The organism is uncultured Methanobrevibacter sp. (assembly GCF_902771435.1).
Classification (GTDB): Archaea; Methanobacteriota; Methanobacteria; order Methanobacteriales; family Methanobacteriaceae; genus Methanocatella.
Genome location: NZ_CACXXB010000014.1, coordinates 1 through 48,760, shown reverse-complemented (window position 1 = coordinate 48,760; position 48,760 = coordinate 1). Strand labels below are relative to the sequence as shown.

The following is a 48,760-nucleotide window of genomic DNA, read 5'->3' as shown; positions in this document are numbered from 1 at the left end:
GCCTAAACTCGTTCGACTTGCATGGCTTAATCGAATCCCAATAGCAGTAGCATCTGCCAGGATCAAACAGAATTGAACACATAACAGACATAATAATAAGTATTATGAAGTACGCTAAAAATATAGACGAGTATACACAATAAATTTGAAACAAATTAATTTGTAACTAATTCACCACATCTACAAAACCAACATCATACTCGAAAAAACTCAAGTACTCACAAATTTATAGCTACATGTGGAAAAGCAGTCATCATAGTCAGAATTGTAAATACAATATGACTTAAACCAACGCCATAAAAACACATAGCACAACTAATAGACAGACAAGTTTGAGTAACAAAATCAATTAAAAAATATTGCAATAATAAATTAATTATTTCAAAAATTAATTTTAAAACTTAAATTTACAAATAAAGATTAAATATAATTTAAATCAAAAAAATAATAAATTTATAAAAATTAAAAATTAAAATTTTAAAAAAAGCTGAAATGTTGAAATAAAAAAAAATATTTATCCAAATTATTAATTGAGAAAGAATAGTCAATATTCAACTTAAAAATAATATGAATAAAAACTACTAGTATATAAATGTAACTATATTAATCTAGTTTTTTACGGATTACGGATATTATTCTTGTTAAACTTCTATGCATCTTAATCCCATACTGTTCAACAATTTCAAATCCGACTTCATCAGCCATAGGCTTTAAATCAACATAGTGAGGACTGGCCATGCACAGATAGGCATCATCCCTCATGTTATCATAAATTGAAATGAAAAACTCCTTAAATATATTGTCACCTTCAATATCTCCTGTAGATGTTGAGATGCCATATGGGGGATCGGTAACTACGGCGGCCACCTTTTCATACATCTTAAGTTCACGCACATCCAGATTGAATGTCCTGTAATCGGTTATTCCAAAGTAATCCAGGTTAATGGCAGCTCCGTTCTTCATTTTCCAGTAGATGTCAGAGCCTACAACCTTACATCCGATCAATCCCGCTTCAATCAATATTCCTCCGGTGCCGCAAAACGGATCAAGCAACAGCTGACCTTCAGTTACTCTTGATAAATTAACCATGCATCTTGCGAGTTTCGGACTCATTGATCCGGGATAGAAAAACGGTCGTTTATGAGGTTTGCTTTCAACGAAATGTTTCTTATTCAGCTTGAACTTTTCAATGGCTATATAGATATCATTTTTGGAAGCGACCATGCGGACAAGTGAGTTAGGTTCCCTAAGCTTTACCTTGATGTCATTGCAATTATCCAGTATAAGTGCACCGGCTTTTCTTTCTGTTGCGACGGTATCGATTTGTGAATTGAGTCTTTTAACGCGAACTGCAAATGTTTCGGAAATGTAGTCAGGCCAGTTTATGGATGGAATATCTTCACTTAACCTTTCAGGTGATGACTTCATTATCAGCTGATGAACTTCATGGGTATATCCCAGTCTCCTGGTCAATGTTTCATTATACAGGTCAATTCTGTCTTCAGGAATGTCTCTAAGGATAACCAGACCTTCAGCAACCACATCTATTGTTGCCTCTATATTTTCACATTCCATAACTGCCTTCAATTCGGCAAGCGGCAACTCGGGATGCTCTTGAGACTGTACGCACAATAATTCCATTATATTTCTCCTAAAAATTAAAAAAAATTATCTTTTAAATTTATCAAAATGCCTTTGTATGACCTGTTCACTGGAATCTTCCTTTGCTCCTACTGCTTGTTCAGGTTCATTTTGATAAACTCTTTCATCACTTTCATAATACTGATTTTGAGGCTCATCATATTGATAGTAATCCCCATCATCATAGGAATAATCCTGCCTCCTTTCATTATAACGGGCATCATTAGAAAATGTATCTGAAGCTCCCTCATATACAATATTGTCATTGGAGCTGTTGGAAACACGGCTCATGACGCTTTCATATTCATCATGATAAGGCTCATATTCATACCTGTTGGCCCTTTCATCCTGAAAGCTGAAGTCTTCGGGATAATATTCATACTCCCTTCTTGGAGGACTGTTCCTTTCATGGCCTATTGGAGTGATAGGTTCATATTCGTCATAATAGTCATCATCCGCAACACTTTCAGAATAGTATGCATCTTCATTCCTGTCAATGTAACTTCTAGGAGGTTCCTGGAATCTTCTGATGCCCATCATGTTGGAGAATATGATCTCTTCAACCTTGCCTGGATTGGAGACGTTTTCAATACTCATCAGATTATTGTCATATGCGCTGAATACTGAAACTGTTCCGACATTGAATATTCTTGCCAGAATGCTTTGAGATGAATTGATATCCTGAATAGTGCTGTAAGGCATGTAATTCTTTTTAGTTGACAAAATTCCGGATTTGACGATGATTCTTGTATCTGTCAATGTATACTCAATGGAATACCAGCCGATAATCTGCCAAATGATATACAGTATTATGACAAGTATAACAACAAAAAACGCTATTGCAGCATATCGGGTCAAAGGAAGCTTGATCTGGGATATCATATAAACCTGCATATGACCCACAAACTGAATAACCATTGGGGAAACAACAAAAACAACAGCCAATAAAACAACACCTAGAATAGCTTTTTTACAACCTAAAAACATGTTTGGTTTTGTTTTATAAAGAACCCTTTCATTGGTTCTTCCATCATTTTTATTGAATAACATAATTATACTATTAGATATTTCTTTTAAATATAGTTTTACAAAAAAAGCGCCGGTGACCGGCTAAGATTTTTTCCGAAAAAAGATTAAAAAAATAAGCCTCAGCTCGCCCATCATTCATCACATATCAGAGCTCATAGGGTTCATCATAGGCTTATTTTTTACAAATGACAATGAATTTATCCGAACATTACTCCGGCTTCACTATTGAAGAGTTCATCCTCCTTATTCTTATTCATGACCTTTTCAATAGCATCCATGAAGTCATCTACAGTAATTGTGTCACGTTCCTGACGAATCGCAAACATACCGGCTTCAGTACATACAGCCTTTAAATCGGCACCGGAAAGCCCGTCAGTCAAGCTGGCAAGCAAGTCAATGTCTGCTTCCTCATCAAAGGACATGTTTTTAGTGTGAATTTTAAGAATTTCCTTTCTTCCGTCATCATTAGGAAGAGGAACTTCAATGAATCTGTCAAAACGGCCAGGACGCAACAATGCAGGGTCAAGGATATCCGGCCTGTTGGTTGCACCGATGATACCGATGTCCCCTCTGGATTCGAATCCGTCGAGTTCTGCTAAAAGCTGCATCAATGTTCTTTGAACTTCCCTGTCACCGCTTGTGGAACTTTTAAGCCTTTTGGCTGCAACTGCATCAAGTTCGTCAATGAAGATGATTGCAGGTGCCTTTTCCTTTGCAAGCTCGAAGACTTCACGCACAAGCCTTGCACCTTCACCAATGTATTTTTTGACAAATTCTGATGCGACAACTTTAATGAAAGTTGCGTTGGTTTCATTAGCTACTGCCTTTGCAAGCAATGTCTTACCTGTTCCAGGAGGGCCGTAAAGCAAGATACCTTTTGGAGGTTCAATTCCGACTTTTTCAAACAGTTCAGGATGTGTTAAAGGCAGCTCAACAGTTTCCTTAACTTCCCTGATTTGCTCTTCAAGACCACCGATTTTTTCATAGGTGATGTCAGGTTTTTCCTCAATTTCCATTCCGGAAACATTTGCGTCCTTTTCAGACGGCAGCACTTCAACAATACCGAATGTCTGTTGGTTTAATGCCACTCTTGAACCAGGCACCAGTAATTTTTCATCTAAGAATTTTGAATAGTTAACAAGAAAACTTGGTCCGGTGCTACTTTTGACGGTCATTCTGTTATCATCAAGAACTTCTGTAATGGTAGCCAATACCAATGGTGGAGATCTGAATCTATCCACTTCTGAACGTAGTGATTTGGTTTCTCTTTCTAATCTGATTTTTTCATTTTCAATTAGGACTTTATCCTTTTCTAATTTCCTAACTTTCCACATCAAGTTACTTTTTGCCTTGGATTTTTCTTCTCTAAGCAGGTCAATCTCTTCTCTTAATGATTCGACCTGTTCTATCAATTGCTCTTTTGAAGAATTTTCCAAATCATCGAAATCATTCATGTGAATCACTTCCTTTCGATTTATATTAATTTCATAAACTTTGTACTTTAATAACAATTTGTAATTTTAAAGTATTTAAAGGTATTCATTTTATAGTATACTAACAAATATTAATAAGTAGCATTATATAATATTATACAGAAAAACATAGGAAACTGATTAGTATGGAATGCGAAATTTGTGGTAAACCGGTACCGGAACATAATCCAATAAGAGCAAAAATTGAAGGATCAGTTATGGTTGTATGTAAAGAGTGTTCAAAACTTGGAAAGATCCAAAAGGCTCCTCCAAAACCAAGATACGTACAACAAAAAAACAAAAAGCAAAAAAATGCGCCTAAAAGAAATTACTCAAGAAACGACGAACCTTCCGAAGAGCTGATTGAGGATTTCAGCAGCGAAGTCAGAAGAGCAAGGGAATCCAAAAAATGGTCCAGGGAGGATTTGGGTAAAAAAATCAACGAAAGGGTATCAGTCATTACAAGAATAGAAACAGGAAAAATGACACCCGACACAAAACTTACAAAAAAATTAGAAAAGGCATTGAATATAAAATTGCTTGAAAAAGTAGATAATGTCGATTTGAATCAGTTCATTAGCAGTTCCTCAGGAGAACGTACCCTGGGAAACGTAATGAGAATCAAAAGAAAATAGCTATTTCTTAAGATAGCTATTTAACCTTTCATTTTTAATATATCTGTCTTCTGCCTTAATCTTATAATCAATCATCCCATCATTTCTGGCCTTATGTGAATTGTAACCAGGCAAGTTTTCAGCATCATCCAACAACTTTTCAAGCTGAGAGTATCCTTCATACTCGTCGCTTACAACCACCACATGGGCAGGAGGATGAATCTTTTTAACCTGCATGATGCTTAAAGTAGTATCTTCTTTTACAAAAAAGGCAGTGGCAACACTTGATTTTGTTCTGAGTTTAGAATTTAAAATGCCTTCAACCAAAGAATCGGCAAAAGCGGCATCGATTACCTTGGGTGTTGTTATCAAATTTAAATTTCCATGTCTTTCCATGTCTGAAATTGCATTAAGTAACTTTGAATTGTTTTCTCCTCTAACTAAAATTAATGCCATAATAATCACTATTTAAAAAAAAATAAAAAAAATATAGGTGATGTCACCTACTCTGGAAAGATTTTAACAGTCTGCTTCTGAATACAACCAGCAGTATCAGTATAATACCAACAGCTGTTTGAATACTTCCTAAAATGCCTAAAATATTTCCATCAACCGGCAAATCCCAGGAAGGAGAAGATTTATCTCCAGGTAAAGCCTTGTAGTAAACACCAACGGCTTTGGAACCCTGTTTTACATTCAGGTCTTTAGGTTCAACATGATCAACACCCATCAGAAGACCGTTGTTGATTCCTCTGTTAATGGAGGTTGCAATAGCTGATGCGTCATATCCGTTTTTAGCAACAGATGCTTCAACAATTTCTTTTGTTGTTTCAGCTAAACCCGGCCTGTCACTTCCATAAACCGAAACACTGACGGCATTAGGACTTACAGTCAATGCATTACCTAAAGCTTCGTATGCATAGACAACTCTTAAGTCATCACCACAGACAGGACATTTGTCATAGGCTTCAGATGCAGGGTATCCCATACCCCATCCGCACTCGTCACAGACCTTGGAATATTGCTCATCCATCGGATAACCTGTTGTGTTCATGTCTTTAGGGGTAAACATGTCTCCGGTAGAAATTCCAGAAACAAGATTGACTCCACCACCACCGTATTTTTCACCGGACTCGTTAGCCACTTGACCCATAGCCTCTGAGAGAATGGTGGTTGCAGGATAACCGTCACGAATCATTTTTCCGATATTCATAGCAGTCTCTTTTCTGACAGAATCTGCAGTACCATACAAAGGATTTCCATTTGTATTTCTCAAGTGAATAATAGCTCCTTTCTGACCAGGCTGCAATGTAGCTATACCACTGTTATAAGGAGTTACCTGAATTGTATTTGTTCCTTCATCCACAGTTACGACGTATGCATCAAAAGACCCACCGACAGCAGCACCTATTCCGGGACCACCGACAACAAGACGAGCCCCCTTATATTGGGATGCAATGGAAGCGGCTGAAGCTGCAGAAACATTATTTTCCAAACTTGCAACAGCGGCAACAATAGAATCCAGCCTTGTATCTGAACTACCTGTACCCCCAGAGAGTACGGCAAAATGGTTATTTTTTGACATCAAGAATGTTGACTGGAACATGTTGTCCGCAAAGGACATACTTCCTGCCGCAGCACCGTTTGGATCCTTTCCTGTAGGGTCTGTAATAACAATAATGTTACATGTAGCCGCAACGGAACTGATGGACAATAAAAATATCACTAATAAAACAATTGAGAATTTTAATTTATCCATTATTATCCCCCACTCAGCGCAGTATTATTCTCTAGTTCAACAGAAGAAAAGTCTTCTATAACAGTTACAGTTACAACACCGGTATTCTTATCTACCTGAACATCAGCAGCAGTGATTGGAGTTACTGATGTACCGGGAACCGTCGATTGCGTTGCAAATTCCTGTGCCGTCTGCAGCGCGTCTTGAAGCGATACCTCTCTTTTAGATGTCTTTAAGATATCACCATATATGACACTGCCATCCCTGAAACCGGCCTGCATCACATTGGATCGGATGGTATCTACTGGAACAATATCATTTCCTTTTACAATAATTCCTGAGATTGGAATACCATCGTTGATTTCACTGGAAGATGCGAAAGCCACATAAGTGATTAAACGACCACATAGAATCAAAATAAAAGCAAGTAATAAAATAATTAATGTGTCTCTTCTAATCTTTATAAACATGTTTATATCCTCTTACATATTTATTCCGTCACAGAATAAATTATACATTTATTATATTAATTTGATATGATATTTAAATTATGTCTTTTAAAAGTGATTCGGCGGGGTCCATTCCCTGAGCACCGATTAATAATATTATGTCATCTTCGTCAACTTTGCCGTAAGTTTCACTTAGGCATTCCTTCAAATCATCATAATGAGCAAATTCTATGCCTTTTTCCTTTAAAGTGTTGAAAAATACCTCACGTTCTTCCATTTCAACAAAATTCAAATCATTGACAACATCATTGCTTGAAGAGAGAATCACTTCAACGTTATCATCAACTGACTCGGCAAGAGCCTCCACATTCAGCTGATTGATTTCAACACCCCTTGAGCCTCTGATGGCACATACCACATATAATTTCTGACCATCCCGAAGCATCTTTTTAGTCTCGGAAATAGTGGCCCTTATCCCATCAGGATTATGGGCAAAATCATCATAAATCAATGGCGCATCGTTCAATTTTGCAAAGCGTCTGTTCAATGCCTTGTATGATTTGACACCGTTTGCTATAGTATCAATATCAAGGTCAAGGGAAATTGCCGCACCGATGGCGGACAGAATATTTTGTATGAAATGTGAACCTGTGAAAGGGAGCTCATCATTTTTCAATATTGTCTGACCGTCATAGACAATTTCGCTTCCGTCATAATATACTGCATTCTTCTCATCCATTTTGCTCATTGATGTGTAAAACGGATTTTCAACATCCAATTTCATTACCATTTCATCATCATGATTAAGTACACATATTCCGTCGCCAATAGCTTCAGGAACTGTGGAAATTTCATTGAATACTTCTTCAATTGAGTTTACAAGACCGATATGGTCCATTGCGATGTTTGTTATTACTCCAACATCAGGATTTATGGCCGCACTCATCAGTGCCGCATGATTTTCCATTAAATCCCCAAGCCATCCCTGAACTTCAGACACTTCAATGACCAGATAATCAAGCTCGCCGTTTTCAATTGCTTCATCGGAAATTAACTTTGAAACCATAGGGTCGATTAATGTGTTGAATTCCGATTCGCTGTCTGTGTTGGTTAAAACATGAAAACCTGCTGTTTTTAAAATATGATAGATCAGATGGGAAGTGGTTGACTTTCCATTTGTTCCTGTGATAACTATATTTGTTGAATTTGGAGAATACTTATCTATTGTATGTGAAAGTGCATAAGCGTTGGCCAGCTCTATCTTATCCACAACAATCAAAGGGAAATTGAGCTTGTTGGCCATTTCAATTGCTCCATCCTTAGGAGTTCTGGTAATAAGACAGGCAATATTCTTATCGAATGCCATTTTAACACCGGTATCATTAATCCAGTGCCTTATGACAATGTCTCCAGTGTGCGCATCATTTAGAAAAGTAAACTTGCCTGTAAAACCGTCAATAGAAAAAAAATCATCATTTCCATATAATGTTCCGCCAATAGACTCTGCTAAATCTTGAATTTCCATTTAATCACCCAAACTTAAAAAATGTACATTTTTGCTAAAATTCCAATTGCACATAATAAAACTGTAAAACCCCAGTAGCTAAATACGATTTTTGTCTCAGACATGCCGTAATGGTTTAAAGTGTGATGCAGTGGCTCAACCGGCAATTTTATAATATGAGCCCTGTGAAGCAAGCTTACGACAACTGAAATAATCGGAACCCCTAATGCAAGAACTCCAAAGTAAGGAACGTCACATATCATTACTGCAGCCGCATAGCCTGTACCCAATACAAATGATCCTGTATCTCCCATGAATATTGAAGCTGGATACTTGTTGAATACTAAAAATCCTAAACATATGCCTGCCAGTATCAAGAACGGAGGAATGATTGTTGCCGGACCAAATAAATAGCCGTACAGACAACATGCTATGGAGGCTATACCTACAATACCTGCTGCAAGACCATCCATACCGTCAATAAGATTGACTGAATTGATTGATCCCAAAACACCAATTATTACAACAGGAATAGCAAGCAGACCTAAATTAAAACCGCCCAATGTAGTAACGGCACCGGTCAATCCTAAAAATATTCCTAAAACAACCTGGCTGCAGATTTTTTCAAACTCTTCAGGCTCTGTCTTGATTGGAACTTCACCTATCACTTCAACTTTTCCTTCCTTAAGCAAATCATCGACTTCAGCTTTTGCCTTTGGAGTTGCAACACGCACTTCCTCACCTGGTTCGACGTCCAATCTGCCTAAAGTGATGACCTCATCTGAAGTGTTTACAACAATTTTTTGAATTTCCTTGATTTTGAGACCTATCAGGTCATCCACCAGACCAATGATTCCGCCTGCAAGCATGATGAATGAAACAATTAGAATAGGAGTATTTTGATAATACAATGAAATTATCAAAGAGATAGTAAATAAGAATGCAATACCTCCCATTGTAGGAGTACCGCTCTTATGTCTATGTTCACTAACTATAGGACTATCTGCAATCTTTGCTTTAATCAATATCCTTTTAACATACCATGTAAAGAATATTGTACCAAATAATGTTACTAAAAAAAGAATTAACATTTCCGTATTATTCATCAAATCACACTATTAAAATCTTTCAATCATTATGATATCTATTTATAATAGTATATAATTATAACTTATAACACAGATTTATGTCAATTTTTCAACTAATTTTTCAAGCTCTGTTTTGGAACTGGCTTTGGCGGTAACCCTTTGATATCCTTCAGGACCGTGAACAACAAAATCATTGACTTTAAAGGATTTTACAGGCTCATTAACAGCAGGTCCCTCATAATTGCCCACCGGAATTTCAGTGGAATAGTTATACTCCAATCTATCTGAAATGTCTGCAAGTGAAAATTCGCCTGCGGCCATGTTAATCAGTTCACATAATGAGTTGACACCGCATGTGGCTGTAGTCAAATACCTGGTGCCGTTTGGCCTTGTGTTTACTTCAATGGCATACAGCTGATTGTCCTTTTTGGAATACATGAAATCCATTTCAAAAATTCCGTCTGAATCAAGATTTTTGGCCACCTTATACGCAGTATGCTGAACCAGATTATTGTCCAGTCCTTCAACCATGCAGGGACCGGTTTTGACCTTATTTAACGGGTGTGTTCCTTCCAAGGTTGTTTCGCCCTTATAGATTGGAGGCAATGCAACGTACTGTCCGTCGAAGCCCAAAACCTCAATGGAAATTTCGGATCCTTCAATGAACCTTTCACATAACGCCTGGTCAAAGTTTTCGAAGTATTCATTGACATCTTCAATTGTCTTTGCCACCATAATGTCCTTTCCGCCCTGGCCTTCACCCTGCTTCAGGACAACAGGAAACTCCAAAGTAAGCTCATCCGGACCGTTGAGGATTTGATATTGCGGAGTTTCAACCCCTATTTGAGAGTAAAATTCCTTGGTTTTGATTTTATTGGAGGTCAGCTCAACTGCCCTTACACCCGCCGCAACAACAGGAATTCCATATTCCTCTTCAACTTCCTCCTTCATGCGGGCAACATCAATCAATGGAGGGTCAATACCGATTAACGGGACAATAGCATCAACATTCTGCATAAGTGCAACCTGTTTTGGACCGTCCATACCTCTAGGCACGATGAATACCTGGTCTGGCAAATCCAGGTTTATAGCATTTTCATTTGATTCTGTAAGTACGCTTTCGATACCCTTTTCCTTTACATACCAATCGACATCATCATATAATCTTGAACCGATAAATAAAATTTTCATAATACAATCCCTTTTAAAATGTTTATAAATTCATTTGCGGCATCTTCAACTTTAACGGTTGGATTATCAGCATAATCCATGGATTCCGGTTCGATTCCAACGAAAATTATTTTAAAATCGCAATCCTGCTGCAAATATTTCACAAAGAAAGACAATGACATGGAATGTGTTGAAATTCCAATGCTTGCAAAATCATTTTCATCAACTACTTTCATGTCTCCCGCTTCACCACCCATCAAACATGCGTCAACAATTATTAAATGGGTAGGGTTTTCCTTTCGGATTTTGCCTGTAAAATTTTCTGGAACTGTTTGAGCATCAATAAACAATAACCTGTCTTTATCTTCAACCATGTCCTCTTTCAATTTTTTAATTATGTAAGGCCCTACACCGTCATCGCATTTAAGCTCATTTCCGACGCCCAATACAATCAGCTTTTCAAAACCCTCTAAAAAATTTCTTAACTGTGATTCAAAAGACATGTCATTATTCCCTAAATTACATTTAATTCGATACTTTCAATTCCGTTTCCCATAATATATTTTAGTTTTACAGTTATATATTCATTACTTTTAACGGATTTTTCTTCAAATGGAATTAATAAAGGGGGATTTAACATCGGTGTCGGTCCGCATACTATATCGTCTGCAAGTTTTGTGAATGTGGTAATCTTCAAACCGTTTACAGTTCCGTCCCTTTTGACCTTAAGGGACAGGGTTGTCTCAAAATTCGGGTCGATATCCTCCATGAAATCAAATTCCGAATAGATCAGCGCATCTGAGAAAACTTCATATCTGGCATTTTCATCCCAATGGATGTACTCCCTTTCTAGGTTGACCAGTTCGGCAGAGTTAAATATCGCCTGGGGAATTATTTTGCCTTCCGGTTTCAGGCATTTTCTGGCGTGATTCAATACTGGAATCTGCTCTTCATCGATTAATGCAGTGTCCATCATTTCGCAAACTATCAAATCAGCTTTCCTATCGAATTCATATTCCAGAACGTCAGCGTTTATGACCTTGACATTTTCAAAATCAGCCAGATTTTCCTTTGCGCATTTATATGCGCTTGAATCAATTTCAAGAGAAATGATTTCATTAAAATTAGAACTTAAAAAATAGGACAGTATTCCGCTTCCGCATCCCAAGTCATAAGCCAAGTCATTTGTACCGTCATATTCACTGATGGCCTGATAAAAAGCGGACAAACGCTGGGAATCCTTAATCAAATCAAAATGATATGGAGTGATTTTGAATTTCATGTATAAAAAAAATAATAAAAAAAGAATTAGTGGTGGTGTCCGTGGTCATGGGAGTGACCAGGTTCACTGAATTCCTCTCCGTTTGCAGTACTTGTAAGTTTTACGTGTTCAACACCTTTGAGTCTCATTATCCTTTCGGTCAAATCACGAATTTCTGCAATATCTCCGTTTACAACAACAATTTCCATACAGTATTTGTCGGTCATGTGGATATGCATGCTTGTGTTAATCTCGTTTCTGAAACTGTGCTGAATTTCTGCAAGGTTTTCCATTACTCCAGTATAATGATGATCATAGATGATTGTTATGATACCTATTCTTTGGCCTTCCATTGAGTTCATCCATTGGTATCTGACAATGTAATCCTGAAGAGCATCACGGATTCCTTTTGAACGTGACTGATATCCTCTTTCCTTTAGTACCTCATCAAAATCTGATAATAATTTTTTTGGTAATGACATACTTATTCTCATCATAAAAAAACACACCAAAATATTAATCTTATACTAATATTATATTATTGAATGTATATAAATATTATGATTAAATTGAAAAAAAATATTACTGTTTGTAATAAAATATGTAAAAATAATATTACTTAACAAGAAGATAGTATTCCCCATCGTCCTTATGGATGGATTTGAGAAGTCCTTTATTCTGAAGAGACAATATGATGTGGTACATCCTAAAATTAGTGAGTTTCAAGTCCCCGTACAATAAATGACCTTCCAAAGTATATTTGGAGATGAGATTTTTATCGTCAACCAACTCCTGAATCAATTTATATGATTCCTTTTCCTTCATGTTCAGCTCTAACTCTTCCAAATCCTTTTTGGAATTGACCGTGTTAATTTCCTTTTCATGGTCTGTTAAACTGGCCTTATTGTCCTTGAAAATAACCAGATCCTTGGCAGACAATTCCTCAAGAATTTCAACCAAATCATATTCATGAAATCCCAGTTCCTTTCTCAATACTCCTAAAGGAATGCCTTCTGGATATTCTATGTTGAATATCCTAATCTGGTCAAGAACAACTTCCTCATTTTTAGTAATGGTAATCATAAAATCAATGCCAAAAGTTAATTAATAATATATTATGTTTTAATATTACTTAAACATTTAGGTTAACTGCATTTCATTTTCCAATGCCTTTGCTTCCTGCCTATTTTTCTCCGCATTCTCTTCTGGAGTCAAATCATAAGGCCTTGTGAAAAATAAATCAATATCATTGACCACTTGGCAAATTGACATATGTAACAGCTCTTTTAATGCCAAACTTTTTTGAACCCTGTTCATTGACTCGTCACCGTAAATCCTGTCGTGATCTGCCTTATAGTCCTGACGGATTTTTGCCGGATCCAAATCCTTTTGAAGAGGCTCTTCCTCATATTCCTCAGTCAAAACTAAAAAATTGATTAATTCTTCCTTTTCATCTGCAAAATCATTGTCATCATCTGCAATGACCTCATGGAAATACTGATAAACAGACTGGAAAACATCCCTTGAGACATTGCCTCCGATAATATTGTCGATGAATAGCTCAAAAGTTTTGGAAATATAATATTTGCCGTTTTCTTCTTTTGTTTTAAAGACCAATTCGTTTTCCACATTAGCAACATACTGAGTTAAAACAATATCCTGGCCCTTTTCAAAGGTGTTAGTGTTAAATTTAGTATTGTTTAATTTATAATCGGCATTGACTTTCAATGCATTTTCAACAGCTTCAATTTCCTCTTTTGAAATCTCCATATATTCTTCTACCATACTACCTTTTTAGATTTTTATCAATATTAAAAGTATTTATTATTTAAATTTAATAATAAAAATCATGAAACCTGAGGAAATACTGGTGGAACTTGAAGAATTGTCAGCAAAGACTGAAATTGAAAAAGATGAAATAATGGATATTTTGAAAAACTATGCTAGTATTATCTCGGTTTATGATTTAATGATGGCTACAGAATACATAAGAAAAGACGGAGAATTTATTCAAGCCGGCTATCGTGAAAAATACTTGGAAATCTATATAAAGTATTTCATTATGCGCATGAAGGAAGTTCTGGGAAATGACGATTATGACAAAACAGCAATCATTGACAAGGAGTCCTTCAATGAATCATTGCCGCTGCTCCAAAAAACTTTTGAAAAGGAAAGAATGTCCTCATCAAGCGATGACAAGTTACCATTAATCTATGTGATTACCTCACTGTATACAACATTCATCCTTGAAGAGCCAATACATCCAGTGGGCAGCGAATTTCCGGGAAATTTAAAAGTGGAAAACAGGAAAGGGACATTTCTGTGCCCGGTCAAAGATAATCAGAAAGACAATGAAAACGCCATTTGTCACTTATGCATAGCCGAGCAGACACCGGACATTTAGGAGAAATAATATGAACATTTGCTTTTATGGCTCCGGAAGCCAAAAAATCGACAGTAAATATACTGATGAAGCTTATAATTTAGGCCGTGCCATAGCTTTAAAAGGACATTGCCTTGTTTTTGGTGGAGGAGACACAGGAATGATGGGAGCATGTGCCAAAGGCGTCCATGACAATAACGGAAAATCCATTGGAATAGCTCCGAAATGGATGGCTGATTTTGAACCCCTTTGCAAAGACTGCGAAACTTTCATATATGTCAGTTCAATGGATGAGAGAAAAAACAAATTTGTGGAAAATTCAGATGCGTACATAATCTCCCCTGGAGGGGTAGGAACCTTTGACGAATTTTTTGAAATCGTTACCCTTAAAAAACTAAACCTCATTGATGATGAAATTATCGTTTTCAATATCTATGGATTTTACGATAAGATGTTTGAAATGATTGATGAAATGGTTGAGAAAGGATTTTTAAACAAACCTGATAAAATCTTCAAAACAGCAACCAGCATTGATGAAATCTTTGAATATCTGGAGAATGAATAACATGGAAAATAACATGAAAATAACGGAAAAGCCTCCGAGAACAACATTGAAAAGAAGTTTGATAATATTAGTCGGTAATGTCTTAGGCATTTATCTGATTAGTTTTTTCGGATTGGGAGTTACAATTGAGTCCTTCGACGACATATTCCTGCTTGTCATATTCATTTCAATAGTGAACTCCATTTTATGGCCCCTTCTAACAAGAATTTTCATGCCTTTTCTGGTTATAACATTCGGTCTTGGAACACTGGTTTTAAATGGGGTATTGCTTGAAATATTTGGACCCCTGTTTGGAATAACAGTAGATGGACTTGCAATTATCCTCGCTCCCCTATCAATGGCATTGGTAACCACCGTATTATCTGCATTGCTTACCATTGAAGATGACGGGTCATACTACAGAGCCGTTTTGAGAGATGCTGAAAAGAAGAGAAAAGATATCGTAAAAGATTATCCGGGGCTAATCGTTGTTGAGATTGACGGTCTTGCATATGACATCCTATCCGAAGCCCTTGACAAAGACCTGATGCCAACCGTTAAGGAAATGATTGAAAACAAAAGCCATACCCTGAAAGAATGGGAAACCGACCTGTCTTCACAGACTGGAGCAAGCCAGGCGGGAATTCTCCATGGGAATAACGAGGACATAACCGCATTCAGATGGATTGAAAAGGAAAATGACAATCAGATGATGCAATGTTCCGGTCCGACAAAAGTTAAAGAACTGGAAGAGAGAATTTCAGATGGAAACGGATTGCTGGCGCAAAATGGTGCAAGCAGATCAAATCTATTTTCAGGAGATACCGACAATGTGATTTTTACAATGAGTAAAATTTTAAACCTTCAGAAATTATACAACAAGGCCTGGTTTTCAGTATTTTCAAATCCGAATAATTTTGCACGTATATTTGTGCTGTTTTTGGCAGAAATGGTTCTTGAAGTAATTTCACAAATAAAACATAAGGTAAAAAATATCCGACCAAGAATCCACCGTGGCATCCTATACATTCCGACAAGAGCAGGAACCAATGTGTTCATGAGAGAAATAAACACCGCCACATTAATTGGAGACATGATGGTTGGAGACGTGGACATCGCTTATTCCACCTATTTGGGTTATGATGAAATAGCCCACCATTCAGGAATCAGGGACGAAGATTCATGGTTTGCCCTTAAAGGAATGGACAGACAAATCAAGAGACTAATCGATGCAAACAAATATTGCCCAAGAGACTATAAGATTGTAATTCAGTCAGACCACGGGCAAGCAAACGGAGCTACATTCAAACAGAGATACGGAGAATCATTTGAAGACTTTATCAAATCACTTCTGCCGCAGGACATGACCCTCTTTGCAAAAATGTCATCAAATGAAGAGCACTACGCAGAAACATTTGTTCCGTTTTCCAAACAAATTGACCAGATAAAAAACAGAAGCAAAGAAGAGGAAAAACAGGAACTGAGTGACTCCGAAGTCATTGTACTCGCATCAGGCAATCTTGCAATGGTTTATCTGACACAATGGAAGCACAGATTAACTTACGAAGAATTGAATGATCTGTTTCCGGAATTGCTGCCTGAAATTTTAAAAAACGAATACATAGGATTCATAGTTGTCAAATCCTCTCAAAAAGGAGACATGGCAATCGGAAAAGATGGAATCTATTATCTTGACAGCGGCGAAATTGAAGGTGAAAATCCTCTTGAAGGCTTTGGAAGCAACATTGTAATGCACATCAAGAGAAACAGCTCCTTCAAGTACACACCGGACATCCTAGTAAATAGCTTCTATGATGCCGAAAACGATGAGGTCTGCGCATTTGAAGAGCTGGTTGGAAGCCACGGAGGAGCCGGAGGAACCCAATCAAAACCATTCATTTTATATCCTTCAGATTGGGACGTGCCTGACGGAGAAATAATAGGTGCTGAAAGCATATATCACATTTTAAAAGAAAATTCTGAAAAAATGAAAGAAATGGTATAATATGATAAGTGATAATGAAGCACTTGAACTTGCAAAAAAGCTGGAAAATTCAGACATCGACATCAAAAAGACTATTGAAAAAGCAGCTACCGCAGGTTATCTTGGAGAAAAACATTTTTACTGCACCGTCATTGAAGAGGGAGGATCCACACATACCGTTCCTGAGATTTTAGGAGACCGGTACAAATCACAGCCTTTGGATAACCTGTATTACGACATAATCTCAAAAGCCCTGGACCACGATGGAATTTACATTTCCGTTGCCTACTGCAGTTCAAATATAATCCTTCCGGATGAAAACTGTGACGAAATAATCGAATATGACGATTATGACCTTGATGAAGATGAATATGAATATCTCCAGGAGTACGCATTAATTTCAGCAGACACTCTCAAAAAGTTCAAGGTTTATGCAGAAGAGGGAATAGCCGGCCACGAGCCGACCGAAGACATTGGGATAATGACAAACATCATTGACGGAGAATACAAAACCTATTTTGCAATCAGATTAACCGACAGATGCATGTCCAGTTTTATGGTGCTTCCCTTAAGTACTGAATATCCAAAGGAACATCCCCTGTCATTTAAAAATCCAATAAACAAACTGCTGATTGAAATGATTTATGAAAACATCATTTTAAAATAAAAAAAAAGAATGGAATTAATCTTATTTCAAATTTTTTCCGAATTCATATGCCTCTTCAGGAAATTTGGAAAACCTGGTCATTGAAGGCGTTCCGCATCCATATCCAAGGACTCTTCCCATATCCTCCAGATTGAGATATCTCACCAGGGTATCGTAATGGGCCTCCAATGCATCAAAAGTCCAATCGTCAGCATTGTATGCGACTGTTAAAAGTGCAGATTTGAAGTGCTTTTGCTGGATTGAAAAGTTTCTTGAACAGAACCTGTCAATCAATGTTTTAAGCTGTGCAGACATTCCATAGTAATAGAGCGGAGTTGCAAACACCATCATGTCAGAATCTAAAATTATTTGCCTTATAATATCCATATCATCATTTAAAACACATTCACCTTCATAACCGCAGTGCACACAACCGATACACGGAGAGATATTGCTGTGAGCTGCATCAATTTCCTCTATATTATGTCCGGCTTCGGTTGCTCCCTTTATGAAGTTATTCACCAGCATTGCAGTTGAACCGTCAATATTGGGACTTCCCTTCAAAACAACAATCTTCATCAAATCACCTAATTAGAAATATGCTAAAAAATATTATATAAATGTTGCACATGCCAACAATTATTCTATCAGTCTCAGGACATATTTGTCCAGATGAGTCTTTAAGAGTCTGACAATCGGTCCGATAATTATGGCTGAAATAATAGTTCCTTCACGAACACCGGCAAGATAGCCTAAAAATACGACAGACAAAACAGCGGCTATAATTACCATGGATGTGTCAACGAAAGGTTTTACAGTAGAAAATTCTTTTTTCAGGACTTTTGAAATGGCAACAATAACCCCATCTGCCGGAAGATATACAATCTCAGTTTGGATTTCCAAAAGCACACCAAAAGCCACGACCAAACAGCTGATTAAAAGCAGAGCCATCTGACTTGCATATCCGACAGGATTGATGAAATCAACAAGCATCAGGGAAAAATCAACGAAAAACGAAAATATCGTTCCTATGACAAGCTGCAGGTACTGTCTTTTTTCAAAATCTCCCCTTAAAAGTGCAACCTGAATTACGATAAAAATTAGGGTAAAAACGAACATTACCTCTCCAACAGTCAGCTTTGTAATTAAACTTGAAACATAAGGCAGACAAATCAGCGGAGAAGTTCCCAGATTAGCTTTAATAGATAATGAAGCTCCTAAAGAAATGATAAACAAGGAAAGCAAATATATCCAATATCTATTAACTTTTTTAATGTTCATGGTAAATAATTTGTATTTAAAGATTAAAAAATGATTGGAAAATTTTAGCGATACCCAAGCTCCTCGAGTCTTTCAGATGCAAGCTGACGAATGGATCTGCCGGAATCGTTGGATGCGATATCTGCTAAAACAAATTCATCATGAATCTTTCTGATGGCAGCCATACGAACTTTCTTATTTGAATCATTTAAAGCCACTTTTACTAAAACGGATTCATCATCAATACGGTTGGTGGCCTCAAGGCGGACATTGGAAAAATCATTATTTAAGGCAAAATCGGCCAATACTCTTGAATCCTCTTCGCTTCTTACCGCTTCAATATACTCTTCATATTTTTCACGACTGAACTTATCTTTGAAAAAACCAACCCGATGTGCCATGAAAATCACTGCTTAAACCTTTGATTAAATTAGTACATATAGGTTTGCAGACCATCAAAAAATATAAAAAAATAGAAAAATTTAGAGAATTTAATCTCTAAATTCTGCCTACACCCGCCATAGGCACGCCAGTCAGTGCTGATGCCTCCAGAGTGAGTGACCTTAAATTTTCTTTTTCGAGTTTTGTAATATGAGTGTTACCTGCCTGCTGGACAAGCATACATGCTTCGTCAGTCATTGTGTTAATGTAGTTTGCAACGTTTTTGCCCATTTCCTTATAGTCCAGACGATGCCTTAGGGACAAGTCCTGTGTAGCTATTCCTTTTCTGCATGTTCCAGTATAGCACATTTGACATACTCTGCATCCTATTGAAATCAGGGCTGCTGTTGCAATGTATACCGCATCTGCACCTAATGCGATTGCCTTAGCCAGGTCCGCACCGGAACGAACTCCTCCTGCTGCCACAAGGCTAACCTGATCTCTCAAACCAATCTCTTTAAGTGCCATGTCAGCTTCAACGATTGAAGCTACTGAAGGAATACCTGAGTGTTCCATGATTACTTCAGGACCTGCTCCGGTTCCTCCCTGCATACCGTCGACGACGATTATGTCTGCTCCGCCTTTCGCTGCAATCTTTACATCAGATGCGACTTTACCTGAAGCGAATTTGACCATAATCGGCACTTTCCAGTCGGTTATTTCACGAAGTTGTGATATTTTCATGCTCAAGTCTTCAGGACCTACAATGTCCATGTGCCTTGCAGGTGACAGTGCATCGGAACCTTCCGGAATATTACGAATTCTTGACACTTCTGCAGTTACTTTTTCACCCAAGAGGTGTCCTCCCATTCCGGATTTTGCACCCTGACCGATTTTTATCTCAATTGCATCTCCTTTTTTGAGATAATCGGCAGATACACCGAAACGACCTGATGCATATTGTGCAATCAGTTTATCGGCAAGTTCTCTTTCTTCGGGAAGCATACCCCCCTCACCAGTGTTTGTCACGGTTCCTGCCAGTGAAGATCCGATAGCCAGTGCCATTTTTGCCTCTTTTGACAGTGCACCAAATGACATTGCACCAATCATGATTGGAGTGTCTATTTTTAGAGGATTTTCAGCAAACCTGTCTCCCAATACCACGTCGGTTCCGCAAGGTTCCCTGTATTTGTCGATAGGAGGTCTTGATACCTGGGCGGGAATTACTACCAAATCATCAAAGTCCGGAATTCTTCTCAATGCACCGGTACTTCTGAGTTTATATGAGGCTGTCTGTGACTGCCTGACTATTTCAACGATGTCCGGGAATCCCCATCCCTGTCTTGCATCTTCAGGTATTGCATTTACTTCAATTGCCCTGTTCGGACACATTTCAAGACATATTCTGCAACCTACACATTTTTCCTGATTCAATGGATAAGGATCACCCTGAATAATTTCATAAACGCCATGGGGACAGTTGTTAAAGCATGAAAAACATCTTCCGCAGATTTTTTCATCCCTATCATCACATAAATACCAGCAACATCCCGGACGGCCAAAATTTTTTTTGCATAAATCTGGATTTCTTTCTACTCTGTATGGCATATTTTATCCTCCTAATGACCGTAAAATGGCCTTGTACTTTCCGGAACAATTTTTTTAAATTGGGAAATGTCATCAACTTCAAATTCGTATTTTGACAGTATCTCTTCGACTTCAAGTGAATCCTCAAATGTCATCTCTTCTATTTTTGCATTGTATCCCAGGCTTTTGATTTTGCCCCTGACATATACGACTCCGCGAATGATGGATTCGGCAACATCATCGCCGACATCTCCGAGAATGATGATTCTACCTCCCATCATGAAAATTCCTGTCATGAATCCTGAGTTTCCTCCTATAATTATTGTGCCGTTTTTCATGATTTCACCGGTTCTTGAACCGACGGATTCCTTTACGACCACAGTTCCGTCATAGATTCCCTGACCTGCACCGTCACCGGCTGTTCCTTCGACTATCACTTCACCGCCTGTGAGATTATCTCCTACAAACCAGCCCGCATTTCCGTTGATTGTTATTTTTGGCCCGTCACACATGCAACCTCCGAAGTATCCGACGGAACCGTCGAATTCGATTTCCACATCTTCTGTCACACCTGCCGCAAGGTAATGGTTTGCATTTGGATTTCTTATGATGATTTTATCATACTCACCTGCTGCATCTTTTATCTGTGAGTTTACCTCACGGGGAGTCAGTTTCTCTGCATCTATTTCAAATACTTCCATCACAACCACCTATATTTCATATACCATTACTTCGCCAGGGGAAATCTGCTCTACATGGCGTGTGTCAACAACTTCCCTTAGGGACACCTCTTCTGATGCAATTGCAAATACCTCATCGGTTTCTGCCATTACACCAGGCCTTAGGCCTAACTTGTCTTTAGCTATTCCGATTCCTTGTGGAGTTCCTATAATGTATGAAAACGGACCGTCCATATCCTCTACTGACTGCTCCAGGGCTTCCTCAAGAGAGTAGCCTGTAGCGAGCTTATCTGCAATGTAGTGAACCAGACATTCAGTGTCATTGAATGTTTCGAACACATGTCCTTTTCTTTCAAGAGGATCACGGATTTTCCAGTAATTTGTAATCTGTCCGTTGTGCACTACTGAAATGTCACGAACAATGTAAGTCTGGAAAGGATGTGCATGGTATCTGTCCACACCACTTTCTGTTGAAAAACGGGTGTGTCCAATTGCATGTGTTCCTTTTACATCCCTTACATCATACCTGTCGGCAATTTCAAGTACGGAGCCCACATCCTTTATCATTTCAAAGTCGTGACTGCCGTTGATTACAATGACATCATCTATTGTGTCCACTTTTGTAATCAGCGGCTTCAGCTGGGAAAATTCGTCTAAAGATATTTTGCATTTATAGATGAATGAATCTCCAACGGAAGGAAGGATGGCATCCTGTTTGATTGGAGTGATGAAGTTGATTGTGTGTTTGACTTTATCAAGCAACTTTTCACTTTCTTTTACCTGAATTTTTAAAATGTATTCATCATCTTCAAGACCAGTTCCACCGTAAATAGAGTATCCTGCTGAATCAGGTCCCCTATGCTGCAATTGGTGGAGCATATTGGTCATGTCATCACCGATATTATGCAATTCCTTATCTTTATAAACGATTCCTGCGATTCCGCACAATTTTAGTCCTCCACATAAAATAATTTTAGTCGGAAAATAACTTCCGTGTTATACTTTAATAAAACAAGTATATAAATGTGTTGGAAGATATCTTCCGACTGGAAAAAATTCTGAAAAAAAGTAGTTAAAATAAAAATTTTATAAACAATGTTTAGAAAATAATAGCAATAAAATTAAAAAAATGAAAAAAATTTACATTTGGCTATTTGTTTAACCAAGAAATAGCATACAATATCCGGAAAAAAATGTGTTATGCAAAAAATAGCTGACCGTTAATGTTAGTCTAAAAAATGAGTATAACCCAATGAAATATAAAAAACAAAAAAAGCAAGAAATAAAAAAATTATTTCTTGATTGAAGCAATTGCACTCTGTGCGCCTTGTTTTACAAAACCGCTTTCATCATCTAGCAATTTTTCAAGTGCAGGAATCGCCTTTTCATCACCGATGTTTCCGAGTGCCCATGCGGCTGCACCCCTTACTCTCCAGTCTTCATCATCCAATATTGCGATTAAAGGATCAACTGCAGGTTCGCCCATACGGCTTAAAGCTGTGGATGCTTCCCTTCTAACTAACTTGTTGTTGTCTTTTAAAGTTTCAATTAATGCAGGAATTGCTTTTGGATCGTTGATTGCACCAAGCAAGGTTGCTGCATGTAACCTAATATTTTTCTTTCTGCTGGATAATGCATCAATTAAAGGATCTAAAGATTCATCCTTTCTCAATTCCAATTCTCCAATGGCATCCTCAACAACAAAGTCATCTTTGTCATTCAATAATTCAATTAATTCGTCGATACTTCTTTCCATCTCAATCCCTCATAAAATTCAATAGGAAATCTAATCTTATTTTTGTATTAATATACTATTATACTTTGGTAATATAAAAGTATTTCGATAGTATACGAACAAATTTTTTTTATAAGAATTATATACAATAAAATGGATATAATATAAGTATAACAAAAAAATGTTTTAAGTGAAATAATGTATGATATTGCAATTATAGCGGGAGACGGAATAGGTCAAGAAGTGATGAATGCTTGCGAGTATCTGCTTGACAAAATAGATATAGAATTTAGTTTTGAATATGGTGAAGCTGGTTTTGACTGTTATAATAAAAATGGAGTTACATTACCTGAAGAAACTATCAGAATAGCTGAAAAAAGTGATGCAGTACTGTTTGGAGCATCAACATCAACACCAGGGCAACCTAGCCCAATCATCAATTTAAGACAAGCATTGAACGTGTATGCAAATATAAGACCTATAAAATCATATAAAGGAGTTAATTGCCTCAGAGACGACATTGATTTTGTAATCGTTCGTGAAAATACCGAAGGACTGTATTCACAGCTGGAATACGGTGATGAAAACAGAATGATTGCAGAAAGAGTAATCACAAGAAACGCATCGGAGAGAATCTCAAAGGTGGCATTCAACCTGTGCATAAAGAGGGGCCAGTCAAAGGTCACATGCGTTCACAAGAGCAATGTCCTCAAAAAGACAGACGGCATTTTCAAGGAAAGCTTCTACAATATTGCCAAACAATACCCTCAAATCAAAACTGAAGACTATTATGTGGATGCAATGGCAATGTATCTTGTAACACAGCCGCAAAACTTTGACGTTATCGTATCAACCAATCTGTTCGGAGACATTTTATCAGATGAAAGTGCAGGACTCGTCGGAGGATTGGGCCTTGCGCCATCCGGAAATATCGGAGATCACAACGGATTATTCGAACCTGTCCACGGTTCAGCGCCTGACATTGCAGGAAAACATGTTGCAAATCCATGCTCAATGATACTTTCCGCTTCAATGATGCTTGATTATCTGGGAGAATGGGAAACCGCAAACGACATCAAAAATGCCGTGGAAAAAGTGGTTGCAGACTGCAAGATTAGAACTCCTGACCTTGGAGGAGATGCAAGCACCATTGACATTACTAAAGCAATTGTGAAGGAGTTAATCTAAATGTTGAATATTACCACTTTTCTAGATGCAAATTCAAAAAGATTAGACAAGGACGTGTTGTACAACCCCACAACCGGAAACAAATACAATTCAGGAGAAATACTGTCAATAGTTTCCGAAATCGGACGGGAACTTAAGGAACTGGGAGTTAACAAAGGTGACAGAATTCTGATTTATTTAAAAAACTCCGAGGAATACTTATTTTCACTTTTTGCAATCTGGAGAATTGGCGCAATAGCCATACCAACAAACAGGGTATTCACCGCATCCGAACTTGAATACATCATAAGCGACTCCCAGGCAAAACTGATGATTACAGACAGCGAAGCTGAAGGCATCATTGACATTGCCACCTACATCCCGCAGGACATAAATGACTTCAAGAACAGTGAAGTCCTGCAAGCCGAAGCAACCGATTGGGACGACTTATGTCAACTTCAATATACTTCAGGAACAACAGGCAAGCCAAAAGGAGCCATGCTCACACACGGAAACTACTTTACAGCAATCCACAATGAATGTGATGTTTTAACCTTAAAACAGGACGATGTGTTTTTGGGAATCTATCCGATGGCTCATGTCGGACTTTCCTGGGCAATTTCAGCCCTAAGGGCCGCAGCATACTACATAATGATGGAGCAGTTCAACCTTGATGAATATTTAAAGCTATGCGAACATGAAAAGGTAACTGTCTTAAGCGGAATGCCTCCGGTCATACATTCACTAACAACAATGGACGGAAGAAAACACCTGAAAACCGTCCGTGAAATCATTTCAGGCGGAGGGCCACTGCACAAAAAGATATGGAAAGATTTCCACCAAACATACCAGATACCAATCATTAATGCTTACGGACTATCAGAATCAATTGTAATCGGTACAGGAACAGTTATAAGACCTGAAGACTACTGGGAAGCAGACAGATTTGAAAGTGTAGGTCATCCGGTTTGTTTTTCAGAAGTCAAAATTGTCGATGAGCTTGACTCTTCAATAACATTGCCCCAATACAAACAGGGAGAAATTGCCCTTAGAGGACCAGCAATTGCAAAAGGATATTGGGGAAATGAAGAGAAAACCAAAGCATCATTTTTGGATGACGGATGGTTTTTAACAGGAGATATCGGATATCTTGATGAGGATAACCGTTTGTTCATTACTGACAGGAAAAAAGACATGATTGTGATGAGCGGATGGAAAATCTATCCAACTGAAGTCGAAGAAGTTCTGATTAAATATCCTGCTGTAAAAGAAATAGCTATTTTCAGTGTAAATGACTGCCACAGAGGAGAGATACCTGTTGCTGCAGTTGTATGGGAAAATGAATCTGACGATGAAGGGTTAATAGAATATGCCCGTGAAAACTTATCCAGATATAAAGTTCCAAAGAAAATTTTTGCGCTTGATGAACTTCCAAGAGTAAACGGCTGGAAATTACTTAGACGGGAACTTAGAAAAATGTTTAAGGTTTAAAAAAAAGATTTAAAAAAAAGAAAATGACTATGATTATTTGCAAATCATAGTTCCAATGCCTTCAGTTGTAAATACTTCTAAAAGCAATGAGTGTTTTTTACGTCCATCAATGATATGGCAGGATTCAACACCATCTTCAATGGCCTTAACACATGTTTCTATTTTTGGAATCATTCCTCCGGAAATAATTCCATCTTCGATTAATCCAGGAATCTCATCAATGGTTATTTTTGGAATCAGAGTATCAGGATCACTAGGGTCTCTTAAAACACCAGGAACATCAGTCAATATTATTAATTTTTCAGCACCGACAGCACTGGCAACTTCACCGGCCGCAGTATCTGCATTTAAATTCAAACTGGTTCCATCCCTTGCAATACCAACAGGAGAAATTACTGGAATGTAATCATGATCCAAGAACATTTCCAGCAGGTCAGTATTTACACAATCGATTTCACCAACAAGACCCAAATCAATGATTTCCTCATCAATTTTGCTTGCCGGTTTTTTATGAGCAAATATTAAACTTGAATCCTTTCCGGACAAACTTATAGCATCACCATCATGTTTAATGAGTTCTGATACGATTTCTGTTGAGATTTTACCAACCAAAACCATTTCGATAATTTCCATTGTTTCCTTATCAGTTACCCTTAAACCTTTAATGAATTTTGGCTCTTTTCCCAGTTTATCCATGGACCTTGAAATTTCCGGACCTCCACCGTGTACAATTAGAGGTTTCATTCCCACATATTTGAGTAAAACAGTGTCACGTGCTGTAGATGACTTTGCTTCCTCATCCACCATTGCATGTCCGCCATATTTAATTAAAATTTTTTTTCCATGAAACTTTTTAATGTAAGGCAAAGCTTCAATTAAAACATCGATATCCTTCATTTAATCACTCACAATTAATCATTCATTCAAAATTTATAGTACCATAGTATTTATATCTTTGTATAAATAAACAAAATATTATGTCTGAAATGAATAAACTTAAAGAATACTTGATAAGTTCAGGTGCAAGCAAAGTTGGATTTGCAGACGTAAACGGTCTTGCAAGTGAATTCATCGATTTTCCCTATGGGATAAGTCTTGTTTTAAAAATTCCCAAAGAAACAATACAATTAGTCAAGGATGATGAATACGAGGCCTACTGGAAATCATTCCACAGACAAATTGGAAAACTTACCCAGATATCCCACAAAGGTGAGAGATACATTAAACGCCTTGGATATGATGCCTTTGCACTGACAATGAAGCGAAACGAATGCGACATGGAAAAATTGTTAAGTATTCTTCCATACAAAACAATAGCTACCAAAGCAGGACTCGGATGGATTGGACGTTCTGCATTATTTGTAACACCAGAATACGGTTCAGCAGTTGCTCTTGGAGGCATACTGACAGACATGCCATTGGAATTCGGCAAACCTATCACCGATTCGCAGTGTGACGACTGTACAAATTGCCAGGAAGCCTGTCCTGTTGATGCAATCAATCCTCAAAAATGGAATGACAGATTAAACAGAAAAGACATCATTGATATTGAAGCCTGCGGAGAATACATTATCAGCCAATATAAGGCAGGATTGGGATGTACAAAATGCATGAGCGAATGCAAGCTCACGCAGAATTATCTGGAAAACGGGAAATAATATGACTGGGCTTAAAAAAGCAGATATCAGTGATGCAGAACATATATTGGAATTCTATCAGAATGTCATCAATTCCATTAAAGGCAGCGAGTTCAGACCAAAATGGAATGAAAGATATCCGAATCCGGAATACATCAAAACAAATATTGAAAAAGAAGAATTGTATATCTGCACAAAAAACCGTGAAATAATTGCCTGTGTTGTTTTGAACAATAGGTTTGACCCAGAATATGAGGATATAAACTGGAACGTTAATGCAAATCCTAATGAAATTATTGTGATTCACACGTTTGCAATAGCTTCCGATTCAACCGGGAAAGGAATTGGAAAAGAGATTTTTGGCCAGATAAAAACCTATGGTCTGAAAAACAACAAAAAAACCATCAGAGTGGATATAATAAATGGAAATGACGGAGCCCAAAATGTTTTCAAGAGGTTCGGATTCGAATATGTTGACAGCGTTGAAATGTTCCATCCCGCAGTTGGTTTGGAAAAATTCCATCTTTTTGAATATGATTTGGAAAAATTAAATTAAAAAAAAAGATAGGAGTATGTTAAACCCCTATAATCCGCATTTGAATTTAAATCTGTATTCTTGGTTTACGATTTCCATTCCAATGAAGGATCCTTTTAAAATATCTGCAACTTTTTGCAGGTCTTCAGCAGTTATTGATTTACCGTTTGCCAATGGTGAGAAAAATGTAATCTCATCATCAGTTATTAAATAGTTTAGAAGTTTTGTATCTTCTTTTTGATATTTTTCGACAATTGCTAAAATTTCTTCTTCGATATTTTTATCTAGATTTGCCATAATATCACCTTTAAAAATAATTATCCTACAAACTATATAAACTTTTATGTCTATATGTAGATGAGGTCAAAAAAATCCATTGAAAATAAGATGCCTATTAAAAATATTAAAAATAGCTATCAAAATTAGTTAAATAAATACTGAACTATCAAGAATAATCATGACTAATTTTAATTTCTGATGATGTAAACACCGGTGAGAAAACTCCAAATAATCAGAGGATATACTGACAGCCTCTCAAAAACAGGCATGAAAGGATTTCTCATAATGAAAAACATTATCCAGAAAGCGATCAGACCGGCAATGCCCAATGTTAATGTAACCTTTTGAAACCTGTCAAATTCGGCCATGGACCTTGAAACAGCAACCAGCATGACATTGCCTCCAAGAATTGCCATTACAGCACCTAAGGTATGATATCCTGATGTCAGAGGATTTCCGCCATGAATCAAACCGACGATAATGACACCCAAACCTGTCACTAATGTCAATAAATAAAAAACAGCCCTGTTTTTGACGATGAAATCTTTAAACCCATAAATATTACCGAAAATCACCACTAGACCGATTAAAATAAAAGCAGAATTCATCAGCCAAAACAGCGGAGAGTTTCCATTTGGAATTCCGAGTTCAGATATGGTATGGAAAATATAGGTGTTAAAAAAAGAAGCATTGAAAAAAGTTGCAGAGATGACTTCAGCCATAATATAGTATAAACTACCAATTATGAATGCATATCCGGCAACTTTTGACTTCATTTTTAAATACCGAATTTCTTATTGAAGTATTTTTCTTTAATGTCAAAGTTAAGCTCTTCAAGGTCAGCGCCATCAAGAGCCCTTTGCAATATCTTATAGCAAGTCTTTTTAGGAACTGTAGTATTCCTGATATTACATATGTTCCAGATTTTATCAAATCTTTTCTTAAGACTTCCCATATCCAATTTTTCCAATACCCTTCTTAAATTGTATATATTGGCATCATTTATAGGATCATAAGTCGCATAGGTTTGCGCATCCAATGAAATAGGGTTTAATCCTAAAATATACCTCTGCAAATCGTAATCCATGAATGAATTATAATCTCCGTCATATGCGTAGACGTGAGCTTTTGCAGATAAAGCATCGATAAATACAATAAATTGATTTGCAATCAATGCCCTTGATAAAATCTCATCACAGAAGTTTAAGGCAGTTTCTATCTTGTCTGCACTGGATCCTTCAACATAATCTTTATAATCTTCAAATCTGAATGCAACAAGTGCAAACATATACAAGTCAATCCAGTCATTTTCTTTGAGGAATTCATGAGCCTTGTCAGTCAATTCATAATCTCCAGCACCTGCACCTTCATTTAAAACCGGGAGAATTCTTTCGACAAGTTCCTGTTTTTTACCGGATACCTTCAGGCCATTTTCCTTTAACAACACTTTTAAATCGGCCACTGTATATTTTTTTGAAATTTCTTCAGCAGTTACTGTGCCGCCATTTCCTGAAAGATAACCTTCTTCAACCAAATAATCCAAGCAATCCTGACCGGACTGGAAAGTTCCGAAATTATCTTCGTTTAAAATATCGTCTATTTTATAACCACGGCTTAAAAAATTCAAAACATTAAATACTTCTAATTTTTGTTCACTCACTTAAACACCCTTTATATTTCATCAGCAATACTAAAAAATTGCCGAATGTTATGCATAAGCTTCCGATTAAGAAAGCATATAAATTTGAAATAAATATCATAATAATAGCTATTCCCAAACATGTAGCCATTATCATAAATACTATATCTTTTTTGGTTAATTTAATACTTTGCCTATAATATTGTTTATTTGCAATTACTGAAATGTAGAAAACAATCAGTGAAACAATCATTAATCCAGCAGCAAATTTGGGGTCAACTCCACCTGAGCGGATTAACTCAAGAGCCACTGTTACAAGGTTAATGCTTATTACGATAAAATAATGGCTAAACATTAATCTTAATGATCTTTCCACACGATTATGCTGCATCAGATAATGAATTTGAATCACATATGCTCCAAACATTGAAATTACAATGAGAAATACCATAACTGGAATGAAACTGAAATTCAATGCATCGAAAAAATGAGCCAAACCTACAATTGCCTCTCCAAATGTGATTATTGTCAGAAGCTCAAAGCGTTCCACCAAATGCGGAAAATTGATAATGCTTTTGTCAAATCTTCCTTTGATGAAAAACGGCAGAAATGCCCCCGCCAATATGGCTACGACATTGACTGCAAGCACATATCTCTGAAAACCGAAAAATGAGCATAGGATTGCGATTACATATATTGCACAAACAATTGAAAGAATCGTTATTGAATTTCCGGCAGCTCCCTTCAATGTCCGTTCCTTTCTGGCCTGAATGACATAGAGAAATGCAACGGTAAGAAGAATTATCAGCATTGACACGTCATATGTGAAATACATTACCGCCCAATCGCCCAGAATGGTATTGGACATGAAAATTACGGCAATCATATTTATACAAATCAATACATAATCGTACCATTTCCATTGGCCGTATCGATTGACGTAATTTGTAAAGTAGAGCCATGCCTGCAGAATTACAAAACATGTAACCAGATAAGAAAAAAAATCATATGGAGGTATGATGCCTCCAACAGGTTCATTAATAAGGCCAGTCAATTGAGATATTGCATAAACAAAGAGCAGATCATAGAATAATTCTATTAGCTCCACTGGCTTTTTAGCTATTTTCATATTATCATTAAATGTAAGAATTCAAGAATGAAAATCATGGATTGCACGCTTCATCAGCCGCACCCATTACAACACTGATTTCATCGGAGATGTTGATTTCGGATATCTTTTTTGGAGATTCGTTTTTAGCATTATAATACGCCTGAGCGAAGTTCATATTAACAAAAACGACTTGCTTAAAATCCAAAATAAAATCATCACCGTCAATCCTGTTTAGGATATCTACCAATTCCACAGCAATTTCATTAGATTCCAAATGTGTACCGAATTCTCCTCCAACATTAATAAGCATATTAACACCTACATTAATATTTAAAAATCATCGTTAATAAAATTAAGATATATGAAAACCTGTCCCAAATGTGAGCGCGAATTGAAAAAAGTGTTTCATGATTCAAATGACGAATTAGCGGTCGAATCAATGAACGGTGAAATAATACTTGGAAACTGCTGCAGCAGTGAATATAACTATTACTGCGAATATTGTGATGAGTTCTTTAAGTTTTAACTAAAAAAAAATAAAAAAAGGGATTAAAATCCGAATGCTTCAAGCATTGACTGAATACCCAATATGATTATAGCAATACCGCCCAATATTTCAATGTAATCGGCATACTTGATAGCTATTTTTGTTCCATAAGTTCCAATCAATAACCATATAATAACTGCGATAAGACTCAATATGCCTAAAATAATTGGGTTCACATGTGCAACGGCGCCCTGGGAAGCCAAAATAAGGTTTTCGATGTTTCCAAAAATAAGCAAACCAGTAAATGGAACATAATCTTTTAAATCTACCATACTATTCACTTCCTCTGGTTGATCTCATATGTTTTAATGCGTCATAGACTGCCTTTACACCCAACAGAAATATTGCAAGTCCGCCAATGAAAGTAATAATATTTGCATACTGCATTGCAACATTTGTTGCGACAGTTCCAATGATTAACCATAAAATTACTATAAGAATACTTAATCCGCCCAATATTTTGGGATTGACTCCACTGACAACACCTTGGGAAGCCAATATTAAGTTTTCAATGTTACCGAAAATAATCAAGCCAATAAAAGGCATAAACTCTCCTAACATTTTTTTTCACCGTGTAAAAATTATATTTTCTCTACTATAAATAATATTTGAAATACCCTCAATCTAATTGTAAACCTTTGCTGTTTTCTTGACAGAAACGCCGGAATAGCTTGCAGAGTATTTAACTGTTTTTCCTATTTTAAGTTTTTTCAAGATACTTGATTTGACAACAACCTTTGCAATTCCTTTTGAGTTTGTTTTTCCTTTTAAAGCATTTCCATTGAATTTGAAGGTAACCAATTTATTTTTTACTGCAGAAGATCCTTTTTTAACTGTAGCGCTTAAAACAAGCTTCTTCAATGACTTTTTAACTTTGACAGTTTTTAAAGTTATTTTAGTATTTTTAAAGATGCAGTTTTTCAGAGTTCCTCCGTAAATGTTTTTGCCATGAGGTGATTTATTATCACTGAAAGTACATTTTACTGCCTGAGCACAAGGAACATCAGGAGCGCCAGCAAATTTAAATCCGTAAATGGCTCCTCCACGTTCTTTTGCAATGTTATGTGTGAAAACGGAATTTTGGATTAAGTTTGAATAAAATTTAAGTGATGAAACCCAAGTTCCGTTTACATAGCTTCCGGACTGTTCATGGCCTTTGAAGTAAACTGCACCACCATACATCGGCACCTGATTATTGGTGAATTTTGAGTTTTTAATGAATAGGTCTTTGCATCCAAATACTGCTCCACCTTTTTCATTTGCCTTATTTGAGGTGAATGTTGATGAAACGATATTCAAATGGGAGAATCCGTAGATTGCTCCACCGCCACGTCCTTTAGCAACATTATTTTTGAAATAACAATCACTTATTGAATCTGTTTGGAAATTGAGAGTATTACCCAATGACAGTTCAGTGAATATTCCACCTATATCTTCTATTTTATGATTTTTAAAGTAATCAGCATAATATTTGAATGAAAATTCAAAATTCAATGAGAAAATGGCTCCGGCATCTCCTTTAGCTGAATTTTGTTTGAATACACTGTTTTTACAGTTCAATACCCCAATAGAGTTTATTGCACCTGCTGTAACACCAGCATAGTTATTTTTAAAGACACAATGGTCTACAGTCAAATCTCCAAAATTCAATATTGCCCCACCATAGTCAATAGAATTTCCATTTTTAAAGGAGATATTGTTCAATACCACTTTATTGTGCTTTAAAGGACTGCCATAATTTACAACCAGTATTCTGGATTTGGACAAACCGTCTAGGGTATGGCCATTACCGTTTATGGTCAAATCTTTATCAATTAAAATTCCAAATTTATCAAATCCCCCATCATAAACGTAATTTTTATCCAGAGTTATTGTAGCTCCGGCTGGAGCACTGCTAATCTGTTTCTGCAATTCGAAAAATGTTCCGTCACCATCAGCTGCCAGCGGAGTGTCATTTGTCTGGCCAATCACATCATCATCGACATTGGCCACATAAGTATCATTGACATCACTTGCAGCAACACAGGAAAGGGTGAATAATATACTAAGTATTAATGTAAAAATAACTATACTTTTTTTAAATTTCATAGAAAAACCCCTAATTTATATACTTATTTAAAAAAAATGTTGATATTTATATGTTTTTAATAAATATAACAACATTTATATTAATTTAACTTTTAATATAATATTATATTTCAAATATTATAAATATTGTCAATGAATTAGAGGATTAACATGAGTAGAAAAGATATAGGCAAAATTGCCGAGATAATGAAAAATGATTTCAAGGGGGCATTTTCAAACCCCATAGTGACAATCGTGTTGATTGCAATTATCATTTTACCTTCTCTTTACGCTCTTTTAAATATACAGGCTTGTTGGGATCCTTATGAAAATACAGGCAATGTTGAATTTGCCATAGCCAACCTGGATAACGGTTCAACATTCCAGGGAACACCATTTAATGTTGGAAATGAGCTTGTAAAGGATTTGAAGAAAAATGATAAATTTGATTGGAAGTTTGTAACAGAGGATGAGCTGCGGGACGGCGTTTATAAGGGAGACTATTATGCGGGAATCATAATACCTAAAAACCTGTCGGAAAACGTTATTTCGATTGCCGGCGATAATCCTCAACAGGCAAAGCTTGAATATGTTGTAAACGTCAAATCAAATCCGGTAGCTGCGAAATTAACAGATTCTGGTGCAAATACTGTTTATACAACACTTAATGCAAAAATTATTCAAATTATAAACCTTGCGGCCTATGGAAAACTTGGAGAACTTCAGAGCGGCCTTGCACAGGGAGCCAGCCAACTGGCCAGCGGTGGAGGTCAGCTTGCAGCAGGTTCAGCACAAATTGCATCAGGTGCAGGTCAGGTATCTTCAGGAGTCGGACAGGTACAGGACGGTGCAAGTCAAGTTCAGCAAGGATCATCTGCAATCAAGGGCGGTGCAGATCAGGTCAAGCAGGGTTCATCCGATCTCCAGCAGGGAGCAAATCAAGTTCAGCAAGGTTCTGAGGAGCTTCAATCAGCAGTAGACCCTTCATTAATTCCTGACGGACCTGTAAAACAATATGTAGACAGCAGTGCCCAACTTGCAAACGGAACCGGTCAAGTGGCACAGGGTGCAAGTAAACTGGCCAACGGTTCAGTACAGCTTGCGGAAAGTTCATCACAACTAGCTGACGGTGCAGGCCAAGTTGCCGGAGGTTCTGTTGCTCTGGCAGAAGGATCTTTAAGCCTTGCAGCTGGTGCACAATTGCTTTCAGGTGCTGCATCACAGGCATTATATGCAGCAGCAGGTGCATTAAGTGCTTCAGCAAATTCACTTTCAAGCATTACAGGAATCAATGAAACACTCCTAGGAGACTATTTCTACTCCCCAATAAAATTAGACAGACATGAATTGTTCTCAGTACCTAATTACGGGTCCGATGTGGCTCCATTCTATATTGTATTGTCCATGTGGGTCGGTGCTTTAATTACCTGCGTAATGATTGAACCAAAATCCAGTATGGGAACCCCATACTCACCGTTTGAAATGTATTCCGGCAAATTGCTGATTTATATAATAATGAGCATTCTTCAGGCAATAGTGACAATTATCGGATGTGTCCTACTAGGTGTCCATATCGACAATTATCCATTATTCATATTTTCGGCAATACTGGTATCGACGGTATTCATGATTTTAATATATTCCGTCATTTCCGCTATCGGCACTGTTGGAAAAGGACTCATTGTAGTTCTTTTGGTGCTTCAGATATCTGCAACAGGAGGAATATATCCAATTGAAATCATGCACCAATTTTTCCAGACATTGTATCCGTACATGCCAATGACATATGCAATCACATTAATACGTGAGGCTCAGCTTGGTGTGGTCTGGTCAAACTATTGGCCGGCATTGGTTATTCTTCTGGCCATTGGTATTGTATCTGTTATTGTTGCAGTGCTTATTAAAGAAAAAGCAGATAAAGCATCCAAGTACTTTGAAGAAAGATTAGAAGAAAGTGGATTATTCTAGAAGTTGATAATCAACTTCTACCCTTATTTTTTTATTTTAAACCTAAAACATCCCTGTCAGGATCAGCGTTTTTAAACAGATTGATTTTTGTATCGAGTTTCCATGTGAATTTCAGCAGCCCCGCATGAATCATTTTTAAATCATCATCCGAAAAGCCTTCGAGATAGTAGATTTTACCCCTTTTGCCGACATCCATTAAAAATCTAATCATATGACGGTAAACCATGATGGAAAATGGCTTATACACCACAATATCATCAGTAATGTATTCAATCAACTGTTCTACTTCAAATACATCAGGACTGATTACTTCAACATTGCAGGTTGGGAATTTCTCGGATATTATTGTCTCATAGTCCACAATATCACCTACTGATTATTATTTACATCCCCCTATTTAAATTATGGATATCACTGTTTTTCAATGAACAGTTTCCCAGGAAACATTTATATAGAATTTTCTACAAAATAACTTTAGATAAACCATGACGAAAGAAAACAATGAACCCGACAAATTTGATACAATGCCTTTTATTGCATTGATACACCACATATCAAAAAATAGGCTTAAATACACCGTGAAAAATCCGAATCGCATAGATATGGTTCATGAAGGACGTTATTTGCTAGAAATACACAACAAGAAAAACTTATCTCAGGACGATTTGGCCACCACATTCGGCCAAAGCAAAGGAACAATAGCAAAAGCACTGCGAAAACTAGAAGACCAGAAATATGTCGAAAGAAAAATTGACGAAAACAACAGAAGAAAATACATATTAAATACGACAAAAAAAGGAGAAGAATTAGCCATACTATTAAAAAAAGAGTTGGATGAATGGGAAGAGCAGGTCGGAATTGACAAGCTGGATGACGATACAAAAAACAAGTTGATACAAATAGCTAGAAAAAGTGAAGAGATAATAGAAGAATAGTGATAATATGGCCAATAAAAACGTGGAATTAATGAGAGGAGAACCGGAAAAGGCAGTCAAAAAATTAGCGATTCCCATAATGATATCAATGATTTTAACAGCATTATACAATATCGTTGACGGAATATGGGTGGCGGGACTTGGACCGACCGCAATTGCTGGAATCGGATTTGTGACACCCATTTTCATGGTGCTGAATGGAGCAAGCGTAGGGCTTGGAAACGGTGCAACAAGCAGCATCTCAAGATTCATCGGTGCAAAAAATAAAGAGATGGCCACAAAATCAGCGACACAGTCATTGTTCATTTTCCTGATAGCATCAATCGTATTGTCAATAGTATTCATCATAATACAGGAACCATTGCTTAGAAGCTACGGCGCAAGCGGCCAGACATTAAATGAAGCGATAGCCTATGCAACACCATTATTTTTAGGACTTATTGCATTGATGTTTGGAAACGGATGCAGCGGAATCCTTCGTGGCGAAGGGGACATGAAACGTGCGATGTATGTTGTTGTTGCCACAGTTATCCTGAATGCAACACTTGATCCGATATTTATCTACGTAATGGGATTAGGATCAGCGGGAGCATCCCTTGCAACAGTTGTCAGTGCTTTGATTTCAGCAATGATAATCCTGTACTGGATTTTAATCAAAAAGGACACATATGTCGATGTCACACTCAAAAACTTCAAGTTCGACGCCAAATTAACAAAAGACATCCTCAAGGTAGGAATTCCATCTGCACTTGACATGCTGATTATGGCGATTGCAATGTCAATTTATTTAATCATAATCGCAATGATTGGAGGGGATTACGGTATCGCAACATTTACAACAGGCCAGAGACTATACCTATTTGCAATAATGCCCCTGACAGCAATCGGTTCAGCAGTTATTGCCGTGGCGGGCAGTTCATACGGTGCGCGCAATGGGGATTACCTGTCAAGGGCACATAAATTCGGTGCCAAATTTGGTCTGGCTTTAGGAACAGTCATAACATTAATACTTGTGATTTTTGCAACACCTTTGGCCACCATATTTGCTTATACACCAGAAACCGCAAATCTGGTTCCAGGAATTGCAGAATACCTGCAGCTTGTCTGTCCATGTTTGATTCTGACCGGTATAGGAATACCTTCAAGCTTTTTCTATCAGGGAATCGGTAAGGGAACCTACAGCTTAATGTTTACAATTCTAAGGGAAATCCTATTCGTCGTTCCCTTAATCAGCATATTCGTATTCGTCCTTGGTTGGGGACTGGTTGGAATATGGTTAGGATTATGTATCGGAAGAGCAATAGCCAGTATTTTAAACTACGCATTTGCAAGATACGAAATAAAACGCATAAGAGCGAGATTTGGAAATTAAAAGTATTTGCCTCACCTTTTACAGGGTGAGGGTTTCTAATTTTTTACACCACATAAAGCAGGACATTTTTTACGACATCACCACAACAATTGCTTAAAATCTAACTTTTGTTATCATTATTGAAAAATGATTTAACCCTATAAAATTGCTTTAATTTCAAACTGACTAATTTATAAGCGATTAAAATAGATATAAAGAATACAAATTAAAATTTTGAAGTGATAACATGAAAGAAAAAGATTTTGACATAAAAACAAAAGTGATTAAGGAAACATTTGATGATAATAGCCACATAGTTTCATCAATTGACTCCAATGAATTGGAAATTGACAGCAATATCCATCAGGGAGGAGACATTTTTATAACCTCCACCGGAGAATTTATTGATTTGGAATTTCAAGACGTGGATTTTACTGCAGAGGAACTTGCAAAATATATGGAATTTGCAGAAGAGCTATACGAAAAATACGGTAAAAGAATTTCAATATATATTCTCTGCCCGAAAAACATCAACGTCAATGTCAAAGAATTTGAAATTTATTCAAATGCCCCATTTACCATCAAACTGGCCTGCATCAATGAAGATCCGTGTGAAATCATCCTAACCCATATTAAAGAAAAAATGAAAAAAGAAACACTCGATGCTAATGACATAATGATGCTGGCCAGACTTCCCGGAATGTGCCAAAAAGAGGATAGGAAGTATTATCTGACGGAATACATCAGAATAGTTAGCAGACTATAAAATTAGCTATTTGTTCCATTTTAGAATAGTCTTTCCGAATTTTGAAATAGAATCTTTATCAAAGGCTTCCTTCAAATCATTTAAGGAATTTATTTCACATACATTGGTGATTAGCTTTTCGAGATAATCAAAAAGTCGAGGATTGTCACTTAGAAGAGCGACAACTCCTATGAAATCTTCCCTTTCAGAGCGACTATTTCCCTGAACGGTCAATCCCTTCTCCAAAATCATCCGAGTATTAATCGGAACAGGATATTCGCTAACTCCAAACAGATTAACAGTTCCCTGAGGATTGACCAAATCAATAATCTGTTCAATGGCAGTTTGGGATGCACTAGACCCCACACATTCAAAACAGTGGTCAATTGCCAAACCATCAGGCACATCATGTATCCTATAGATTTCATCGGCAAATGAAAACAGATTAAGATTATCCTGATGTTTGCCGAACACTACCACCTTGGATTGAGGATACATCTCCTTTAAAAATAAGGCTGTTATAAAACCAAGGTTTCCATCTCCCCAAACACCCAATCGGCTTTTGGGAGTAATTGCAATGCTGTCAAACTTGGTTATGCCCTGATACGCAACGGACATAAGTTCAATGAATGAAGACACATAATTATTAAAGTCATCCGGAAGCTTTACAACCCTGTCTGATTCAAGTTTTATCAAATCGGAAGTAAATCCGTCAAATCCGCTGCCTCTGAATTTGGATTTATAGGAATAATTGGCTCTGCAAACATCCTCCCCACAGGGAGTGTTTGGAATCATCACTACAGTATCGCCTGATTTGAAGTTGCCTTCACTGTCAAAGACAACATCTCCGATTGCCTCATGAATCAATGCCATAGGTAATTTTTTGTCTAAAATCTCAGCAGGTCTTGAGCCCTGATAGTACCGTTGGTCAGCCTGGCAAATTGACAGGTAGGTCGGCCTCACCACAACACCGTCAAGTTCAATTTCATCAATTGACTCTTCAAAAAATTTCGGAGATTTCAGTCTGTAAACAATATTAATCATGTGAATCCTCAAGTATAGTATTTGCTAATTTTAAATCATAAGGGTATGTAATCTTAATATTTGTCACTTCACCCACAACCAGATATACATCCTCATCCTTAAGAGTGAAAATTTTGCATGCATCTGTCAGAATATTGCTTTCCTCTTCTGTCAAACTGCTTATCAGATTGAAAAGTTTCTTTATATTGAAGCTCTGTGGAGTCTGACCCTGGTAATAATAATCCCTCACGGGAATGCTTTCAATAGTGGTTCCGTTGATGCTTTCCACAATGGTATCTGTAGCGGGAATGACCGTATCGCAGGCCCCATATCTTTTTGCAGCGGCAATATTGTCTTCAATAATCCTGTGGGTTACAAACGGACGTACGGAATCATGTGTAATTATTATGGAGTCGTCATCAATTCCAAAATTCTCATCAATATATGAAATGCTGTTCATTATTGTATCGTTTCTGGTCTCTCCGCCTTCAATAACAATAATGTCATCACTTTCACCGATATATTCTCCAATCAGATGATTTGTGTGATTGATGAAGCTTTGAGGTGTCAGAACAATAATCTTATCGATTTTACTGTTGATTACAAATTTCTCAATTGTGTGAATGATAACAGGCTTATCCCCCAAATCCAGAAATTGCTTGGGAGTGTCAGTTCCTCCCATTCTAGATCCGATTCCGCCTGCCAAAATTGCTGCAAAAATCATGGTTTATTCCCTCTGAAATATTATTAAATAATGAGATTTGCCCTCGGGACCATCCTGGCCAATATTGTCATTCAGACATATTTTCTTAAAGTCATATTTATCAAAGATTTCCACAAGCTCGCTTGGAGCATATTTGATTTCCGTTGGAGGTCCGATTGACCAGTCTATAGGATTAAATTCCACAATGGCTATTTTACCGTCCTTTCTGATAATCCTTAAAAGGCTTTCGATAACTTCATCAAGATTATCTGATGCCTTGAATCCGTGAATGACATTGAACATGAACACCATATCTACAGACCCATCCTCAATTTCAGTGATATCCTTTGTAATGTCTGCTTTAATGACCTTCAAGTTTTCAAGGTTGTTTTCCTGCTTATATGCATTAATCTCTTCAATTGACGGTTCGTAATTATCAATCGCATAAACAACCCCGTCAGGAATATAATCTTCAACAGCCTTTATTGCAATGTGACCGTCTCCACAACCTGCATCCATAAAAACTTCATTGCCTTTAAGGTTCAGCTCATCCAGGATTTCCTCAGAACTCATAAACTTTAAACTTGATTTCGCATGATGTTTATGTTCCATTATCTCACCACTTTTCATTAATAATAATCTTTAAAAAATAGTATTTATAATTTTCAAGGAAAAAAACGTATGAAGATTATTCAAAAAATTTTTTACTATTGAACCCAATATTCACAAAGATAATCTTAACCTATATATAATTAAAAAAATATAAAATAAATGGGTTGTTGGAAAATATTTTCCAGCATACATACATGTTTATTAGGAGCATAAAAAAATGAGATGTGTTGGTACTGTAGTACGTGGTATAAGGACACCTATTATTAAGGAAAATGATGATTTGGTCAGTATAGTTATAGATTCACTGATGGCCGCAAAAGAAAGTGAAAGATTTGAATTCAGAGACAAGGATATCGTTGCAATAACAGAAGCAGTCGTAGGTATTTCAGAAGGAAATTACGTAACCGTAGATGACGTTGCTGAAGATGTGCAAAAAAAATTCCCATCCAAAAAAATTGGAGTTGTAAACCCTATCTTAAGCAGAAACAGATTCTCCATAATCCTCAAAGGTATCGCAAGAGGAATGGACAAAATCACACTCCAGACAACCTTCCCTGCAGACGAAGTGGGAAACGGAATTTTAGACGCAAACCTTCTGTACAATTCCAATTTCAATCTAGGAAGCATAATTTCCGAAGAAGATTACTTTAAAACATTCGCATCATGGATACACCCATTCACCGGAATAAACATGATCGAATTTTACAGAGAACTGATTGAAAGCGAAGACTGCGAAGTGGAATTCGTATTCTCCAACGACATAAAAACCATCCTGAATTACACCAATGACGTCCTCACATGTGATATTCACACAAGAGAAAGAACAACACAAACACTAAAAGCCCTCGGAGCCAACGTATACGGGCTACACCAAATACTAACAGAACCAATCAACGGATCAGGATGCAATCCAGACTACGGACTACTCGGATCCAACAAAGCAACAGAAGAAAAACTAAAACTCTTCCCAAGAACCGGAGACAAAGTAGTCAACGAAGTACAAAAAAGACTAAAGGAAATGACCGGAAAACAAATAGAAGTAATGGTCTACGGTGACGGAGCATTCAAAGACCCAGTTGGACAAATCTGGGAACTGGCAGACCCTGTCGTATCACCAGCACACACCGCAGGACTCAACGGATATCCAAACGAAATCAAACTAAAATACGTATCCGACAACAAATTCGCAGACCTGAAAGGTGAAGAACTGAAAGATGCGATTATAAACGAAATAAAACACAAAGCCGCAAACCTAACCGGACAAATGATTACCGAAGGAACCACACCAAGAGTACTTACAGACCTAATCGGATCATTGTGCGACTTAACAAGCGGTTCCGGAGACAAAGGAACTCCGGTAGTATTTATACAAGGATACTTCGACAATTTAGCAAGCGACTAAATTTCGAATCCTCTTCTTTTTTTATTTTTAAAATCTGAAAAAAAGTAATGAATAGGGAATTGAATCCCTTAAATTAAAAACTATTCTTTTTGAAACATTATCAAATAGTGAGATTTGCCCTGAGGGATATCTTCGCCTATTTCTTCATTGAGATAAATCTTTTTAAGACCGTGTTTTGCAAAGTATTCCTCCAACTCTTCAGGAGAACTTCTTACAGGAGTTGGCGGTCCTTTAGGAACATCCCAAGCCTTATAATCCATGATTGCAATTTTTCCATCCTTTTTGATTATCCTTGCAAATTCGGATATGGCTTCATCTATCTTTCTTGATGCCTTAAATCCATGGAAAACATTGACCATCAAAACAACATCGATTGATTCATCCTCAACGCCAGGAATTCCTTCAGTAATGTCGGCTTCGATATTGATAAGATTAGCAACATCGTTTTCCTTTTTATAGGTTTCCATATCCTCAATAGATGCGTCATAAACATCTACTGCATAAACAGTTCCGTTGGGAAGGTATTCTTCTACAACTTTGATTGCATTGTGACCATCACCGCAACCGGCATCCATAAAGACTTCATCGCCTTTAAGGTCCAATTCGGCCAGTATTTCATCTGAGTCCAAAAATAATGCACTTGAAAATCCGTGTGCTCTGTGACCGTTCATAAATTTCACCTAAAAAAAGATTTGTAAAAAATAGTATTTAAAAATTGTCAATGTGATAATGTGTTAATAACACTTAAAAAATAGTTAAAATAATAAAAAAAAGTTATAAGAGGATTATTTTTTCCAAGTTTGTTTTACTCCTCTTCCTCTTTTACTACCAGGTTTGGTGTAACTTCTTTTTTGTCTGGTCCTTCTGTTAGTTCCTTTAACTTTTGCCATATCTTACCCTCCTTCAAAATTAATCATTATAACATTAGAATTATTGTATAACATAAAAATATATGTTTTTAATATATTTAAAGGTTTTCTTTAAGTGGTATATTCTGCATTAATTTTAACATAATCATAAGTTAAATCACAACCCCATGCGGTAGCTTCAAAGTCACCCAAATCCAAGTCGATATTGACAATGACATTTTTGGACTGCATGATTTTTTCGGCTCTTTCAAGGTATGGTGTATCTTCAAATGCTAAAATTTCTCCATTTTTAACCAAATCAACTTCATCTGAATCATCTGCAATAGCTATTGTCACAATATCCGGATTTAAATCACAACCGGAATAACCGATAGCAGAGACTATTCTTCCCCAGTTAGGATCTCCTCCAAACACTGCAGATTTAAAAAGACTTGAAGATATAATTGATTTAGCGGCAAGTCTTGCATCATTCAAATCCTTTGCACCGCAAACATTAGCTTCTATAAATTTTGTAGCCCCTTCACCATCACGGGCCATTTTTTTAGCAAGGTCAATGCATAAATAATTCAGGGCTTCCTGGAAATTTTCATCTATTTTCCCATCCTTAACGGCTTCTACGCCTGACGCTCCGTTTGCCATGAGCAGACAAGTGTCATTGGTACTTTCATCACCATCAACAACAATCATGTTAAAACTGATGTCTGCCGCTTGTTTAAGAGCATTATTTATCTCTTTTGCTGGAATTACTGCATCAGTTACAATAAATGACAGCATTGTCCCCATATTAGGAGCAATCATACCGCTTCCTTTTGTAATGCCCGCTATTTTAACAACTTCACCGGTTGTTAATGTCACTTCAACGGCACATTCCTTTGGAAATGTATCGGTAGTCATTATTGCCTTTGCAGCCGCAAGAGAATTTTCAGGCTGATTGCCCAAATTGGAAAGAGATTCATAGGCAACCTTTGAAATTGTATCGATTGGCATTTCACGGCCAATGACTCCTGTTGAGGAAATTGCAATTTCATCTTTAGGCAGCTTCAAATCACGTGCAACCAATTCAACCAATGTTTCGCAGTCTTTAAATCCCTGTTCACCAGTAAAGCAATTAGCATTTCCACTGTTTATGAAAACAGCTGAGACAATACCTTTCTTAAGTACATTTTTAGTGTATTTTACAGGAGCTGCAACTACCTTATTTGAGGTAAAAACTCCTGAAGCAGTACTGTTAGGACAAAGAATAATGCTAACTCCATACTTTCCTTCACGTGCGCCGGATACTTTAAGATTTTCAATTACTGAAAATCCACCATCAATATTTCTAATATAATCCATAAAAATCACTAAAATAAATTAATTACTCTGAACCCGTATAGTTATAATACGGATTATTTTCAGCACCCAATATCTGAGAGGTCTTGTTTTCATTGAAGTCTACACGATCTGATTCATCAAAAACAACACCCTTAGACTCGTTTAAATGAGTGGTCATCTCCACAGTCACATTTTCATAATGCGTTTCATTTTTAGCATCTTCAGTGCCATCATCAAAACTCAGGAGAATTCCAATTCCTGCACCTACAATAAATGCAAACAATATCAAAATCATCAATAAAACTGTTTTACGACTACGTTTTTTCTGTTTATTATAATTATTATGTGCCGCAGGAGCATATCTATTATCATTATTTCTATTTTTTAAACTGAAATTTGGTGTTCGGCGATTGCGTTTATTATCTCTTCCATTACCTCGCCTCAACACTGTTTTATTATCCTTTTTTCGTCTCATAATATGCTCTCTTTAATTTATGATATGAATGCATATACCAAAGCTATAATGATTGCTACAAATCCGAACATTCCCAATCCTAAAATGGACAGGATATATACGAATATGAATACAAATGCAAAAATTCCAATCAGTTTAGCTTTTTCATTTTCAATCAAATTGATAAGGGTTCTTGAAAATTCTGATGGAATGTTATAGGCATACAATCCATTAGCCAATTCAAAAACAACCAATGACAACGGAGAAGGTGAATTTAAACTGTCGACCAATTGAGCCCTTTCACCTGCTTCACGTCTGCTTCTGCCAACTCCTGCCCTGATTTTAGCACCATTATCAAGTGCAAACCATGCCGCATCAAGTCCTGCACGAATAGCAAGGTCTTTAGATGGGAATCTTGCAATGAAATCATCTCCACCTTCCCTATAACCTTCCAATTCACCTTCACATTCAGTTTCGATGAAATTCTTTATTCCGGTCATAAGGTCAACTAGCCTGTTTCTGCCGTTCTTATCAATGAATTTGGTAGAATCAATCAAGTCAATGAAGAGATAATTATCCAAATCAACAGGATGGGATTCCTGAAGCAAAAATGGGGAATCAAATACCAGTGCATATTCTCCACCAAGTTTTGTAAATGCAATACCTGGGAAACTTCCCACACTTTGAGTATAGTGAATAGCCCTTTCAATTGAAGCCGCACCTGTCATTCCTACAGCGGATATAACCTGAATTCCTTCAGAAAGTCCTATTCCGATAAGTTCAATTGCAACACGAATTGCATCATTTTTACTTAACATTTTTGCGACGAGTTCTGTTGCTGTCTTTTCAACAATTTCTCCCTTTTCATTTTCAATGATTTTAACAAAAACATTAATCAGATTAGAAGGATTCTGCAATTCTATATAGAAATAACGGTCACTTCCCATGATAATATTACTTACCAAAGCGTATTCCTCTACCTTGTTCTCGGCAGGAGTCAATTCATAAAAATTATAATCCTGAGGGATATTTTCAGCACCAACATCACGAATTAAGTTCTCTAAAATTGAATCTGAAGTAATTTCTGCTTTCTCAAGCTCAAAAAGAATAGTTTGAGTATAATTGAACAACTCAACATATTCAGTTTCTAGATTGTTTGTTGGAAAAAATTTGGTTCCAACAGCAATCGGATTAAGTCGGGTAGTCAACTTAATGTAAGCCTTAGTTAAAAAGCTAGTCATCGAAGGCATCTCCTCTTTCAAGCTCTATTTCAAATTCTCCAGGTCTTTCTAAAAGCATGTCAGGTTTTACGGATACGAATGGGAATTTCCAAGATCCGAGTCTGCCGGCTATAGTGCTTGCAATATTTCTTGAGTTTCTTTTTATGAATACCTCATCATGAGTGCTTACGCGAACCAGAATGTTGTATGGTGCGTTTTCGGTTACTTCATCTGCAAGCAGAATATTCAATTCAAAATTACCCGGTTTAGTGAACAGGTCGTTACGAACAGCAATTAAAGGTTTTTTCTCAAGACCTAATCTGTCTGCAATAGTCACTGAAATATTTCCTGCATTTTTAACTGCAAGTTTATAATCTTTAGGATGAACCAATACAAAGATCACATACGGAGCTGCAATTTCAACATCATCGACCATTTCCACAATCTTATTGAACATTGGTATTTTTGAGAAAATATTTTCAAGTTTGGATTCCGCATTATTCTCATTGTCAATACGGATAATGGCCTGTTTGGCAATGTTTAATGGGGAAATCTCCAATCCTTCCTTACCCATGTATATTTCCCATTTTTTAAAGGTCAGTTCCTTGATGATTTCTTCGCAAATATGCTGAAGTATGTTTTTATCCTTTTTAGGTTTGTTTGGTTTACCGAATGCCAATCTTCCATTATTGATTACAAACGGAATTCTCATTGAAGAAATGTTTCTAAATTCAGCAGCATAATCTCTGAATTTATCATTAGATAATATTTTGGCTTTTTCATTGGTCGCAATTTCCAAAATAAAGTGATCTGCATCATTACCTGCTGGAACTTCTTCTACATTTTCACTTTCCAACAATTTCAAATATTTCTGTTTATCATCAATATCATGACGAAGTGATGCATCTGCAATAATTACAAACTCATCTTCACTTTCTTCTAAAGCTTTAACAGCAGCAATAATATTTGCCATTTGCGGTTGTCCATTTTCATTTTTAACAGCAAAAGCCACATTAGAAGCATCAACGACAACTTTCATAATATCACCTAATCATTCTATAAATTTAATTCAGTATACTATATTATATTCTTTTAATATTTAAACTTATTATAAGGTGTTCCTTGGATATTTTCCCAATAACACTCTTTCACCACCAACAGTATTTAGAAAAATCTCTATTTCACTGTCGGTAATATTATAAACATTATATGAGTTTTTGTTCTTTCCTCTCAGCTTACAGGAGCATAATGAGCCTGCATTAACAACAAGAGAATTATTTATTTTCCAGATATTCGGAACATGCTTGTGCCCAGACAATATCAAATCCACCTCATGAGTTGTTAATGTCTTCAGGATATCCCCAGCATCAGACAGGACATTGCGTTCCCTTCCTGTTTGAGGAATTGAAATCACATGATGGTGCAAGGCAACAATGGAAAACTTATCATTTATTACACATTCGTCCAATTGGTGTTCCAGCCACATATGCTGAGGTGTTCCTACATGACCTCTGCTTTCATCCGGAGAACTGCTGTCCAATCCTATTACAGTAAAATTATCTCCCAAAGTTAGTTTCCAGCTTCTCTCACCAATCAGCTCTTCAAAAGTCTGATAACCCAAATTACGTGAATCATGGTTTCCCGGAACTGCAAATAATGGCGCTTCAAACATTCCTAAATACCTTGTAGCCTGTTCGAATTCCACATAATATCCATTATTGGTTAAGTCTCCGGTCAATATGACCATGTCCGGCTGCAATTCGTTGATTTCTGTTACTGCCTGCATGAATATTTCTTCATCAAAATCCGCTCTGCTTACATGCAAGTCAGAAATATGTGCAATAACTGTCATTTTATCTATTGATTTAATTTCATGATAGCTTCAGCCAAATCGCCCTTACATTCTTCAAGGGCAGCCCTTGCTTCATCCTGGGAAACACCTGCACTGTTGGCTACCATTTCAACATCTTCGTCAGGAATTTCTACTTCATATTCAAGTTCCACTTCACGGGCTTTACCATCGATCTGGTAAGTTTCCTGACCCATAACATTCATTAAGCTTACGCTAGGTTCATCAATAATCAATTCTTTATCATCAAAACGGATAATTACTTCACGGACACCTTCAAGGTCTTCCATTTTCATTCCCATTTTTTTCATTTGCCTTTCCATCTGTTTCATTTGTTTTTTGTTCATACCAGGTATCATATCAAAAACCTTCAATAAATTAACTATTAATAATTATATTTTTAATTACTTTTAAAATTAACTTAAATAATATCAACTAAAAAATTTCCAATCAAAACAGAAATAACTGCTTCAAAGACACATGCAATAATCAACACAAACAAAAAAAATAAGACTTTGAGTGTTTTAAATGATGATTTAAAACACTAAAAAAGAAATTCATAAATTTTAACTTTATTGTGCAAGAATTCTCCGGCTTCTTTAAGCCGGGGATGAATTGCACATTTAGTGGGTTAGTGTCTATATTTTTTTTATGTGGATGGGGTGGTGAGATTAGT

General features: G+C 36.8%; 56 protein-coding genes. 15 read left to right on the top strand and 41 right to left on the bottom strand.

What is annotated here, in order from left to right; all coding sequences use genetic code 11:
- Window positions 1-603: 603 nt before the first annotated feature.
- The 3 genes from QZU83_RS05195 to QZU83_RS05185 form a co-directional block, all read right to left on the bottom strand.
- Window positions 604-1,641: a TIGR01177 family methyltransferase gene (locus QZU83_RS05195; RefSeq protein ID WP_295610232.1), complete on the bottom strand. Its 1,038-nt coding sequence runs from the start codon at window positions 1,639-1,641 to the stop codon at window positions 604-606.
- Between the two features lie 27 nt (window positions 1,642-1,668).
- Window positions 1,669-2,691, bottom strand: coding sequence for a PH domain-containing protein (locus QZU83_RS05190; protein WP_295610230.1), 1,023 nt, complete (start codon window positions 2,689-2,691; stop codon window positions 1,669-1,671).
- Window positions 2,692-2,867: 176 nt separating this feature from the next.
- Window positions 2,868-4,124 (bottom strand): proteasome-activating nucleotidase, encoded by a 1,257-nt coding sequence (locus QZU83_RS05185; RefSeq protein WP_394350260.1) that lies wholly within the window; start codon window positions 4,122-4,124, stop codon window positions 2,868-2,870.
- A 164-nt stretch (window positions 4,125-4,288) separates the two neighbouring features.
- Here QZU83_RS05185 and QZU83_RS05180 point away from each other — a divergent pair, with 164 nt between their 5' ends.
- Window positions 4,289-4,777 carry a multiprotein bridging factor aMBF1 gene (locus QZU83_RS05180; RefSeq protein WP_295610228.1) on the top strand — a complete coding sequence of 163 codons (489 nt, stop codon included), beginning with the start codon at window positions 4,289-4,291 and terminating at the stop codon, window positions 4,775-4,777.
- Here the strand turns inward: QZU83_RS05180 and QZU83_RS05175 are convergent, their stop codons facing one another.
- From QZU83_RS05175 to QZU83_RS05125, 11 genes are all read right to left on the bottom strand, one after another.
- Window positions 4,778-5,212, bottom strand: a complete 435-nt coding sequence (locus tag QZU83_RS05175) for a DUF356 domain-containing protein (RefSeq protein WP_295610226.1) — start codon at window positions 5,210-5,212, stop codon at window positions 4,778-4,780.
- Between the two features lie 43 nt (window positions 5,213-5,255).
- On the bottom strand, window positions 5,256-6,515 hold the full coding sequence (locus QZU83_RS05170) for a hypothetical protein (RefSeq protein WP_295610225.1): 1,260 nt from the start codon (window positions 6,513-6,515) through the stop codon (window positions 5,256-5,258).
- A 2-nt stretch (window positions 6,516-6,517) separates the two neighbouring features.
- Entirely contained in the window at window positions 6,518-6,964 is a 447-nt protein-coding gene (locus tag QZU83_RS05165) for a hypothetical protein (RefSeq protein WP_295610223.1), read from the bottom strand.
- 73 nt (window positions 6,965-7,037) lie between these two features.
- Window positions 7,038-8,468: a Mur ligase family protein gene (locus QZU83_RS05160; RefSeq protein WP_295610221.1), complete on the bottom strand. Its 1,431-nt coding sequence runs from the start codon at window positions 8,466-8,468 to the stop codon at window positions 7,038-7,040.
- Window positions 8,469-8,482: 14 nt separating this feature from the next.
- On the bottom strand, window positions 8,483-9,553 hold the full coding sequence (locus QZU83_RS05155) for a glycosyltransferase family 4 protein (protein WP_295610219.1): 1,071 nt from the start codon (window positions 9,551-9,553) through the stop codon (window positions 8,483-8,485).
- A 78-nt stretch (window positions 9,554-9,631) separates the two neighbouring features.
- The gene (locus QZU83_RS05150; protein WP_295610218.1) at window positions 9,632-10,726 is read right to left on the bottom strand and encodes an acetyl-CoA carboxylase biotin carboxylase subunit family protein; all 1,095 of its coding nucleotides are present in this window, start codon (window positions 10,724-10,726) and stop codon (window positions 9,632-9,634) included.
- Window positions 10,723-11,208, bottom strand: coding sequence for a hydrogenase maturation peptidase HycI (gene hycI / locus QZU83_RS05145; protein ID WP_295610216.1), 486 nt, complete (start codon window positions 11,206-11,208; stop codon window positions 10,723-10,725). The genes QZU83_RS05150 and hycI overlap by 4 nt, the downstream gene beginning before the upstream one ends.
- An 11-nt stretch (window positions 11,209-11,219) precedes the next feature.
- Complete coding sequence (locus tag QZU83_RS05140; protein ID WP_295610215.1) at window positions 11,220-11,987, bottom strand: methyltransferase domain-containing protein; 768 nt, start codon at window positions 11,985-11,987, stop codon at window positions 11,220-11,222.
- A gap of 26 nt (window positions 11,988-12,013) precedes the next feature.
- Complete coding sequence (nikR, locus tag QZU83_RS05135) at window positions 12,014-12,463, bottom strand: nickel-responsive transcriptional regulator NikR (RefSeq protein WP_295610213.1); 450 nt, start codon at window positions 12,461-12,463, stop codon at window positions 12,014-12,016.
- Between the two features lie 118 nt (window positions 12,464-12,581).
- Window positions 12,582-13,049, bottom strand: coding sequence for a hypothetical protein (locus tag QZU83_RS05130; RefSeq protein ID WP_295610212.1), 468 nt, complete (start codon window positions 13,047-13,049; stop codon window positions 12,582-12,584).
- A 57-nt stretch (window positions 13,050-13,106) separates the two neighbouring features.
- Window positions 13,107-13,751 (bottom strand): hypothetical protein, encoded by a 645-nt coding sequence (locus QZU83_RS05125; RefSeq protein ID WP_295610210.1) that lies wholly within the window; start codon window positions 13,749-13,751, stop codon window positions 13,107-13,109.
- Window positions 13,752-13,815: 64 nt separating this feature from the next.
- Here QZU83_RS05125 and QZU83_RS05120 point away from each other — a divergent pair, with 64 nt between their 5' ends.
- Genes QZU83_RS05120 through QZU83_RS05105 form a run of 4 tightly spaced genes read left to right on the top strand, consistent with a single transcriptional unit; the run spans window position 13,816 to window position 17,544 of the window.
- Window positions 13,816-14,370 (top strand): DUF2115 domain-containing protein, encoded by a 555-nt coding sequence (locus QZU83_RS05120; RefSeq protein WP_295610209.1) that lies wholly within the window; start codon window positions 13,816-13,818, stop codon window positions 14,368-14,370.
- A 10-nt stretch (window positions 14,371-14,380) separates the two neighbouring features.
- A complete protein-coding gene (locus QZU83_RS05115; protein WP_295610208.1) occupies window positions 14,381-14,914 on the top strand; it encodes a TIGR00730 family Rossman fold protein in 534 nt (177 codons plus the stop codon).
- 1 nt (window position 14,915) lies between these two features.
- Entirely contained in the window at window positions 14,916-16,898 is a 1,983-nt protein-coding gene (locus QZU83_RS05110) for a phage holin family protein (RefSeq protein WP_394350259.1), read from the top strand.
- 1 nt (window position 16,899) lies between these two features.
- Window positions 16,900-17,544: a hypothetical protein gene (locus QZU83_RS05105; RefSeq protein WP_295610206.1), complete on the top strand. Its 645-nt coding sequence runs from the start codon at window positions 16,900-16,902 to the stop codon at window positions 17,542-17,544.
- A gap of 21 nt (window positions 17,545-17,565) precedes the next feature.
- Here QZU83_RS05105 and QZU83_RS05100 read toward each other — a convergent pair whose 3' ends face one another.
- From QZU83_RS05100 to QZU83_RS05070, 7 genes are all read right to left on the bottom strand, one after another.
- Window positions 17,566-18,102, bottom strand: coding sequence for a flavodoxin family protein (locus QZU83_RS05100; RefSeq protein ID WP_295610205.1), 537 nt, complete (start codon window positions 18,100-18,102; stop codon window positions 17,566-17,568).
- 60 nt (window positions 18,103-18,162) lie between these two features.
- Window positions 18,163-18,804, bottom strand: a complete 642-nt coding sequence (locus QZU83_RS05095) for a YitT family protein (RefSeq protein WP_295610203.1) — start codon at window positions 18,802-18,804, stop codon at window positions 18,163-18,165.
- Window positions 18,805-18,848: 44 nt separating this feature from the next.
- Entirely contained in the window at window positions 18,849-19,184 is a 336-nt protein-coding gene (locus tag QZU83_RS05090) for a hypothetical protein (protein WP_295610201.1), read from the bottom strand.
- A 97-nt stretch (window positions 19,185-19,281) separates the two neighbouring features.
- Entirely contained in the window at window positions 19,282-20,772 is a 1,491-nt protein-coding gene (locus tag QZU83_RS05085) for a glutamate synthase-related protein (protein WP_295610200.1), read from the bottom strand.
- A gap of 11 nt (window positions 20,773-20,783) precedes the next feature.
- Window positions 20,784-21,452, bottom strand: a complete 669-nt coding sequence (locus QZU83_RS05080) for a GXGXG domain-containing protein (RefSeq protein WP_295610198.1) — start codon at window positions 21,450-21,452, stop codon at window positions 20,784-20,786.
- Between the two features lie 9 nt (window positions 21,453-21,461).
- A complete protein-coding gene (locus QZU83_RS05075; RefSeq protein ID WP_295610197.1) occupies window positions 21,462-22,379 on the bottom strand; it encodes a glutamine amidotransferase family protein in 918 nt (305 codons plus the stop codon).
- 343 nt (window positions 22,380-22,722) lie between these two features.
- Window positions 22,723-23,187, bottom strand: a complete 465-nt coding sequence (locus tag QZU83_RS05070; protein ID WP_295610196.1) for a HEAT repeat domain-containing protein — start codon at window positions 23,185-23,187, stop codon at window positions 22,723-22,725.
- 177 nt (window positions 23,188-23,364) lie between these two features.
- Between QZU83_RS05070 and aksF the strand changes: the two genes are divergently transcribed.
- Both aksF and QZU83_RS05060 read left to right on the top strand, forming a co-directional pair.
- Window positions 23,365-24,354 (top strand): homoisocitrate dehydrogenase, encoded by a 990-nt coding sequence (aksF, locus tag QZU83_RS05065; protein ID WP_295610194.1) that lies wholly within the window; start codon window positions 23,365-23,367, stop codon window positions 24,352-24,354.
- Window positions 24,355-25,824, top strand: coding sequence for a class I adenylate-forming enzyme family protein (locus QZU83_RS05060; protein ID WP_295610193.1), 1,470 nt, complete (start codon window positions 24,355-24,357; stop codon window positions 25,822-25,824).
- A gap of 33 nt (window positions 25,825-25,857) precedes the next feature.
- On the opposite strand, the gene argB is transcribed toward QZU83_RS05060, so the two are convergent.
- A complete protein-coding gene (gene argB / locus QZU83_RS05055; protein ID WP_295610191.1) occupies window positions 25,858-26,721 on the bottom strand; it encodes an acetylglutamate kinase in 864 nt (287 codons plus the stop codon).
- An 80-nt stretch (window positions 26,722-26,801) separates the two neighbouring features.
- Between argB and QZU83_RS05050 the strand changes: the two genes are divergently transcribed.
- Together QZU83_RS05050 and QZU83_RS05045 are read left to right on the top strand one after the other, a co-directional pair.
- The gene (locus QZU83_RS05050) at window positions 26,802-27,482 is read left to right on the top strand and encodes a hypothetical protein (protein WP_295610189.1); all 681 of its coding nucleotides are present in this window, start codon (window positions 26,802-26,804) and stop codon (window positions 27,480-27,482) included.
- A gap of 1 nt (window position 27,483) precedes the next feature.
- Window positions 27,484-28,017, top strand: a complete 534-nt coding sequence (locus QZU83_RS05045) for a GNAT family N-acetyltransferase (RefSeq protein ID WP_295610187.1) — start codon at window positions 27,484-27,486, stop codon at window positions 28,015-28,017.
- A gap of 27 nt (window positions 28,018-28,044) precedes the next feature.
- Here QZU83_RS05045 and QZU83_RS05040 read toward each other — a convergent pair whose 3' ends face one another.
- The 5 genes from QZU83_RS05040 to QZU83_RS05020 all read right to left on the bottom strand — a co-directional run bounded on the left by QZU83_RS05040 (window position 28,045) and on the right by QZU83_RS05020 (window position 31,335).
- A complete protein-coding gene (locus QZU83_RS05040) occupies window positions 28,045-28,293 on the bottom strand; it encodes a hypothetical protein (RefSeq protein ID WP_295610185.1) in 249 nt (82 codons plus the stop codon).
- Window positions 28,294-28,463: 170 nt separating this feature from the next.
- On the bottom strand, window positions 28,464-29,051 hold the full coding sequence (locus tag QZU83_RS05035; RefSeq protein WP_295610183.1) for a DUF998 domain-containing protein: 588 nt from the start codon (window positions 29,049-29,051) through the stop codon (window positions 28,464-28,466).
- 2 nt (window positions 29,052-29,053) lie between these two features.
- Window positions 29,054-29,935 carry an SAP domain-containing protein gene (locus tag QZU83_RS05030; RefSeq protein ID WP_295610181.1) on the bottom strand — a complete coding sequence of 294 codons (882 nt, stop codon included), beginning with the start codon at window positions 29,933-29,935 and terminating at the stop codon, window positions 29,054-29,056.
- Window positions 29,928-31,043, bottom strand: a complete 1,116-nt coding sequence (locus QZU83_RS05025; protein WP_295610179.1) for a low temperature requirement protein A — start codon at window positions 31,041-31,043, stop codon at window positions 29,928-29,930. The genes QZU83_RS05030 and QZU83_RS05025 overlap by 8 nt, the downstream gene beginning before the upstream one ends.
- A 34-nt stretch (window positions 31,044-31,077) precedes the next feature.
- Window positions 31,078-31,335, bottom strand: coding sequence for a hypothetical protein (locus tag QZU83_RS05020; protein ID WP_295610177.1), 258 nt, complete (start codon window positions 31,333-31,335; stop codon window positions 31,078-31,080).
- A gap of 51 nt (window positions 31,336-31,386) precedes the next feature.
- Here QZU83_RS05020 and QZU83_RS05015 point away from each other — a divergent pair, with 51 nt between their 5' ends.
- The gene (locus QZU83_RS05015; RefSeq protein WP_295610176.1) at window positions 31,387-31,551 is read left to right on the top strand and encodes a hypothetical protein; all 165 of its coding nucleotides are present in this window, start codon (window positions 31,387-31,389) and stop codon (window positions 31,549-31,551) included.
- Between the two features lie 23 nt (window positions 31,552-31,574).
- Here QZU83_RS05015 and QZU83_RS05010 read toward each other — a convergent pair whose 3' ends face one another.
- The 3 genes from QZU83_RS05010 to QZU83_RS05000 all read right to left on the bottom strand — a co-directional run bounded on the left by QZU83_RS05010 (window position 31,575) and on the right by QZU83_RS05000 (window position 33,660).
- On the bottom strand, window positions 31,575-31,844 hold the full coding sequence (locus QZU83_RS05010) for a hypothetical protein (protein ID WP_295610175.1): 270 nt from the start codon (window positions 31,842-31,844) through the stop codon (window positions 31,575-31,577).
- A 1-nt stretch (window position 31,845) separates the two neighbouring features.
- Window positions 31,846-32,133, bottom strand: coding sequence for a hypothetical protein (locus tag QZU83_RS05005; RefSeq protein WP_295610173.1), 288 nt, complete (start codon window positions 32,131-32,133; stop codon window positions 31,846-31,848).
- Window positions 32,134-32,196: 63 nt separating this feature from the next.
- Window positions 32,197-33,660 carry a hypothetical protein gene (locus QZU83_RS05000; protein WP_295610172.1) on the bottom strand — a complete coding sequence of 488 codons (1,464 nt, stop codon included), beginning with the start codon at window positions 33,658-33,660 and terminating at the stop codon, window positions 32,197-32,199.
- 150 nt (window positions 33,661-33,810) lie between these two features.
- Here QZU83_RS05000 and QZU83_RS04995 point away from each other — a divergent pair, with 150 nt between their 5' ends.
- The gene (locus tag QZU83_RS04995; RefSeq protein ID WP_295610170.1) at window positions 33,811-35,607 is read left to right on the top strand and encodes a YhgE/Pip domain-containing protein; all 1,797 of its coding nucleotides are present in this window, start codon (window positions 33,811-33,813) and stop codon (window positions 35,605-35,607) included.
- Window positions 35,608-35,638: 31 nt separating this feature from the next.
- On the opposite strand, the gene QZU83_RS04990 is transcribed toward QZU83_RS04995, so the two are convergent.
- Window positions 35,639-35,968 carry a hypothetical protein gene (locus QZU83_RS04990; RefSeq protein ID WP_295610169.1) on the bottom strand — a complete coding sequence of 110 codons (330 nt, stop codon included), beginning with the start codon at window positions 35,966-35,968 and terminating at the stop codon, window positions 35,639-35,641.
- A gap of 124 nt (window positions 35,969-36,092) precedes the next feature.
- On the opposite strand from QZU83_RS04990, the gene QZU83_RS04985 reads away from it, so the two are divergent.
- The 3 genes from QZU83_RS04985 to QZU83_RS04975 all read left to right on the top strand — a co-directional run bounded on the left by QZU83_RS04985 (window position 36,093) and on the right by QZU83_RS04975 (window position 38,659).
- Window positions 36,093-36,542: a MarR family winged helix-turn-helix transcriptional regulator gene (locus tag QZU83_RS04985; RefSeq protein ID WP_295610167.1), complete on the top strand. Its 450-nt coding sequence runs from the start codon at window positions 36,093-36,095 to the stop codon at window positions 36,540-36,542.
- Window positions 36,543-36,549: 7 nt separating this feature from the next.
- Complete coding sequence (locus tag QZU83_RS04980) at window positions 36,550-37,914, top strand: MATE family efflux transporter (protein ID WP_295610166.1); 1,365 nt, start codon at window positions 36,550-36,552, stop codon at window positions 37,912-37,914.
- Between the two features lie 226 nt (window positions 37,915-38,140).
- Entirely contained in the window at window positions 38,141-38,659 is a 519-nt protein-coding gene (locus QZU83_RS04975) for a hypothetical protein (RefSeq protein WP_295610164.1), read from the top strand.
- 6 nt (window positions 38,660-38,665) lie between these two features.
- On the opposite strand, the gene QZU83_RS04970 is transcribed toward QZU83_RS04975, so the two are convergent.
- Genes QZU83_RS04970 through QZU83_RS04960 form a run of 3 tightly spaced genes read right to left on the bottom strand, consistent with a single transcriptional unit; the run spans window position 38,666 to window position 40,976 of the window.
- Window positions 38,666-39,682: an alcohol dehydrogenase catalytic domain-containing protein gene (locus QZU83_RS04970; RefSeq protein ID WP_295610162.1), complete on the bottom strand. Its 1,017-nt coding sequence runs from the start codon at window positions 39,680-39,682 to the stop codon at window positions 38,666-38,668.
- A complete protein-coding gene (locus QZU83_RS04965) occupies window positions 39,675-40,385 on the bottom strand; it encodes a 2-C-methyl-D-erythritol 4-phosphate cytidylyltransferase (RefSeq protein WP_295610161.1) in 711 nt (236 codons plus the stop codon). The genes QZU83_RS04970 and QZU83_RS04965 overlap by 8 nt, the downstream gene beginning before the upstream one ends.
- A 3-nt stretch (window positions 40,386-40,388) precedes the next feature.
- Entirely contained in the window at window positions 40,389-40,976 is a 588-nt protein-coding gene (locus QZU83_RS04960) for a class I SAM-dependent methyltransferase (RefSeq protein WP_295610159.1), read from the bottom strand.
- A 217-nt stretch (window positions 40,977-41,193) separates the two neighbouring features.
- On the opposite strand from QZU83_RS04960, the gene QZU83_RS04955 reads away from it, so the two are divergent.
- On the top strand, window positions 41,194-42,378 hold the full coding sequence (locus tag QZU83_RS04955; RefSeq protein ID WP_295610158.1) for a coenzyme F420-0:L-glutamate ligase: 1,185 nt from the start codon (window positions 41,194-41,196) through the stop codon (window positions 42,376-42,378).
- Between the two features lie 80 nt (window positions 42,379-42,458).
- Here QZU83_RS04955 and QZU83_RS04950 read toward each other — a convergent pair whose 3' ends face one another.
- The 7 genes from QZU83_RS04950 to QZU83_RS04920 form a co-directional block, all read right to left on the bottom strand.
- Window positions 42,459-43,049, bottom strand: coding sequence for a class I SAM-dependent methyltransferase (locus tag QZU83_RS04950; protein ID WP_295610156.1), 591 nt, complete (start codon window positions 43,047-43,049; stop codon window positions 42,459-42,461).
- Window positions 43,050-43,358: 309 nt separating this feature from the next.
- Window positions 43,359-44,582, bottom strand: coding sequence for a bifunctional ornithine acetyltransferase/N-acetylglutamate synthase (gene argJ / locus QZU83_RS04945; RefSeq protein ID WP_295610155.1), 1,224 nt, complete (start codon window positions 44,580-44,582; stop codon window positions 43,359-43,361).
- A 22-nt stretch (window positions 44,583-44,604) separates the two neighbouring features.
- A complete protein-coding gene (locus QZU83_RS04940) occupies window positions 44,605-45,036 on the bottom strand; it encodes a hypothetical protein (RefSeq protein WP_295610154.1) in 432 nt (143 codons plus the stop codon).
- A 17-nt stretch (window positions 45,037-45,053) separates the two neighbouring features.
- Complete coding sequence (locus tag QZU83_RS04935) at window positions 45,054-46,256, bottom strand: hypothetical protein (RefSeq protein ID WP_295610152.1); 1,203 nt, start codon at window positions 46,254-46,256, stop codon at window positions 45,054-45,056.
- The gene (locus tag QZU83_RS04930; protein ID WP_295610150.1) at window positions 46,249-47,274 is read right to left on the bottom strand and encodes a Zc3h12a-like ribonuclease; all 1,026 of its coding nucleotides are present in this window, start codon (window positions 47,272-47,274) and stop codon (window positions 46,249-46,251) included. The genes QZU83_RS04935 and QZU83_RS04930 overlap by 8 nt, the downstream gene beginning before the upstream one ends.
- Before the next feature lie 69 nt (window positions 47,275-47,343).
- Window positions 47,344-48,087 carry a metallophosphoesterase gene (locus QZU83_RS04925; protein WP_295610149.1) on the bottom strand — a complete coding sequence of 248 codons (744 nt, stop codon included), beginning with the start codon at window positions 48,085-48,087 and terminating at the stop codon, window positions 47,344-47,346.
- Window positions 48,088-48,092: 5 nt separating this feature from the next.
- A complete protein-coding gene (locus tag QZU83_RS04920; protein ID WP_295610147.1) occupies window positions 48,093-48,443 on the bottom strand; it encodes a nascent polypeptide-associated complex protein in 351 nt (116 codons plus the stop codon).
- Window positions 48,444-48,760 lie beyond the last annotated feature (317 nt).

Bases quoted from the DNA above. Each gene is read 5' to 3' on its own strand.
- QZU83_RS05170 (WP_295610225.1), bottom strand. From the start codon at position 6,515: ATGGATAAATTAAAATTCTCAATTGTTTTATTAGTGATATTTTTATTG.
- nikR (WP_295610213.1), bottom strand. From the start codon at position 12,463: ATGATGAGAATAAGTATGTCATTACCAAAAAAATTATTATCAGATTTT.
- QZU83_RS04975 (WP_295610164.1), top strand. From the start codon at position 38,141: ATGAAAGAAAAAGATTTTGACATAAAAACAAAAGTGATTAAGGAAACA.
- QZU83_RS04940 (WP_295610154.1), bottom strand. From the start codon at position 45,036: ATGAGACGAAAAAAGGATAATAAAACAGTGTTGAGGCGAGGTAATGGA.
- QZU83_RS04985 (WP_295610167.1), top strand. From the start codon at position 36,093: ATGACGAAAGAAAACAATGAACCCGACAAATTTGATACAATGCCTTTT.
- aksF (WP_295610194.1), top strand. From the start codon at position 23,365: ATGTATGATATTGCAATTATAGCGGGAGACGGAATAGGTCAAGAAGTG.
- QZU83_RS04930 (WP_295610150.1), bottom strand. From the start codon at position 47,274: ATGAAAGTTGTCGTTGATGCTTCTAATGTGGCTTTTGCTGTTAAAAAT.
- QZU83_RS05020 (WP_295610177.1), bottom strand. From the start codon at position 31,335: ATGCTTATTAATGTTGGAGGAGAATTCGGTACACATTTGGAATCTAAT.
- QZU83_RS05150 (WP_295610218.1), bottom strand. From the start codon at position 10,726: ATGAAAATTTTATTTATCGGTTCAAGATTATATGATGATGTCGATTGG.
- QZU83_RS05000 (WP_295610172.1), bottom strand. From the start codon at position 33,660: ATGAAATTTAAAAAAAGTATAGTTATTTTTACATTAATACTTAGTATA.
- QZU83_RS05040 (WP_295610185.1), bottom strand. From the start codon at position 28,293: ATGGCAAATCTAGATAAAAATATCGAAGAAGAAATTTTAGCAATTGTC.
- QZU83_RS05090 (WP_295610201.1), bottom strand. From the start codon at position 19,184: ATGGCACATCGGGTTGGTTTTTTCAAAGATAAGTTCAGTCGTGAAAAA.
- QZU83_RS05185 (WP_394350260.1), bottom strand. From the start codon at position 4,124: ATGAATGATTTCGATGATTTGGAAAATTCTTCAAAAGAGCAATTGATA.
- QZU83_RS05110 (WP_394350259.1), top strand. From the start codon at position 14,916: ATGGAAAATAACATGAAAATAACGGAAAAGCCTCCGAGAACAACATTG.
- argJ (WP_295610155.1), bottom strand. From the start codon at position 44,582: ATGGATTATATTAGAAATATTGATGGTGGATTTTCAGTAATTGAAAAT.
- QZU83_RS05035 (WP_295610183.1), bottom strand. From the start codon at position 29,051: ATGAAGTCAAAAGTTGCCGGATATGCATTCATAATTGGTAGTTTATAC.
- QZU83_RS05125 (WP_295610210.1), bottom strand. From the start codon at position 13,751: ATGGTAGAAGAATATATGGAGATTTCAAAAGAGGAAATTGAAGCTGTT.
- QZU83_RS05100 (WP_295610205.1), bottom strand. From the start codon at position 18,102: ATGAAGATTGTTGTTTTGAAGGGAAGTCCCAATATTGACGGTTCAACT.
- QZU83_RS05140 (WP_295610215.1), bottom strand. From the start codon at position 11,987: ATGAAATTCAAAATCACTCCATATCATTTTGATTTGATTAAGGATTCC.
- QZU83_RS05015 (WP_295610176.1), top strand. From the start codon at position 31,387: ATGAAAACCTGTCCCAAATGTGAGCGCGAATTGAAAAAAGTGTTTCAT.
- QZU83_RS04960 (WP_295610159.1), bottom strand. From the start codon at position 40,976: ATGGAACATAAACATCATGCGAAATCAAGTTTAAAGTTTATGAGTTCT.
- QZU83_RS05085 (WP_295610200.1), bottom strand. From the start codon at position 20,772: ATGCCATACAGAGTAGAAAGAAATCCAGATTTATGCAAAAAAAATTTT.
- QZU83_RS05010 (WP_295610175.1), bottom strand. From the start codon at position 31,844: ATGGTAGATTTAAAAGATTATGTTCCATTTACTGGTTTGCTTATTTTT.
- QZU83_RS05060 (WP_295610193.1), top strand. From the start codon at position 24,355: ATGTTGAATATTACCACTTTTCTAGATGCAAATTCAAAAAGATTAGAC.
- QZU83_RS04980 (WP_295610166.1), top strand. From the start codon at position 36,550: ATGGCCAATAAAAACGTGGAATTAATGAGAGGAGAACCGGAAAAGGCA.
- QZU83_RS05080 (WP_295610198.1), bottom strand. From the start codon at position 21,452: ATGGAAGTATTTGAAATAGATGCAGAGAAACTGACTCCCCGTGAGGTA.
- QZU83_RS05160 (WP_295610221.1), bottom strand. From the start codon at position 8,468: ATGGAAATTCAAGATTTAGCAGAGTCTATTGGCGGAACATTATATGGA.
- QZU83_RS05070 (WP_295610196.1), bottom strand. From the start codon at position 23,187: ATGGAAAGAAGTATCGACGAATTAATTGAATTATTGAATGACAAAGAT.
- QZU83_RS05115 (WP_295610208.1), top strand. From the start codon at position 14,381: ATGAACATTTGCTTTTATGGCTCCGGAAGCCAAAAAATCGACAGTAAA.
- QZU83_RS05180 (WP_295610228.1), top strand. From the start codon at position 4,289: ATGGAATGCGAAATTTGTGGTAAACCGGTACCGGAACATAATCCAATA.
- QZU83_RS05120 (WP_295610209.1), top strand. From the start codon at position 13,816: ATGAAACCTGAGGAAATACTGGTGGAACTTGAAGAATTGTCAGCAAAG.
- QZU83_RS05005 (WP_295610173.1), bottom strand. From the start codon at position 32,133: ATGTTAGGAGAGTTTATGCCTTTTATTGGCTTGATTATTTTCGGTAAC.
- QZU83_RS05025 (WP_295610179.1), bottom strand. From the start codon at position 31,043: ATGAAAATAGCTAAAAAGCCAGTGGAGCTAATAGAATTATTCTATGAT.
- QZU83_RS04955 (WP_295610158.1), top strand. From the start codon at position 41,194: ATGAGATGTGTTGGTACTGTAGTACGTGGTATAAGGACACCTATTATT.
- QZU83_RS05190 (WP_295610230.1), bottom strand. From the start codon at position 2,691: ATGTTATTCAATAAAAATGATGGAAGAACCAATGAAAGGGTTCTTTAT.
- QZU83_RS05130 (WP_295610212.1), bottom strand. From the start codon at position 13,049: ATGATTACCATTACTAAAAATGAGGAAGTTGTTCTTGACCAGATTAGG.
- QZU83_RS04965 (WP_295610161.1), bottom strand. From the start codon at position 40,385: ATGATTTTTGCAGCAATTTTGGCAGGCGGAATCGGATCTAGAATGGGA.
- QZU83_RS04950 (WP_295610156.1), bottom strand. From the start codon at position 43,049: ATGAACGGTCACAGAGCACACGGATTTTCAAGTGCATTATTTTTGGAC.
- hycI (WP_295610216.1), bottom strand. From the start codon at position 11,208: ATGTCTTTTGAATCACAGTTAAGAAATTTTTTAGAGGGTTTTGAAAAG.
- QZU83_RS05165 (WP_295610223.1), bottom strand. From the start codon at position 6,964: ATGTTTATAAAGATTAGAAGAGACACATTAATTATTTTATTACTTGCT.
- argB (WP_295610191.1), bottom strand. From the start codon at position 26,721: ATGAAGGATATCGATGTTTTAATTGAAGCTTTGCCTTACATTAAAAAG.
- QZU83_RS05095 (WP_295610203.1), bottom strand. From the start codon at position 18,804: ATGAACATTAAAAAAGTTAATAGATATTGGATATATTTGCTTTCCTTG.
- QZU83_RS05195 (WP_295610232.1), bottom strand. From the start codon at position 1,641: ATGGAATTATTGTGCGTACAGTCTCAAGAGCATCCCGAGTTGCCGCTT.
- QZU83_RS04970 (WP_295610162.1), bottom strand. From the start codon at position 39,682: ATGATTAATATTGTTTACAGACTGAAATCTCCGAAATTTTTTGAAGAG.
- QZU83_RS04935 (WP_295610152.1), bottom strand. From the start codon at position 46,256: ATGACTAGCTTTTTAACTAAGGCTTACATTAAGTTGACTACCCGACTT.
- QZU83_RS05050 (WP_295610189.1), top strand. From the start codon at position 26,802: ATGTCTGAAATGAATAAACTTAAAGAATACTTGATAAGTTCAGGTGCA.
- QZU83_RS05105 (WP_295610206.1), top strand. From the start codon at position 16,900: ATGATAAGTGATAATGAAGCACTTGAACTTGCAAAAAAGCTGGAAAAT.
- QZU83_RS05045 (WP_295610187.1), top strand. From the start codon at position 27,484: ATGACTGGGCTTAAAAAAGCAGATATCAGTGATGCAGAACATATATTG.
- QZU83_RS04995 (WP_295610170.1), top strand. From the start codon at position 33,811: ATGAGTAGAAAAGATATAGGCAAAATTGCCGAGATAATGAAAAATGAT.
- QZU83_RS04925 (WP_295610149.1), bottom strand. From the start codon at position 48,087: ATGACAGTTATTGCACATATTTCTGACTTGCATGTAAGCAGAGCGGAT.
- QZU83_RS05175 (WP_295610226.1), bottom strand. From the start codon at position 5,212: ATGGCATTAATTTTAGTTAGAGGAGAAAACAATTCAAAGTTACTTAAT.
- QZU83_RS04920 (WP_295610147.1), bottom strand. From the start codon at position 48,443: ATGATACCTGGTATGAACAAAAAACAAATGAAACAGATGGAAAGGCAA.
- QZU83_RS05155 (WP_295610219.1), bottom strand. From the start codon at position 9,553: ATGAATAATACGGAAATGTTAATTCTTTTTTTAGTAACATTATTTGGT.